Source organism: Tenacibaculum pacificus (assembly GCF_027941775.1).
GTDB lineage: Bacteria > Bacteroidota > Bacteroidia > Flavobacteriales > Flavobacteriaceae > Polaribacter > Polaribacter pacificus_A.
Window position 1 is genome coordinate 1,372,672 of sequence record NZ_CP115917.1, and the last position, 57,671, is coordinate 1,430,342.

A 57,671-nucleotide genomic window follows, 5' to 3' on the forward strand; every position below is an offset into this window, starting at 1 on the left:
AAACAGCGGTAAATAAAGATGTACAAGAATAATGCTTTAGTCTTTTTCTGCTTTTTTCGGTAAATTCGGTAAATTCGGTAAATTCGGTAAATTCGGTAAATTAAAAATATGGTTAAATAATAAGTATAAACATTAATAACATCTATGTATATGTTTTTTCTGTTTTTTTCTGCTCGGCATCTGTTCTAGTTCTGATTTTTCTGTTCAAACCTTTTCTAATTCTGTTCGAACCTGTTCGGCATCTGTTCGATTCTGTTCCAGTTCTGATTTTTCTATTCAAACCTTTTCTAATTCTGTTCGAACCTGTTCGGCATCTGTTCGATTCTGTTCCAGTTCTAATTTTTCTGTTCATACCTTTTCTAATTCTGTTCGAAGCTGTTTGGCATCTGTTCCGTTCTGTTCCAGTTCTGATTTTTCTGTTCAAACCTTTTCTAATTCTGTTCGAACCTGTTCGGCATCTGTTCCGTTCTGTTCCAGTTCTGCTTTTTCTGTTCATACCTTTTCTAATTCTGTTCGAACCTGTTTGGCATCTGTTCCGTTCTGTTCCAGTTCTGTTTTTTCTATTCAAACCTTTTCTAATTCTGTTCGAACCTGTTCGGCATCTGTTCCGTTCTGTTCCAGTTCTGCTTTTTCTGTTCAAACCTTTTCTAATTCTGTTCGAACCTGTTCGGCATCTGTTCGGTTCTGTTCCAGTTCTGTTTTTTCTATTCAGACCTTTTCTAATTCTGTTCGAACCTGTTCGGCATCTGTTCCGTTCTGTTCCAGTTCTGTTTTTTCTGTTCAGACCTTTTCTAATTCTGTTCGAATCTGTTCGGCATCTGTTCCGTTCTGTTCCAGTTCTGTTTTTTCTGTTCAGACCTTTTCTAATTCTGTTCGAATCTGTTTGGCATCTGTTCCGTTCTGTTCCAGTTCTGTTTTTTCTGTTCAGACCTTTTCTAATTCTGTTCGAATCTGTTCGGCATCTGTTCCGTTCTGTTCCAGTTCTGCTTTTTCTATTCAGACCTTTTCTAATTCTGTTCGAACCTGTTCGGCATCTGTTCGGTTCTGTTCCAGTTCTGTTTTTTCTGTTCAGACCTTTTCTAATTCTGTTCGAATCTGTTCGGCATCTGTTCCGTTCTGTTCCAGTTCTGTTTTTTCTGTTCAGACCTTTTCTAATTCTGTTCGAATCTGTTCGGCATCTGTTCCAGTTCTGTTTTTTCTGTTCAGACCTTTTCTAATTCTGTTCGAATCTGTTCGGCATCTGTTCCGTTCTGTTCCAGTTCTACTTTTTCTGTTCAGACCTTTTCTAATTCTGTTCGAACCTGTTTGGCATCTGTTCCGTTCTGTTCCAGTTCTATTTTTTCTATTCAGACCTTTTCTAATTCTGTTCAAACCTGTTCGGCATCTGTTCCGTTCTGTTCCAGTTCTACTTTTTCTGTTCAGACCTTTTCTAAGTCAGTGTCTGGTTGATCATAGTCAGTAACTGATCGATCATGGTCAGTGTCTGGTTGATCATAGTCAATAACTGATCGATCATGGTCAGTGTCTGGTTGATCATAGTCGGTAACTGATCGATCATGGTCAGTGTCTGGTTGATCACAGTCAGTAACTGATCGATCATGGTCAGTGTCTAGTTGATCATGGTCAGTGTCTGGTTGATCATAGTCAGTAACTGATCGATCATGGTCAGTGTCTAGTTGATCATGGTCGGTAACTGGTCGATCATTGTCAGTGTCTGGTTGATCATAGTCGGTAACTGATCGATCATGGTCAGTGTCTGGTTGATCATGGTCGGTGCATCTGCTCGGTTTATGCTTTTTTCGGGATTTTCGGTAAATTCGGTAAATTAAGAATATGCTTAAATGGTTAGTATAAACATCAATAAAAATTAGCAATATCTATGTATCTGCTTTTTTCGGGATTTTCGGGAAAATATTTTTGATTCAAAGTTGTTACAAAAATGTTTAGAAGTTCAAAACAAAATAAAACACGTATTAACGTTTATTTTTAGTTAAACAAGAAAAAGTACACTATAAATGAGAAAATGCCTAAAACACATATTAAATTAAATAATTTACATTGTTTTTTGTTATTTATTAATTAATATGTTTTACCTTTGTCAAACCTTATCAAAATAAGGCACAAAAAAAAGTGCTTACAGCTTCCCAGCTAATAAACACTTTTGTAGTAAAATTGTATTTCTGACGTACATTTAATTACTGCAAAAGTATGAAATTAAAGGGAGTTGTAAGCATAATTTAATAACTTTTTAATATTTCAAGCTTATGCTTTTATCATTTAATGATTTACCAACAGTACTAAATGAAGTACTAGAACTACAAAAAGAGCTAAAAAATTTAATCCTATCTCAGGAAACAAGCTCACAATCCGAAACGGAAATACCTCTAAATATTAAAGAGGTCGCAAAACTTACTCAGTTAAGCGTTCCAACAATCTATCATTACGTATCGGAGCGTAAAATCCCACACTACAAACAAGGCAATAAATTAAGGTTTTTTAAATCCGAAATTATCGACTGGATTAAAAGCTCCAAAATTAAAACAGTCTCAGAAATTGAAGCTGATGCAAATGTTTTACTATCTAAAAAAGCGGTTTAAGATGACTACAAACCGTAAAATTTCACAAAGAAAAAAAGTACTTAACTATCTTAAAAATAACATCGCCACAGGTACAATGGTATGCGATGCTATCGGTATAACACAAAAGAGTTTTACTAGAATTAAAAGAGACCTCGAAAAAATAGGCTTATTGGCTGAAGTTAAAAAAAAGCGTTGCGAAAATACTAATCGTTTAGCATGGTATCTAACAACAAATAACGATCTGGTTACAGAAATAAACAATCCTTACTAATTGATGGAAACACCGTAAAAAGAAAGCAAAGGCTTTTCTTAACAGATGTTTACGACACCTACTCTAATTACCTTGTACTTTAATTAGAATGTAAAAATATAGGGGCGTTCCTTAATACGCCCCTATTACTCAAAAACGCTTAACTCTAAGCGATACGGCATTACTTATGCCAAAATTTAACGATAGTAAAGATAGTGAAAATGCAAGATAATACAACAAACATCAATGTAAATGATGTATTAGCAACCGTAGAAAACAGCAATAAAGAACTTAAATTAAAAAAGTCAATAAAAAACAACGTAGAAAATATTTTAGCTGAAATACTAAAAAATACAGTAAGAATTGATTTCAGAAAATACTGTAATTTGGATAATGACAAAGATAAACTTCAAAAAAAACATTATTTAGTTGCATCTATTGAGATATTACTGAAAAATGTAAATGATAACGGTTTTAGTTTATGTAGAAAAAACGAACAAATCTATTTATTTAACACAGAATACTGGGAGTTATTAAATGAAGAAAATTTTAAAGATTTTCTAGGAAAAGTATCATTAAAACAAGGCGTACAAAAATACGATGCTAAACATCATTTATTTAAAGATGAATTGTATAAACAATTTCTGTCAGATGCTGGACTTGAAGAAATAAAATCAGATAATACAACTACATTGATAAACTTCAATAATGGAACTTTTGAAATAACACCGCATAAACAATCATTAAGAGAATTTAAAAAGTCCGACTTCTTAACGTATCAATTACCATTTGATTACGATGTAGAAGCCACCGCACCGCAATTTCAAAAGTTTTTAGACGAGGTTTTGCCTGAAAAAGAATTACAGGAAATACTGGCTGAATATTTAGGTTACGTATTCACTAAAAACAGCGTTCTCAAACTAGAAAAAGTACTATTATTATACGGAACAGGTGCAAATGGTAAAAGTGTACTATTTGAAGTTTTAATGGCATTGCTAGGAACTGAAAATGTAACAAACTACTCTTTACAATCCTTAACAGCTGAAAATGGAAATTCGAGAGCAATGTTAGTAAATAAGTTACTTAATTATGCTAGTGAAATAAACGGAAAACTAGAAAGTAATATTTTCAAATTACTTATTTCAGGTGAACCAGTAGAAGCTCGACTTTTGTATAAGAACGTACAAATTATTTCAGATTATGCACGGTTTATGTTTAATTGTAACGAGCTACCAAAAGAAGTAGAAAATACAAATGCTTTTTTTCGTAGGTTTATAATATTGCCTTTTAGAGTAACAATCCCACCGTATAAACAAGACAAAGGACTTTCTAAAAAAATAATTGACACGGAACTTTCAGGAGTTTTTAACTGGGTTTTAGTTGGTTTAATTAGAATACTAAAAACAAAATCATTTACAGAAAGTAAAATAGTAGAAGACGAAATAAAACAGTATCAAAAAGAAAGCGATAGTACATTGATGTTTTTAGAAGATGAAAATTATCAAAAATCGGTAACAATTGAACGCCCACTAAAAGAGGTTTATGCTGAGTATAAAATTTACTGTTTAGAGAGCGGTTATGGTACTTGTTCCAATCGTACATTTTCTACTAGATTAAAAAAAAATGGTTTTGTAATTAAACGTAAAATGCAAGGTAATGTAGTGTACATTGAAAATAAATTAGTGTAGTAAATGTAGTACAAAACAAAAACTTATTATTCGTACTACTTGACAAAAATTTGAGTAGTACGGATTTTACCAAAAAGATAACACACTTATTTACAGTTATTTAATTTTTCAAGGTTCTAATTCCATGTAGATAATGTAGCAAATGTAGCTAAAAACAAAAACTTATTTTCGTGCCACTACAAAAAACAGCCTTTCATTTTATGAATGATTACAGATACATTTTAGAGAAATATAACGGAACAAAAAGCCGTTACCATTGCCCAAATTGTAACAAGCCTAATCAATTTACTAGATACATTGATACACAAACTAACGAGCATTTAAACGATACTGTAGGGGTTTGCAGTAGGCTTGTAAAATGTGGTTATCATTATAAACCAAAGCAATATTTTCAGGATAATAATATTTCATTTGATAAAACTTCTTCTTCAATTCCATTTGTACGAAAGCCACCACCACCAAAACCGAAAACAACTTATTTTAATCCTGAGGTTATGGCAAAGAGTTTGAGTAGTAAAACTCCTAACTTTTTTTTAGATTATTTAACTACTCTTTGGAATGATAAAGAACTAATCTATTTTTTAGCTAAGAAATACAATATCGGAACTTCTACTAAATGGAACGGTGCAACCACTTTTTGGCAACAAGATATTAACGGAAAAATAAGAAGTGGCAAAGTAATGTTGTACAATCCTGAAACAGGTAAACGAGTTAAGAAACCTTATAATCATATCGGTTGGGAACACTCAAAAATTGATAACTTTAATTTAGAACAATGTTATTTTGGTGAACATCTACTAAATGAAGAGAAAACGAAAACAGTAGCAATTGTAGAAAGTGAAAAAACAGCTTTTATTTCAAGCCTTTATATTCCTGATTATGTATGGCTGGCTTGTGGTTCACTTAATAATTTGAATGAAGCAAATACAAAGGTATTAAAGGGGCGTAATGTAGTATTGTTTCCTGATGCTGGTTGTTTTGATTTATGGAATGATAAAATACCTAAACTTGAAAAAAAAGCAATCTTTGTAACTAATCAATTATTAAAAAATAAAGCCACCGATTACGAAAAAAAGCAAGGTTTTGATATTGCTGATTATTTAGTACGGTTTTAATCATTAGTAAATATTTACCAACCTTATAACAGCCCTTTGCTTAATTGCAGAGGGTTTTTTATTTCAATGTATTAATAAAAAATGAGCCGATTAAAAAATATAATCGGCTCATTTTTTAACTATATTTGAGCCGATTAATTAAATTATTCGGCTCATGAAATATAATTGGCAACAAAAAGACTGGAGGAATTTCTCTTATAATATTGATGAATTAGAAGATTATCTTTATAAATTCATCGAAAAAACAGGCAAAATAAAAGGTATAACCAAAGGATTGTCAAAAATATCTCATACTCAAACTACAATAAATATTTTAGTTTCAGAAGCTATTAAAACTTCCGAAATAGAAGGAGAATTTTTAAGTAGAACAGATGTAATGTCTTCCGTTAGAAATAATCTTGATATAAATACTTCACGTGAAAACGTAAAAGACATTAAAGCTAAAGGTATTGGTGAATTAGTTACAAATGTTCAAAATAACTTTAAAGAAGAACTTACAAAAGAAACCATCTTTAAATGGCATCGGCAATTATTACAACACGAAAACCTAATTGAAGTTGGAAAATGGAGAACACACCAAGAACCTATGCAAGTAATTTCAGGAGCTATGGGAAGAACAAAAATACATTTCGAAGCACCTGCTTCTGCAAATGTAAATGACGAAATGAATCATTTTATAAACTGGTTTAATACAACTTCTCCAAAAGGTGAAAAACCTATAAAAAATGCCGCTATTAGAGCCGCTATTGCTCATTTGTATTTTGAAAGTATTCATCCTTTTGAAGATGGTAATGGACGAATCGGAAGAGCTATTGCCGAAAAATCGCTTTTACAAACCTTAGATAGCCCTTTATTAATTAGTCTTTCTACAAGTATTGAAAAAGAAAAAAAAGAATACTATAAAGCGTTAGAAAAAGGACAACGAAGTAATGAAATAACACCTTGGTTACATTATTTTATCAATTTAATTTTAAATGCTTTAGATACTTCCGAAGCAATTATAGAATTTACGCTAAAAAAGACAACTATTTTTACAACTTTTCAATCAAAATTAAATGAAAGACAATTAAAAGTAATACGCAGAATGCTCGATGAAGGTTTTAATGGTTTTCAAGGAGGTATGACAGCAAGAAAATATATTGGAATTACCAAAACATCTAAAGCAACTGCTACAAGAGATTTACAAAATCTTTTAGAATTAGGCGTTTTTAAACTATTAGGAAAAGGACGAAATACTTCTTATGAAATAAATTTTGACGTTTAAAAATATGTTTCAATTTTATTCAAAAAAAAATAATGGAAAGTATGGCATCACCGAAAAGGATTGAAACCCCTTGGCATACTATTTTCACATTATAAAATTTATATTTACAATCTTTAACACTACTTTAGACTTCAAAAAATAATATCTTAAATTATATGGCTAAAAAAGCTGCACCCAAAAAATCAAAATCTATAGAAGAAACGCTATGGGAATCTGCTAATAAATTACGTGGAACTGTTGAAAGTTCAGAATATAAACACGTTGTATTAGGTTTAATTTTCTTAAAATTTGCAAGTGATAAATTCCAAGAACGAAAACAAGAAATTATAGCCGATGGCAAAGAAAAATTTGTTGATATGGTCGAATTTTACACGCAAAAAAACGTGTTCTATTTAACCGAAGAATCTCGTTGGAGCTATATTATAAACAACGCCAAACAAGACGATATTGCCCTAAAAATTGATACCGCACTTTATACCGTAGAAAAAAATAATCCATCGTTAAAGGGTGCTTTGCCTGATAACTATTTTTCTCGCCTAAATATGGATGTTAGTAAATTATCCGCTTTACTAGACACCATCAATAATATTGATACTTTAAAAGACAAACAACAAGATATTGTTGGGCGTGTGTATGAATATTTTTTAAGCAAATTCGCTATTGCCGAAGGAAAAGGAAAAGGAGAATTTTATACGCCAAAGAGTATTGTAAATCTGATTGCCGAATTAATTGAACCTTACAAAGGTAAAATTTATGACCCTGCTTGTGGTTCGGGTGGTATGTTTGTGCAGTCGATGAAATTTATTGACAGCCATAACGGAAACAAAAAAGATATTTCTATTTATGGGCAAGAATATACATCAACTACCTATAAATTAGCAAAAATGAATTTGGCTATCCGTGGTATTTCTGCAAATTTAGGCGGTGTTCCTGCCGATACTTTTGCAAAAGACCAACACCCCGATTTAAAGGCTGATTATATTATGGCAAATCCGCCTTTTAATCAAAAAGCATGGAGAGCCACAGACGAACTTTTAGACGACCCTCGTTGGAAAGGTTACGATGTCCCACAAACAGGAAATGCCAATTATGCGTGGATATTAAATATGGTTTCTAAATTATCAGAAAATGGTGTAGCGGGGTTTATTCTTGCAAACGGTGCTTTGTCTGGTAGCGGAACAGAATATGAAATCCGTAAAAAACTTATCGAAAATAATTTAGTAGAAGCTATTTTAATTTTACCACGAAATTTATTTTATACCACTGATATTTCTGTAACGCTTTGGATTTTAAATAATAATAAAAAAGAACGTCAAGTAAATATTAATAATATCAATAAAAATTACAGAAATAGAGAAGAAGAAATTCTATTTATGGATTTAAGACAATCAGGTATTCCTTTTGAAAAAAAATATACGCAGTTTTCTGATGAAAATATAACTGATATTAGTGAAACTTATCATAAATGGCAACAAACGGAAGCTGATTATAAAGATATTCCTGAGTTTTGTTATTCTGCAAATTTAGAAGAAATCCGTAAAAAAGATTATTCTTTAGTACCAAGTAAATATATCGAATTTGTAAACAGAGATGAAAACATCAATTTTGAGGATAAAATGAAAAGTTTACAATCTGAATTTTCTCAACTTTTAAAAGATGAAGAAAAATCTAAAACCGAATTATTAAACGTGTTTAAAAATTTAGGTTATGAGATTAAATTATAAACGTTTAGGCGATTACATACAAACTGTAAATATCAGAAATAAAAACCTTGAAGTTGAAACATTATTAGGAGTAAGTATTCGAAAAGTATTAATGCCTTCTATTGCAAATACGATTGGAACTGATATGTCTCGCTATAAAATTATCAATAAAAATCAATTTGCATATAGTTCTGTTACTTCTAGAAATGGAGATAAAATTTCTATTGCTCTTTTAGAAAATCATGATAAAGCATTAGTGTCACAAGCCTATACTGTTTTTGAAATTATTGATGATAAAACATTAAATGCTGAATATTTAATGATGTGGTTTAGAAGACCAGAATTTGACAGATACGCACGTTTTAAATCGCACGGAAGTGCTAGAGAAACTTTTGATTGGGAAGAACTTCAAGATACAGAATTACCAATTCCATCCATAGAAAAACAACACGAAATAGTAAAAGAATACAATACGGTTGCAAACAGAATTACGTTAAACGAAACTATCAATAAAAAACTAGAAGACACCGCTCAAGCCTTATATAAAAATTGGTTTGTAGATTTTGAATTTCCGAATGAACAAGGAAAATCGTATAAATGTAATGGTGGGAAAATGGTTTTTAATGAAGAATTGGATTTGGAAATTCCTTTGGGGTGGGAAGTTTCGGGATTATCTTCTATTGCCAGTTACTTGAATGGTACAGCAATGCAAAAACATCCTACGGATAATATTAAAAAATATACACCTGTACTAAAAATTCGTGAGTTAAATTTAGGTATTACAGATGATAATAGTGATAAAGCTTCAATAGATATTCCTGAAAAATATAAAATATATAATGGGGATATTATTTTCTCTTGGTCTGGAACTTTAACTATTGATATATGGTCTGGAGGATATGCTGGGCTAAATCAACATTTATTTAAAGTATTTTCTAATCACTTTCCAAAATGGTATTATTACTTATCAACTAAATTTTACATATCTGAATTTATTAGGATTGCAGAAGGAAATAAAACTTCTATGGGACATATAAAAAGAGAACATTTAGATAATTCATTTGTAAGTTATCCTATCAAAGGTTTAAATAAATTAAATTTATATTTTGAACCAATTACACAAAAAATAGAATCTAATAAAATAGAAAGTCAAATATTAAAAAAAATTAAAAATCTACTTCTTTCGAAAATGTCAAAAGTAGCAATTGAAAAAGAAACTGTTTGTTAAAAAATAAAACGCTATGAAAAAAGAAATAATTTTATAATATGATATCTTACTTTAAATATGGAAAAGGAAATTTAACTATTTGTGAAGATAGCTTAACATCTGCTGTATTCGATTTGTTAAAATATTTACCTACAGATTTATTTTGGCATATTTTAAGACAAGGATTGCATCAAGATAATTTACCGTCTTATTGTGGGGAAGTTTTAGAGATGGAATATTGGGCAAAATGGAATGCACAAGGAAAATATAAAACAAGAAATAAACTTTATGTAGAACCAGATTTATTTATGCGTTTTAAAGATTTTGATTTAATTATAGAAGCTAAACGCTATAATATAAATCAGCAAAACCCTGAGCAATTACAAGATGAAATAAGAGCCTATTTAAATGAATATGAAGACGATAATAAAACATTGTATTTATTGCAAGTTGGTGGTTTAATAAATAGCTGTAAAGAGCATTTTATTGAAGTAGAGCATTTAAAAATACTTCAATCTAAAACTGATTGGTCAAGTTTATTAAAAAGCATAAACACTATCTATAAAGGTTTTTTAAAACAAAACATCCCGAATCAAAAGCCAATAATATTATTGTTAGAAGATATAATTAATAGCTTTTCAACACATGGTTTTCATCAAAAAAAATGGTTAAAAAATTGTGCTATTTACAACATAAATACAAAGGCTATAAATAGCTTTAATTTTTAAAATATGAAAGAAAATTTATCACTAGAAATAAGAAAAGCATATCGTTTATTATTCGATTATCAACAGAGAATTTTAAATTTAATGCAATTTATCAGTTCAACATATAATATTCCCTATAAAAATGGAAAACCTCTATTTAGTGGCAGAGGTAGTAATAAATTAAATAATTGGTCATGGGATTGGATTTATATGTATTGCTATGAATTTCATTTTCAAAAAAATGAAGATACAAATTCACTTTGGTTTTCTGTTATATTAAGAAACGATACAGGTTTTTTTGAAAGTCAAATAGAAGATTCTACAATTAATAGATTAGATATCGAAAATTTTAAAGATGTAGAAAATTCATCTACTGATTTAATTTTTATAGCAGGAAATCCTAATTGGAATTTTGATGTTTTAAAAAAGGCTACATTAAATGAGAAAGAATATATTAAAGAACAAAATGTTTTTTTTAAAAGGTATAAATTAGAAAATTTCTTTACAGAAGAAAACACACTTATTCAATTAAAAGATTTTGAAAAAGAATGTTCTAATTATTCAATTTCAATAAATGTAATAGATAAAATTTTATAAAAAAAGCTATGTCAAAATATTCCGTACACCAACAACCAGTAGAAACATTGTTAAGCTGGATAAAATCTGGTGAAATTGCAATTCCTGAAATACAACGTCCTTTTGTTTGGAAAAATGCCAAAGTTAGAGATTTAATAGACTCCTTATATAGAGGTTATCCTGTTGGATATATTATAACGTGGCGTAACCCCGATGTAAAACTAAAAAATGGTCAATTATCGGCAGGTAAAAAAGTATTAATTGATGGTCAGCAACGAATTACCGCCTTAACTGCTGCTGTAGTAGGACAACGAGTTTTAAATAAAAACTACAAAGAAATTAATATCTGTATTGCTTTTAACCCAATTACTGAAAAATTTGAAGTATTAAATAAAGCATTTGAAAAAAGCCCCGAATGGATAAATAATATTAATCCTATAATTAATGATGAAATTTCTATAACTAAAGCTATTAGAGAATATTTAAAATTAAACCCAAAAGCAGACGAAGATTTAATTGAAGATAGAATAGAAAACTTAAAACGAATTAAAACTAAACAAGTTGGTATAATAGAATTAGATAGTTCTTTAGATATAGATACAGTTACAGATATTTTTATCCGTATTAACCAAAAAGGTGTTGTATTAAGTAATGCCGATTTTGTAATGTCTAAAATAGCTTCCGATGAAAATCATGGAGGAAATAAAATGCGAAAGCTAGTTGATTATTTTTGCAGGCTTTTAGTAGATAAAGATTTTAATAAACATATTTTAGACAATGACAAAACATTTGCTGACAGTGATTATTATAAGGCTTTAAAATGGATGGCTTCTGGAAGTGATGACTTATATATCCCTGATTATATAGATGTATTGCGTGTTGCTTTTACCTATAAATTTAGCCGTGGTAAGTTTAGTGATTTAGTAGCATTATTGTCTGGGCGTAATTTTGAAACACGAACTTATGAAGATGCTATTTCAGAAAAAAGCTATAAAATGTTATCTGATGGTTTAACTGATTTTGTAAACCAAACAAGTTATCAACGTTTTATTATGTTGATAAAATCAGCAGGATTAATTAGTCAGAAATTAATATCTTCAAAAAACAGTTTAAATTTTTCATACGCATTGTATTTAAAATTACGCAATGAAGGAATGCCAGAACCTGAAATTCAGCATTACATAAAACGTTGGTTAATTATGTCTTTATTAATTAGTAGATATTCAGGTTCATCAGAATCTATGATTGATGAAGATATTAAGCAAATTAACGAAAAAGGTATTGCTAAATATTTAGAACAAATGGAACAAAACCATTTAGGTCAAGGTTTTTGGGAATTTGGATTAGTTAGTCAATTAGAATCTTCAAGCGTTAATAATAATGCTTATAATGTTTATTTAGCGGCACAATGCCATGAAAACAGCCCTGCTTTTTTATCAAAAAGCATGAAAATAAGTAGTCTTATTGAACAACGTGGTGATATACATCATATTTTTCCTAAAAAATATTTAACTGAAAATGGATACATACCAAAACAATACAATCAGGTTGCAAATTTTGTATATACAGAACAAGCTACTAATATAAAAGTTGGTATGAAAACACCTCAAAATTATCTAACTAAAGTAACTGAACAAATAGCTGACAGTATTTTTGATATTAGCACTATTGATAGTAATACTTGTTTAGCTGATAATTTGATGAAAAATGACATCCCAAACATACTTTATACTGCAACACATTTAGATTATGAAAATTTCTTAGTAGAAAGACGTAAATTAATGGCTGCTAAAATTAAAAAATATTACGAACAATTGTAGCAATTATATTACTATGAAATTTACAGAAACAGCATTAGAAAAAGTTTTTATAGAATTGTTGGGAAATGAAGGAATCCCACATTTTTTAGGAAAAAATATTGAGCGTAAAGAAAATGAAGTTCTTATAAAATCGGATATTAAAACATATTTGCAAAAGCACTATAAAAGCGAAAATTTAACCGATAACGAAGTAAAAAGTGTTATCAGAAAGTTAGAAATTTTTAGTGCTTCCGATTTATATGAATCGAACAAACAAATTATGAAATTGGTTTGTAACGGTTTTCAATTAGAGCGTGAAGACCGTTCAAAAAAAGATTTATATATTCATTTAATAGATTATTCCGATTTAGATAATAACATCTATAAAATTGTAAATCAGTTAGAAATTTACGGTTACGAAAAACGTATTCCCGATGGTATTTTATACATCAATGGTTTGCCTTTGGTGGTTATGGAATTTAAATCTGCCATTCGTGAAAACGCAACTTTACATGATGCGTATGTACAATTAACAACACGCTACAAACGTGATATTCCTGAATTATTCAAATACAATGCTTTTTGTGTAATTAGCGATGGCGTAAATAGTAAAATGGGTTCATTTTTTGCAAATTATGAGTTTTATTATGCTTGGCGAAAAGTATTTGGTTTTGATAAAGAAGTCGATGGAATAAACTCTATGTACACCATGATACAAGGTTTATTTAATAAAAATAGATTGCGACAAGTAATTCATCATTTTATATATTTTCCTGATAGCAACAAGCACGAATTAAAAATTGTGTGTCGTTATCCGCAATATTATGCAGGAATAAAATTATTAGAAAATATAAAATTGCATCAAAAACCCGAAGGAGACGGAAAAGGTGGAACGTATTTCGGAGCAACTGGTTGCGGTAAAAGTTATACGATGCTGTTTTTAGCTAGATTGTTAATGCGAAGCCCACATTTTAAAAGTCCAACATTAATAATTATAACAGATAGAACCGATTTAGACGACCAATTATCAGCTCAATTTACCAATGCAAAAGATTTTATTGGAGATAATAATGTTATCAGTGTAGAAAGCCGAAAAGAACTTAAAAAGCTATTAAAAGGTCGAAAAAGTGGCGGTGTATTTTTAACAACTATTCATAAATTCACCGAAGATTTAGAACTATTAACCGATAGAACAAATGTTATTTGTATTTCTGATGAAGCACATAGAAGTCAAATAAATTTAGACCAAAAGATAAAAACTACTGAAAAAGGCGTAGAAAAAACCTATGGTTTTGCAAAATATTTACACGATTCTTTACCAAATGCAACTTATGTAGGTTTTACAGGAACGCCAATTGATGCAACTTTAAACGTTTTTGGCGATATTATAGATTCTTATACCATGACAGAATCTGAAAAAGATGAAATTACCGTGCGTATTGTTTATGAAGGTCGTGCAGCAAAAGTAGTTTTAGAAAATTCTAAACTTAAAGAAATTGAAGAATATTACAAACAATGTGCAGAACAAGGTGCAAACGATTATCAAATAGAAGAAAGTAAAAAAGTTTCTGCCAATATGAATGCCATTATTGGCGACCCTGATAGACTTAAAGCTATTGCTAAAGATTTTGTAAAGCATTACGAAACTCGAATAAAAGAAGGTGCTACAATTAAAGAAAAAGCTTTATTCGTTTGTAGCTCCAGACCTATTGCCTATAATTTATATGAAGAAATTATTGCTTTACGCCCTGAATGGACAGAAATAAAAGCATTTGAAAAAGGTTCTAATTTAACAGAAAAAGAAAAGAAGGAGCTAAAACCGATGGAACGCATTAAAATGATAATGACCAGAGGAAAAGATGATCCTAAAGAAATGTATAATTTACTAGGAACTAAAGAACATAGAAAAGAATTAGACAGGCAATTTAAAAACGAAAAATCTAATTTTAAAATCGCTATTGTTGTTGATATGTGGCTTACAGGTTTTGATGTTCCTTTTTTAGATACCATGTATATTGATAAACCTATTCAGCAACATAATTTAATACAAACTATTTCTAGGGTAAACAGAAAATACAAATCAAAAGAAAAAGGTTTAGTAGTCGATTATATTGGTTTTAAAAAGCAAATGAATTTAGCTTTAAAAAAATACTCTAAAATTGACGGTCAAAATTTTGAAGATATACAAGCATCCGTAGTAATTGTTAAAGACCAATTAGATTTATTAGCAAAACTATTTTATAAATTTGATGCTTCTGATTATTTTCATAAAACTGGATTAAAGCAACTAGAATGTTTAAATAAAGGAGCTGAATTTGTTCAATTAACAAAAAATATTGAAACTCGTTTTATGAATATTGTAAAACGTTTAAAAGCTGGTTATGATATTTGTTGCGGTTCAGATGAATTTACAGAAATACAAAAAGATACGATTCATTTTTATTTAGCCATTCGTTCGATTGTTTTTAAATTAACTAGAGGAAACGCTCCTGACACCGCACAAATGAATGCTAAAGTTAGCGAACTTATTAAAGAAGCATTAAAAAGTGATGGCGTAGAAGAAATTTTCAAACTAGGCGATGAAACACAAAATGAAATTGATATTTTTGATGAAGATTATTTAGCTAAAATCGAAAAAATAAAACTTCCGAATACTAAAATAAAACTATTACAGCAATTACTTTTAAAGGCTATTGATGAGCTAAAGAAAACCAATAAAATACAAGGAATAGATTTTTCTAAAAAATTTAAAACTATTGTTGATAAATATAACGAACGTAAAGAATCTGATATTTTACAAAGTAATGTTTTAGAAGATTTTACTGATGATATTATCGAACTTTATCATAATCTTAGAAAAGAGAAAAATTCTTTTTCAGAAATAGGAATAAATTTTGAAGAAAAAGCATTTTATGATATTTTAAAAACAATAGCACACAAATACGATTTTAATTATCCTGAAGAAAAATTAATACATTTAGCTAAAGAAGTAAAAAAAGTAGTTGATGACAAAGCTAAATACACCGATTGGAATCAACGAGATGATATTAAAGCAGAGTTAAAAGTTGATTTAATTATTCTTTTAGCAGAAAACGACTACCCTCCTATTACCAAAGATGAAGTATTTAAAGAGATTTTTGAACAAGCAGAGAATTTTAAGAAATATCAAATGGCATAATTTAGCTTCTTACAAAAAATTTGAGGGTTTTTATTTATTAAATTAGAAACTGAAATATACAATACTATATATAATCCCGTGCTATTTTTTAGTACGGGATTATTTTGGTTTTATGGTAAAAAAATGATAAATTAAAGTCTGTTTTTATGTATAAATTTCAATTAATGTAAAATAGACGAAATATTTAAAAACACCTACCAATTAATTTTAATAAGATTTTATACTCTATGTAGATAATGTAGTAAATGTAGCCTAAAACAAAAACTTATTTTTAGGGTAAAAGTTTAAGTATATTTCAATAATGAAATATTAGTTAATATCTTTGGTTCAGAATAAAACACAAAAAAACACGATTTTCTGTAAATCTGTACCTCTATTGTACCTTTTATTTTCAAACCCCTATAAATACTAGTAAAATACTTTCTGTATCGGAAAGTAAGTACATAATTAAATAACAACCCCATCTATTAAAGAGGGGATTGTTATTTAATAAAATACTTTATATTTTTAAAAATCCCAAAACCAATTAAAATTGAAGTTATTAAAATCATAAAAAATATATTTCTGATTAAGTTCAATTCAGTTTCAGCTTTAAAAAATTCAAGTTTACAGTACCTGTATCTCGATTCTCAAAAATTTTAGGATAAAATTGTAAACGCATATTTTTATGAAACTCTGTAGTTGTATTTAAAAACTTTACTTGATGAGTTAAACTAGTATTTGCAATCGTATTCATAGTCAATTGTAATCGAGGAAAAAAGTAATTTTTTTACTTAATAATTCTCTTTTTTCTATTTTTTGAGACACCTCATCTAGTTACTTTATCATAAATTAACACATATTACTTATTCATTATCGGCAGGGATTGCAAATCCGCGCTAGCGGGATAACATTTTTTTAACTATTTTTCATTTACTCATATTCAAATGATCGTATCATATTTTCTTTTAAAGGAAAAAAATATCCATTAGTAATACCAACAGTTTCTAATTCATTTTTTATTTCTTCACTTAAATACAATATCCCTGATAACCCCCACAATACATCATAATCGTATTTATATACTTTATTTTTAAATTCTAATTTATTCCTACTTATCATATCCTTACCTCCATAACTCCACTTATATGAACCTAAAATTTTAATTTTCCCAGTTATTATAGCTATTCTTTCACTTGATGATAATATAGAACCCTCAGGGTGAATCTTTATAGGTATATTTTTTCCTTCTGAATTTTGAGTTATTTCTACAAAAGTACATTTAGAATAATCTATAATATCATCTCCTACAGTTGGATATTTAACTAAAAAATGAAATAAAAAATAATCACTATTGCTTTGTTTTAACTCTTTACAATGCAATGATATCGGATAAAAACGATGCTCTGGCAAGCGATATTTTTCTAAAACTTCTTTTATCTTTTTACTAATTACTATATACGTACCTTTTTTGGGTTTAATATCTCCTGTTGTAATATCAGTTCACCAACCTAATACATCTACAAAAGGGGTTTCCCCTTCCCATAAATCAATGTCTTCATAAGCATCTATCATTCTCATTTTTATTGGTAAACTTTCTTTCGCTAACCAAATATTATCATTCATAGGAGCTATTACCTTTCCATAATCCTCTTGATTAATATTAATTGTCCATTGAAAAACTTTATTCTTAAATTCAAAAAATTTCATCTTACTTATTTTATCATTTGTAATAATACATCTTCATTTATTAAATCATCTACTTTTGTGCGTATCCATTTTCCTGATACATCTTTATAACCGATAACAGATTTTTCTAGTAATAATTTTTGTATCCCTTCTTGAACTTTTAAAATTTCATCGTCAAATAAATCAATAGCTCCAGCTTCATTGCCATTTTTAGTTATCAAATGCTTTTCCCATCTTTCATCAAAAAAATCAATTAAAGCTTTATTATATTTTTTATGGTTTGCGTGTACCCCTCTTGCAGCTATAATTCCTTTAGGTTTGGTATAGTCCTCTAACATTATAAGATTTAATAAACCATCGTGATGTTTTCCATTTATATCCATAACAGTATGCCCAATTTTATCATACCATTTTATCATACCATTTTCTATAACCTTCTGACTTCTTTAATGCATCCACTACAAATACGTGATGAGATTGAAAACCATTAAAATGACCAGAATCTTCTAACTCTTTAAAGAAAGCTTTCCAATCGTTTCCTTTAACGGAATAAATAACTTTCTCACCATCTACTACAACTTCAAAAGTATATGATTTTTTCATCAATTCATATTGAGCTATTACTATATTTTCAACCGAAATCTCTTTTCTAGATAATGAAGCTATATCACTAAATTTATATTGTGTATTTACTTCAGTAAACAAAAAATTTCTCCAGGAGCAACAGAGAGCATAATACAACTTAGCTTCAACTATATACAAAACATTAATTAACACAACTTAACTGCAATAAATTTATATTATATTTGTGGTATGGGCATTATCAGAAAAACAAAATCAGTAAATATATTACTTGATGAATTTAGTAAAAACTCAAGTGCAATATCAGTTATTATTCTAATTGAACGTCTTAGTTTAAAAATGAATAAAACTACTATATATCGAATTTTAGACAAATTAGAAGACGATGGTGTTTTACATTCTTTTCTTGGGAAAAATGGAAATAAGTGGTATGCAAAATGTAATGATTGTTCAAATACAAAACATCATGATACTCACCCACATTTTCAATGTTCTGATTGTGGAAAGGTAGATTGTTTATCAACAAATGTTCTTATACCTAATATTCCTAATCGTAAAGTTGATACATCTCAAATATTAATTCAAGGAAAATGTGAAGAATGTTTTAGTTAAATATGTTTTACAAACATAGAACGAAAAGTTTCACTCAAAAACAAAATTTATATGAGGATAACGGTAAATATTAAACCTTCAAAATTTTATAAATAGGAATTGGTAAAGCCACTCCTTCTACTAAAAAACGTTTATGTACCGCTTCTTTTAAAGAACATTTTGTTTTAAATTCTTGAAATGGTTCGTTTAACCAAACATAGGCACGCATATGTATATGATCTGTATGTACATCAATTACACGAACATCTACTTGTTTAACATCTGCTATTACCTGTTCAGGAGTTCTAAAATCAATAACAGTCGGTAATTTAATAGCTTCTTCTTGTATAATTTGCCTTGCTAAATCAATATCTGCTTTTATCCCTAGTTTAAAGTTATTAAAACTAAGAACATGAGAATCTTCAATCGTATGATTTAATACTGAATCGGTACTTATTACCGAGTTTGGTATAATTAATCGTTTATTTTCAAAATTGTTAATAACTGTATGTCGTAAGGTTATATCTTCAACAATACCAACTCTAGTATCATCAAGTTTTATATAATCACCCACTCTAAACGGACGAAAAAGAACAATAAAAGCTCCTGCGATTAAATTAGACAATGCTGCTTGTGCCGCAAAACCAATAATAGCGGCTAAAATACCTGCTCCAGAAAAAATTAACGAAGCTTTACTACTAAAAGCAGGTACTGTTGTAATAATATAAGTAATTCCAAAAAAACCTATAAAAAATTTTACAGAATTTCTAAAAAACAAAATACTGGTTCCTCCATAAGGAGATGTTTTTCTACGCTTTATAATTTGAACAATAATATAACGTATCACTCTAGATAACAACCATGAAATAAATACGACTACTAATATATATCCCAAAATCCCTAAAAAAGAATCTAAATTAAAACGATATGTTAATAATTCATTCATTTAAAATAATGCTGTTTGACTATCATCTTCTTCTGTGTTCTTTTTCTTTTTTTGAAGTGCACGCTCTAATGCTTTCTTAGCTTTATCTTCTTTTGTTTGTTCAAACTCCTTAGGCGCTACAACCTCAACTTCTAGAGGTAGAATATCATCTATAACTTCCTCATCTTTAACCTCTTCCTCTGTTAAAAGTATTGACTCCTCGTAAGGCAAAGATTCTAATAAATTAACAATACGTATTTTATCGGTTGTTAATTGATTCCCTTGTGCTTTAATACCTTTTATAGCTATAAACTCTTCAAAATTAACTTTAAGGTTTTCTAAACTACGCTTTGAAAATATAACCTCAGCTACAGGACGATAATCTGTAGATAAAATTTCTAATTTTGATTTTTCGGTATCAGCAATAAAGGTTTCTTCTTTATCTACTGCTTCAATTAAAAAACGTTTTACATAATAACGTTCTTTTTCTGCATCAAAATAAATTGCCGAAATAGGTTTGTTAGGCTTCCATTTTTCTAAAACAATCATATCACTTTCAAAATGCATTGATAAACTTGGTGATACTGCTTTTATTTTACCTGATTGTGTAGCAATTAAAATTTTATCTTCAGCTCTAAACTCTCCTAATAAATCACCTCTTCCATCAACATTTAAACGCTGAACAGTATCATCAAACCAAATTTTACGAGGTTTTAAAGTAGAAACACCTGCTGTTTTAAATTCTACTTTTCTAATACTATATTTTGTAACTTGATTTCCTCGAATAGCACGTCCTTTAACTGCTAATTCTGCAAAATTAACATCCCATTTTAATTTTGTTACTCCTGCAACAGGACGTAAATTAACTGTAACTACCTCAGCTTCTCCGTTAGGATTTACACTAAAATATAATAATTTTGAACCTTTAGCCCCTGTAGTTAAATCATATTCTTTATCACGAGTTACACTTATTACATTAAAACGTTTCATATAATTTACCCCTCTAGAACCATCTCTATACATCATATTATATACAGTACGCTTATCTTTTTTCTTAAAGATTGCAATATGGATAATTCCTTTACCTACAAAAGTTTTAGAAGCTACTTTTGTAACCATCATTGTACCGTTATCTTTAAAGATAATTATATCATCTATATCAGCACAATCATCAACATATTTATCTTTTTTTAATGAAGTTCCTACAAATCCCTCTTCTATATTTACATATAGTTTTGTGTTTCGCATTACTACTTTTGTAGCTACAATATCATCAAAAATTTTAATTTCAGTTTTGCGCTCATGCCCTTTACCATACTTGGTTTTTAAGCCTTTAAAATAGTCTATAGCAAATGTAATTAAGTTATCTAAATGATGTTTAACTTCTGCTATTTTATCCTCTAAGCCTTCAATATATTGTTTTGCTTTATCTATATCGAATTTTGAAATTTTCTTAATTCGAATTTCTGTTAAGCGGGTAATATCTTCTACTGTTATTTCTCTTTTTAGGTGCTCAATGTGTCCTACTAAACCTTTATCAATAGCTTTAATTACAGCTTGCCATGTTTCTTGCTCTTCAATATCACGATAAATTCTATTTTCAATAAAAATTCTTTCTAAAGAAGCAAAATGCCATTGTTCTTCTAACTCATTTAATTGAATTTCTAATTCACTTTTTAATAACTTTACTGTTAAATCAGTAGAGTGTTTTAACATTTCAGAAACACCTATAAATACAGGTTTGTTATCTTCAATTGTACAAGACAGCGGAGAAATTGAATTTTCACAATTTGTAAAAGCATATAAAGCATCAATTGTTTTATCAGGAGATATTCCTGTAGGCAAATGCACTAATATTTCTACGGCTGCGGCAGTATTATCTTCAATTTTACGTATTTTTATTTTACCCTTATCATTGGCTTTTAAAATACTATCAATTAAAGATGTTGTAGTTGTACCGAAAGGAATTTCAGTGATAACTAATGTTTTTTTATCTAGTTGAGAAATATTTGCACGTACACGTACTTTCCCTCCACGTTTACCATCATTATAATTGGTAAAATCAGCTACTCCTCCTGTTAAAAAATCTGGATAAATAGTAAAACTTCTTCCTCTTAAATATTTGATAGATGCCGCTATCAATTCATTAAAATTATGTGGCAATATTTTAGTTGATAAACCTACGGCAATCCCCTCTGCTCCTTGCGCTAATAATAAAGGGAATTTTACAGGTAAATCTATTGGTTCATTTCTTCTACCATCGTACGATTTTTTCCATTCAGTAGTCTTAGGATTAAAAACCACGTCTAAAGCAAATTTAGATAAACGTGCTTCTATATAACGAGAAGCTGCTGCACGGTCTCCTGTTAAAATATTACCCCAGTTACCTTGCATATCAATCAGTAATTCTTTCTGACCAATTTGCACCATAGCATCTGCAATTGAAGCATCACCACGCGGGTGATACTGCATCGTATGCCCAACAATATTTGCTACTTTATTGTAACGTCCATCATCTAAATCTTTCATAGAATGCATTATTCTACGTTGTACGGGTTTTAACCCATCTTCTAATGACGGAACTGCTCTTTCTAAAATTACATACGAAGCGTAATCTAAAAACCATTCTTTATACATTCCTGTTACCTTGGTAATAGTTTCTGTATTTTCAATTGGTTGGTTAGTATTATTTAATTCTTCTTCGTGTTCGTGTTCATTTATTTGTTCACTCATTGAATAATTTTTATTCGTTTAAGAGTTATTATAATTTAATACTTATCATCAAAAAATTAGTTAATCTTCATCATCAACAGCATCTAATTCTACTTTTAAGTTTTCAATAATAAATTTTTGCCTGTTTGGTGTATTTTTCCCCATATAGAATTCTAACACGCTTTCTATAGACATTTCTTTATCTAACATAATAGGGTCTAAACGGATATCATCACCAATAAAATGTACAAATTCATCTGGAGAAATTTCACCAAGTCCTTTAAATCGGGTAATTTCTGGTTTTCCTCTTAATTTTTTTATAGCTTCTTTTTTCTCTTCTTCAGAGTAACAATAGTAAGTTTCTTTTTTATTTCGAACTCTAAATAATGGCGTTTCTAAAATATATAAATGTCCTTCTTTAATAACTTCTGGAAAAAATTGCAAGAAAAATGTTATCAATAATAAACGAATATGCATTCCATCAACATCGGCGTCCGTAGCAATTACAATATTATTATAACGTAAATCTTCTAAACCGTCTTCTATATTTAAAGCTGCTTGTAATAAATTAAACTCCTCGTTTTCATATACAATTTTCTTACTTAATCCGTAAGAATTTAAAGGTTTCCCTTTTAAACTAAAAACGGCTTGAGTATTTACGTTTCTAGATTTTGTAATAGAACCCGATGCAGAATCTCCCTCTGTAATAAATAAAGTAGACTCTAAATAAGCTTCCTTTTGAGTATCACCTAAATGAACTCTACAATCTCGTAATTTCTTATTGTGTAAGTTAGATTTTTTAGCTCTATCTTTTGCTAACTTTCTAATTCCAGAAAGTTCTTTACGTTCTTTTTCTGCTTGTATAATTTTACGTTGTAACTTATCAGCGATTTCTACATTTTTATGTAAAAAATTATCAAGTTTTGTTTTGATAAAATCATTAATATAGGTTCTAACCGTTGGCAAATCATCACCCATTTCAGTTGAACCTAACTTTGTTTTGGTTTGACTTTCAAAAACAGGTTCCATTACTTTAATGGCAATTGCTGATATTATCGATTTTCGAATATCTGAAGCTTCAAAAGATTTTCCATAAAAATCTCGAATAGTTTTTACAATTGCTTCTCTGAATGCAGCCTGATGCGTACCACCTTGTGTAGTATGTTGCCCATTTACAAATGAATGATATTCTTCGGAATATTGTGTTTTACTATGTGTAATTGCTACTTCAATATCATCACCTTTTAAATGAATTATAGGATACAACATATCTTCTTGATTGTTGTTTTCTTCTAATAAATCTTTTAATCCATTTTTTGATAAAAATTTTTCTCCATTAAAAACAATTGTTAATCCAACATTTAGATAAACGTAGTTTTTAAGCATTTTAGAAACATATTCGTTTCTATACTTATATTTTTTAAAGATTATTTCATCGGGAATAAAAGATACTTTTGTTCCTTTTCTTCGTGATGTTTGCTCTAAAAACTCTTGATTGATTAAATAACCTTGTTCAAACTCAGCAGCGGCAGATTTTCCATCTCTTGATGATTCTACTCTAAAAAAAGAAGAAAGTGCATTTACGGCTTTTGTACCTACTCCGTTTAAACCTACTGATTTTTTAAACGCCTTAGAGTCGTACTTTCCACCTGTATTCATTTTAGAAACAACATCGACAACTTTTCCTAAAGGGATACCACGACCGTAATCTCTAACAATCACTTTATTACCCTGAATAGAAATTTCGATAGTTCTACCAGCACCCATTACATATTCATCAATAGAGTTGTCTAAAACCTCTTTAACCAAAATATAAATTCCATCATCAGCCGATGAACCATCACCTAGTTTACCGATATACATTCCTGGACGCATACGAATGTGTTCTTTCCAATCTAGCGAACGGATATTATCTTCGGTATATTTTGTTTCTTGAGTCATAAATTAGGAGATTGAAGTCTTTGCGAAATTACTACTTCTTAGCTAAAAATAAAACACTCTACGCAATTTAATTATAATATTCTATTATTTATTTATTAACATGTTTCCCTCGTTATTACGGTGTATTTACATTAATTTAATCGATTTCAACAACGTTTTTTTATCAAAAAAAAAATTAAAGTACAGTTATATAAGTTCGTTAATTGTCAATTATTTAACTATTTATTTCACAAACTTCTTTTACATCATCTTCATAAATTTCCATAAACCATTTTAGGCTTTTACCTTTCTTTCCAAGTTCCTTTGTTAAATAATTCTCGTGCTTCTCTATAGCTTTTTTCTTTACATTTAAAATCTGAGTAAATGCTGAAAAATCTTCTTGCTTCCAATAAACCTCTAGTTCTTCTGGTAAGTTTTTCGGGACTTTTTTCAACGTCAATATCAAATTGTTTTCTAACGTCATTTTCAAATCGGTTTTCTTCTTGTTCAATATTTTTAATTTCAAATTCTTCTGATTCGATACATCCACTAAACTCTCTGAAAACTGACTCCTGTAAATACCTTTCTTCTTCTTCAAGTAATCTATTTTCTTCAATTGTTGATTCAACATCAAATTCAATGGTACTTTCAGCTTCTTGTATTTCTTGTTCAATTTTTTCAGTCTCAAAGAGTTCTCTATTTCGGAAGTCTTCTGTAGATTCTCTAATTCCTCTAATTTTGTGTTTTTCTCCTTTGATAGCGTTTTCAACCTGTCTTCTAATTGATTCATTTCCTCTTTCGATATTGATACTTCTTTCAAGATATTCACCTTTTTTAAAATATCTATCCTCCAAGTCTCTGTATCTTTCTCTCTCCTTATCTTCTGCTCCTGAATTTCTTGCTTGTGCTTCTGTTCCATGGAGTTTTTCCAAGTCTCCCAATTCTTGTCTTTCTCTTTCTGAATTTCTCTCAACTTGTTGTATTTGTTTGTTAAGTTGGTATTCAATTCCGCTATATTGTTTCGATCGTAAACATTTTTTAATGCTACGTATGAGTTCATTAATCTCTGACTGTCTGCATTTGAAAGATTCTTCGAAAAAGATTCTTTCGTTCTCATTAATTTGTGGTAAATTTTCTGTATTTCCTCTGGAAACTGGTATGTATTTGGTGTTTGCTTCTTTTTCATTGTAAACCCATTTATAATTTCTTGATGATTGTAATGCTTTTTCTATTTCAGCTTCTGATTTCGTTGGTATTTTTATTTGTACGGTATTTATTCCTATACGGGATAATTTTATATATTTTTCGGAAGTAATTTTATTTGTAACTATAAATTCTACAAGTAAGATAGGTTTATCTTCTTTATTAAAAAAAGTTACATCAGGGCGTATTAACAATTCTCTATCTTCTATCGCTACATCTATATTTTTCCCCCATTTAACAATTCCATTTTTATTTTCATAAAAAGTTAATTCGGCTTTTGTGTAGGAAGCTTTAATTGTTTCTTTTTCTTGAATTAACATCGGAAGCAAGTCTTCTTCTTTTCCTGGAGGGAATTTATATAATGCAGGAGTAACAACATATTTTAATCTATTAATAATCGTTTTTGCAATTATTTCTCGATAAACTCTACTCGCTTTAACACATTCAGGTTTTTCTTTAGTCACATTTGATGCGTGGTGTCTAAAATAAGATTTCCAATGTAAATTTTTATGTTGAATATTGGCAATCATCCGAGCATTACAACCGATACAACGATAATCTTTTAAACCACTTTCAGCCTCTGAAATATGAATTTTTTTTTGATTTTTTTCAGAATAAGCCCAGTCACTTTCTTCCTCTTTTTCTTTTTTAATTTTCATCATTAGCTTTTTTTAAGATTTACATAGATTACTTCATCTCACTAAAATATAAATAAAAAAGGAATGTTTTTGATTTTAAAAAATTACACAAAAAAAACCGCGATTATTAAATAACCACGGTTTTTTTTAAAAAAATTTATTTAATTAAATCAATCCAAAATCTTTAGTAACTGCAACTAATTGTGTTGGATTATTTGCGTTAAATTTTTCTTTAAGTTGTTTTAATCTCTTTTCAACAGAACTAATACTGTTAGGTTTTACTTTATTAGTTCTTAAAGTTCCACATATTTCTTTCTGATCTAATCCATCTGCTAAATATTTTAAAATAGTTAAATCATAAGCTGTTACTTTAAATATATCTTTTTCTATTAAAACATTTCCTAATTTAGGTGAAATAAAGAAAGATTCGTCAAATACTAATTGTACTGCTTTTTTTAATTCTGCTTCTCCATTTACAGATTTACAAACAAAGGCATCAACTCTTAACACATTACACAACTGCTGAATTCGATAAGGCTTCTCTTCTACCGAAAAAACAATTGTTTTTAATGATTTTTGTAATTTTTTAGCTTTAGCGATTAAATCTTCTCCTGAATGTAACTTTTCAATATTTGGGTTTTCTATAAAAGATAAATCACTTACTAATAAATCAAATGGTTCTCCTTTAGAACAAGCACTTTCTAATTTTAAAAAAGCATCATCACAAGACCTTGCATATTCTATTATCGGGATTTTTAAACTCTGTAAAGCTGATTTTATACCACTTAATATAAAGTCAGTATCTTCTGCTATTAATACTTTTTGAAACATAGTTATTTTTAATTTTAACCAATACTAAAACTCTTCTTTTTTTCGGGTCAAAAATAATACTTCCATTAATAGATTCTATACGGTTTTCCGTATTTAACATCTTTTTTTTCTATATTTTACAAGGGATACAAGGATATTGTAAATAAATTATATTTTTAACATTAAAGTTGTTTTTATAATAAATTAAACATCTATAAATAAAAAAATGCTGTTAATTCCTTAACAGCATTTTTTATAAAATTTTAACGTAAAAATTACCTTCTACTATAATTTGGTGATTCTTTAGTAATAGCAACATCATGTGGATGACTTTCGTTTATTCCACTTGCTGTAATACGTACAAATTTACCAGTTTCTTTTAATGTTTCGATATCTTTAGAACCACAGTATCCCATACCAGCACGTAATCCCCCTACAAATTGGTGAATACTCTCTTCTAAATCACCTTTATAAGGTACACGACCTACAATACCTTCTGGAACTAATTTTTTAATATCATCTTCAACATCTTGAAAATAACGGTCTTTAGAACCTTGCTTCATTGCTTCAACAGATCCCATTCCACGATACGATTTAAACTTACGTCCTTCGTAAATAATAGTTTCTCCTGGTGATTCTTTAGTCCCTGCTAATAACGATCCTAACATAACACAATCTGCACCTGCGGCAATAGCCTTAGGAATATCACCTGTATAACGAATACCACCATCAGCAATTACTGGAACTCCAGATCCTTTAATAGCTGCAGCAACTTCTAAAACTGCTGAAAACTGAGGAGAACCTACACCTGCAACAACACGAGTTGTACATATAGAACCTGGTCCTATACCTACTTTTACTGCATCTGCACCTGCTTCAACTAAATATTTAGCTGCTTCTGGAGTAGCGATGTTACCTACAATAACATCTAATTCAGGAAATTTAGCTTTTACTTGTTTTAACACTGTTACCACACCTTTAGTATGTCCGTGTGCTGTATCAATAATAACGGCATCAACTCCTGCTTTTACTAAAGCTTCTGCTCTATCAACAGCATCTGCAGTAACACCTAATGCAGCTGCAACACGTAAACGTCCGTAAGTATCTTTATTTGCAATTGGCTTTTGAGTAACCTTAGTTATATCTCTGAAAGTAATTAATCCTGAAAGCTTATAAGCATCATCAACAATTAATAATTTTTCAATTTTCTTTTCTTGTAAAATACTTTCTGCCGATTTTAATGAAGTTCCTACTGCTGCAGTTACTAAATTATCTTTAGTCATTACCTCAACAATCGGACGATCATTTTTATGTTCGAAACGTAAATCTCTATTAGTTACAATTCCTTTTAAAACACCAAGAGCATCAACAATAGGAATTCCGCCAATACCATTTTCTTTCATTAACATTTTAGCATCTAAAACTGTTGCTGTTAATGGTAAAGTTAATGGGTCAATAATCATTCCTGATTCTGCACGTTTTACTTTACGAACCTCTTGAGCCTGTTGCTCAATCGTCATATTTTTATGTAATACACCAATACCACCTTCTCTTGCCATAGCTATTGCCATTGCAGATTCGGTAACTGTATCCATAGCAGCAGAAACTATTGGTACATTTATAGTTATATTTTTAGTAAATTTTGTTTTAATAGAAACTTCTCTTGGAAGTACTTCAGAGTAAGCTGGTACTAGTAAAACATCATCGTATGTTAAACCTTCGCCTATAAATTTTGATTGGTGAGCTTGCGTATGCAATTAATTTAGTGTGTTGTTAATTAATTGCGTACAAATATACTATATATAATACAAATTCAATATTATTTTTATGTTAACATAAAAAATATTTTCCATCAACTTATTTAAAATTAATCTAAATAAATTTTGCACAATTCAAAAACTATTTTACATTTGCAAAACTATTTTTAATAAATCTAAATAAAATGAAAAAAGTACTAGGATTATCATTATTACTAACATCAGCATTTTTTATGAGTTGTTCTGATGACGACCCAATTGTTATTAGCCCAGAAACAGTAATTGAAAACGCTAAAACTACATTTGTATCAAATTATGTAAATATCGTAGAGGCTAACTACAATGATGCCTTAGCTAAAACAAAAGATTTACAAACAGCTATTAATGCTTTTGTAGCAGCACCTGATGCAGCTAAATTAGCAACCGCTAAACAATCTTGGTTAGATGCTCGTGAGCCTTACGGACAAACAGAAGCATACCGTTTTTATGATGGTCCTATTGATGGAGCTGACTTTGGAGAAATAGAAGGTAATATTAATGCATGGCCTTTAGATGAAGCCTTAATTGATTATGTTGCTGATGGTACAGGAGGACAAGAAGCTTCTGATAATAGACAAAATATAGTTAATAACATTACTGAATACCCTAATTTTACCAAAGAAATATTAAGAAATCTTTCTGGATATAGTGAAAATGAATCAAATGTAACCATGGGATATCATGCTATTGAGTTTTTATTATGGGGACAAGATGCTACTGCTCCTTCAGCTAAATTAGCTGGACAAAGACCTTTTACTGATTTTACAACGAAAGAAAATTCAGAGAGAAGAAAACAATATTTAAAATTAGCTACAGAAATTTTAGTTGAAGACTTAGAAGCTGTAACTAAACAATGGAAATCAGGAGCTCAATATAGAACTGAATTTTTAGCATTATCTAAAAATGATGCTATTGATAAAATTTTAACAGGTGCTGCTAAATTAAGTAACGGAGAATTATCAGGAGAAAGAATGGTTACTGCTGTTGTTAATCAAGATCAAGAAGATGAACATTCTTGTTTTTCTGATAACACACATAGAGATATTTATTTAAACGCAAAATCTATTAATAACATTATTAACGGTAGCTATACTAAAGTAGATGGAACTAAAATTTCAGGAACTTCTTTATTAGAAGTATTAACTTTAGTAAATGCAGCTGAAGCGGTAACTTTAACAACCACAGCAACTACTGTTATGGCTAAAGTAAAAGTTATTTCTGATGCTAAATTCTTTGATTATCAAATTATAGGAGAAACTAAAGATAACAACAACAAACCTGTAATGAGTGCTGTTACTTCTTTAGAAAAACAAGGAATAGAATTAGCACAAGCTGGTAAAACTATTACTGGAAACAACATCGATTCAGAAGTATAATATTCTTTTTACTTCAAAAAAAATTAAACCAAACTATCTATAATAGATAGTTTGGTTTTTACGTAAAAAAACATAACAGAATGAATAAAGTATTTTTTTATGCTATAGTAACACTTCTTTTATTTTCTTGTAATAAAAAAGAAGAATACACTTCTCTATATAATTATGAAAATGGGGAAGAACTATCCGCAGGGAAATTAACAACAACAATACTAGGTGTCAATGCTTTTGATCAAAAAGTACCTGGATTATCACAACTAGATGGGCGTTCTTTTTTTGTAGGAAATTCTTTATTTCGTCAAAATTGGGTAAGCTCACCAGCCTCTACTACTGCAAGAGATGGTTTAGGACCTACATTTAACGCAAGAGCATGTAGTTCTTGTCACAACAAAGATGGTAGAGGGAAGCCTTTAGAAACAGGTCAAAAATTTTCTGCTGGTTTTTTAATGAGAATAAGCACTTCAGGAATAGGCGCTCATGGAGGTCCTAAAACACTAACTAATTATGGAGGGCAAATACAAGAACACGCTAATTTAGGAGTATCATATGAAGCTAAAGTTTCTGTTACTTTTAAAACAATTAAAGGCACTTTTACTGATGGAGAATCATACGAATTAAAAGAACCAATTTACACTATTTCTGATGAACAATTTGGCTCTTTACAAAACGCTTTAACTTCACCAAGAGTAGGACAACAAGTTATCGGTTTAGGGCTTGTAGATGCTATTTCAAACAATGATATTTTAGCGAACGCTGATGAATTTGATGCCGATAATGATGGCATTTCAGGAAAAGCAAATTATGTTTGGGATGTTGTTAAAAATCAAACTGTTTTAGGTCGTTTTGGTTGGAAAGCTAATCAACCTAATTTAAAACAACAAGTGGCAGGTGCTTTTAGTGGAGACATGGGGTTAACAACTTCTTTATTTCCTGATGAAAATTGCCCATCACCTCAACAAGATTGCCAAAAATTCCCTAATGGTGGTTTACCTGAAGTTACTGATGAAGCTTTAACTGATATAATGATTTATTCCTCTTCTTTATCAGTGCCTATTAGACGAAACTTTAAAGATGAAAATGTTTTGAAAGGAAAGCAAATTTTTAAAGATATGAAATGTAACAGCTGTCATACAGAAGTATTTACAACTTCGAATAATTATCCTGCAAACAAAACATTAGAAAACGTTACAATTAGACCTTATTCCGATTTTTTATTACACGACATGGGTGATGCCTTAGCTGATAACAGACCCGATTTTAAAGCCACAGGTAAAGAGTGGAGAACACAGCCTTTATGGGGTGTCGGTTTAATTGATGAAGTAAATAATCATACTTTTTTATTACATGATGGTAGAGCTCGTAATATTGAAGAAGCTATTTTATGGCATGGCGGAGAAAGTGAAGCATCAAAAGAAGCATATAAAAATTTAACAAAAGAAGATAGAACAGCCGTTTTAGGCTTTATAAACTCATTATAAAATGATTAAAAAAACAATAATTATAACAATAACATCCCTCCTATTTTTATCTTGTAATAATGATTCGGAGACTGTTTCTTCTTTCGATATTCAAAAGCTTCGTTCAGATATTATAACAAATACAGAAACATCTATTACCAATAATTTTATCAAAAGTATTGATGATTTAAATAATTCGATACAAATATTTACTACGAATCCAAATGAAAGCAATCTTCTACTAGCTAAAAACACTTGGAAAACAGCGGCTAAAAACTATTCTTTAATTCAAGTTTTAAATATTGGAGAAATTAAAACTTCTTACATACAAACTTCTTTTTTAGCTGGGTAGCTAACGCAAAAGGAATTGAAGAGTATCTTTTATCAAAAAAAGAAATATCTGAAATAGCTATAAATTCTATTTCAACAAATTTAAGAGGTTTAGCTAGTATCGAACATTTACTTTTTGATAAAAATACTACTGAAACTATTGAAGGTTTTACAGATATCAGACGAAAAGAATACTTAAATATTCTTGGATTAAACCTTGTATCTAAAGCTACTATTTATAATTCTAAATGGAATACATTTCGCACCAAATTTATTGAAAATAATTCAACAGGTATTAATGGTAGCATCAATCAAGTTATCAATCAAATGTATGCTTTATTAGAAGATGTTAAAAGTTATAAAATAGGGCAACCTGCAGGAATTGAAAAAACAAGCGTTTCTGACAGAACTCTTTTACAAGCTCAAAAAAGTGAATATTCATTAGTACTTATTCAGAATAATATCGAAAGTATAAAAAACATCTATTTTGGTAACGAAAATGGTATCGATGATTTTGTTAGTTCAATTACTAAAAATGAAACACTAAACAACAAAATTAAAATACAATTTGAAACTATTGAGAATACCATATCAGCATTTGGAAATAGTTCTTTAAAAGAAGCTATTATTAATGATAAAGCGAATGTTAAAAAACTATATAACGAAGTAAAACAATTATTAGTTTTAATCAAAACAGACGTAGCAAGTGTTTTATCTGTAACCATTACCTTTACAGATAATGACGGAGACTAAACCTTTTATTTAAAGATTTCAACAATTACTAAATCAAAAAATCCCGATAAATTATTTATCGGAATTTTTTTATAAATAAATCAAATTTAATAAATTTAGAAGATATTTTTTAGGTTAAAACCATAACTGATATATACCGCTATTTGATCGTTTTGAGTAGAAAAATTCACTTGATTTGTTTTTACTGAATTTTTAATATTCTGAACACTTCCTTCTAAAAAATAATCATTGCCCGACAAATAATACTTTGCACCTAAGGTTATCATATTCTTTTTTTTAAAATACTTTGTAAATGATAACTCAGGTATTATATACACATTCCCTGGGTTGATAGAATTATTAGTTGCTATAATTTTATCATCGGATTCTCCTTTTTCTTCTTCAAAATTAGTATCAGTAACAAAAGAAATAGAAGAACCTAAACCTATCGTTATATCTAAATCTTTTTTTAAAGAAATATTATACCCAGCTCCTAATGAAACGGTGTGCATAAAATAATTATTATCTACAGTAAATTCCTTTCCTTCATTAAGCCCATTTATAGTCAGCATTGCATACGAAGCCATATATCCTAATTTAACTTGTGCTTTAAACGCGGTTTTATAAATTGCTGTTAACGAAAGTGAATTATTAAAATTATTAGATATAGTACTTTCTGTAAACGGCATTGCTGTTTTATGAATCACAGCATCGGTTAAACCAAATTCATAACCTATTGTTGTATATAAACCTTTGTGCGTATTATTTTCCTGAGCGTTTATTGTTGATATACAAACAAGAAACAAATTTATTATTACAATTATTTTTAATTTCATTTTACTGTTTTTCAAGATTAATTGAGGTTGATGTAGCTGACACAGTACATTCATTTGATTTTAACCAAACCCCATCAAGTTTCTTTTTATCGGCTGATAAATTAAGTTCATACGTATTTTCAGTACAGTAATTTCCACAACCAGGATCAGAACCTATTTCTTGCTTATCATTCGTATTAATAGTTAATTTATTACCATCAAGATTCATTTCTAAATTAAAAATGGCAAAATATTGTTGATTTGGTATAGAGGCTATCTTTAGTTTCCCCTCAATTAATTCCTTTTCAATGTTTGGTTATTGTTAATGTATAGCGGTATTTTTTCGAACAACAATTTGAACAATTCATTGCTCCATCCCAAATACCTACTAAACTATTTGTTTCTTCAACTTCGCTATCATTATTATTAATAATAGCTTCGTTGTACGTTATATCTATTGATTTAGTACAAGCGGCTAATAATAGACATAAAACGATATATATTATTTTTTTCATTTGGTTTTTAACGATTTAAATTATTAAAAAGTAAACGTATTACTTAGTGTTACAGAAGTTGATTTTAAACCTGTAGATCTTTCAAAGCTAGAAAGTCGGAATTCTAACGATTTAAACTGAAATTCTCTTTTCTTATTGATTTTAAAGTTCAGTACACCGTTTACTGGTGAAAATTTCATTCCTATTCCTACTTTATTTGTCGTAAACTTCGCTAAATCATAATCTGAGGTATAATACTTAGCATCTAAATCATGTTCTCCCCAAGCTTGAAAATATTTTGATTGTGTTTGTGTATGAAAACGATAAAAAGGATATAATGTTAATCCACTTCCTATTTTTATAGGTGTTTCAATTTCAAAGGTATTACCTGTTACTCCAAAATCATCACTATAGAACCTGTAAAACAAACGTGTAATTAAGAAATCACTAATAAAATAATTAGCTCTAAAACCAAGTGCTTTTTTTATTCTTGATCTTGGTAGATTTTCACTTTCTACTTTTTTATTTTTTTCATTTTCAATAGTAACGCCATCATTAAAATAAACTCTATGAAAAGGTGTATTTAAAATTCCCTTCTGAATAATTACCTCAGCTGTTACAGACGCATTTAATCTGCTATTTACACTCCCTCCATAAGTAGCTGCGATATTATAAGTAAATCGAGTATCCGTATCATATCCTTTAAAAGCATTCGTTGTTGGAACTACATATTCATCGTCGTCATCCCTAGCACTATAGTTCAAGTTAGCCGCACGATCATCATCATCATCATCATCATCATCATCATCATCATCATCATCATCATCATCATCATCATCATCATCATCGTCATCATCGTAATCGTCATCATCGTAATCATAATCAGTACCTCCTGTTGCTGCTCCTGCTTTTCTATCTCTAATTTCTCCAGGATAAATTAAAAGCCATTTATCGATAAAAATTCCTGCATTAATACTTAAAAACTTATTTCCGTCTTTAGAATCTTTCTGCCAAGTAATTTTACCATAATTTGAAGTAACATCAAACTCTTTAGAGTAACCATATAAAACAGAAACAGCTGTATTGTTTTCAGGTATTAATCGACTAAAATTTAATGACATATATTTTCGAGTATCTTCACTCGCTAAATTATTATCTGAATTTACTGTTTCGGCTGAACTTGTACTTGCCGAAGTCGTTGCACCATATTTATCAATATTTGCTGTACTTGCTGATGTATAATGATCTAAACCAAAAGTTGCTCCAAAAGTAGCGGTTTTATTTACAGGTATTGAAACTGTTATTTGTGGGGCATTATTATCTAACTTTTCGGTACCCAAACCTCCAGTTACTGCCGCATTATTTCCATCTTGTTCATAATAGTTATAAAGAATATCTACTTGAACTTTATCTAATTGTTTTATTTTTTTTTGCGAAAACATATTCTCACTTAACATAAAACACAAAATAATGATTAATTTAGTATTTAATTGCATCCACATCCTCCACCTGATTTTCCTCCGTTAGCACCTGCAACTCCTTCTCTATAATTCTGAGAGCTTGTTTCGTATTGTTCAATTTTTCTTGATGATAAAGCCATATCTTCATCATTTAAATACATTTTTTGATATGGCTTTACGCTTACACAATTTGAAAAAATTGTAATAATAAGTAAAAGCATAACTGTTTTTTTAATCATATTTTAGTTTAATTTTAAATTAGTAGATGTATATATATTATTCTTGTTAGTAACTAAAAGACATTCAACACCTTTTAGTTGATTTATTAATGCTAATCCTTTTTCTTTTCCCATTACGTAAACCGATGTTGCTAAAGCGTCTCCTAACTCTGTATTTTCACAAAAAACAGTAACGCTTTTTAAGCCTTTAACTGGCCAACCCGTTTTAGGATGAATTATATGCGAATACTTAATTCCATTAAATTCGATATATTTTGCATAATTACCTGAAGTTACCACCCCGTTATTGTACAAATTAAACGAAGCAATACTTTTTAATACTTTGTTCGGATCTGCAATTTTTATAGCCCATTTTTCGGTTATCGGATGATTTCCCCAAGTTGTCAAATCACCTCCTGCATTTACCAAACCAGCTTTTACGCCTAGTTTTTTTAATTTTTCTTTTACTTTTTCTGCCGCATAGCCTTTTCCAATAGATCCGAAACCAATCTTCATTCCTTTTTTTACTAAAAACACCGTATTATTTTCTTTATCAATACGAATATCTTTGTAATTAATATTTTTTATTGATTTTAAAACAAGCGTGCTATCAGGTAATTTTTTCATCGGTTTATTGAAATACCACAATTTATCTAACGAGGCAAAACTGATATCAAAACATCCATTTGTTAATTCCGATATTCTTTTGCTTCTTGCGATTAAATCAACCAATTCACGACTCACTTTTACAGGTTTTACTCCCGCATTTCTTGTAATTTTTGAAGTTTGAGAAGTTGCTTTCCAAGACGATATTAAGTTTTCAATTCGCACAGTTTCCTTGATAGCTTCTTGAATAAAAAAAGTAGATTTTTCTTTTGTTTCAGTAACAACGGTAAATTCAAAATCAACGCCCATCAAAAGCCTTTTTTCTTTATAAACTTGCTGCCCTTTTACTGAAAATGAAGCTATTATTAAACAAAACAAAAAATATATCCGCATCATTATTTTAAATAATTTTCGATATAATATGCTGCTGTTTCACTTTTATAACCATCAATAGCTTTTACCATTTCTGCTTTATCATTTAAAACTGCCACAAAAGGAAAAGCACCTGAATTATTATATTTTTCTGCTATTTTTTCTATATAATTAATGCGTTCTTTTGTTAATTTTCTTCTACTACGAGGAAAATCAATATTTACTAAAACATAGTCTAAAAGAGCTTTATTTTTAAATATTTCAGAAGATAAAACTTCATTTTTCAATTCTTGACAAGGTATACACCAATCAGATCCTGAGAAATAAACAAATATTTTTTTATGCTGATTACTTGCAATTTTTTGAGCTTCTTCAATATTTGTTAACCATCTCAGTTTTTTTTTTTTGTCCGTTTACGGTTACAGTTATTGCTCCTACTAAAACCAGTGTTAGTATTATATTTTTATACATTTTTTTAAAATTTTCGACAAAACTAATCTTTATTTAGAATAAATAAACATAGATTTGCCAAAAATTTAAATTATTTATTTTTAATTAATCTAAATTAAGTAATATTAACATGAAGAAATTATTAATTTTATACATAATCGCATTAGTTACTATTTCTGTAAATGCACAAGAAGTGACCGTTGGGGCAGGAACCTGTGGTGGATCTATTACCTCAAATCTTCCTGTTAAATATGATGATGGTTCTTGGACTAGCGGAAAAAGTAACAGTTGGTCTTTGATGCTTTATAAAAAAAGTGAATTAAACAATATCAATGGAAACTTAACCCAATTAGGGTTTTATACAGATTGTGGAAGTACAAATTATTCAACAGTCAATAACCAAAGAATTTATATAAAAGAAACAAATATCTCTCAAATAACAAATGGAAATATCCCCGATCTTTCAACTTATACAAAAGTTTTTGATGGTGCTATTACTTGGCAAAAAAAATCAAGTTTTACCCCTAATATAATAACACTTACGAATCCTTTTACTTATTCAGGGACTAAAAATTTATTGATTTATTTTGAAAATGAATCAGGAAAAGGTGTTTCTATGTGGGGGAGTATCCCTTTTATATGGAATAATCAGGGTGCAAAAAGAACAGCAAGTACACCTTATAAATTGAGTAATAAAAACAGTTCTATAGGAGCTATTGATAAAGTATTGCCTGTTACGTATTTTAAATTTTCAACACCAAGCGCTCCTCCTGTAATTACAATGGAATTGGATCAAAATATCTGTAGAGGAAGTTCTTTTAGTTTTACAACTGTTGATATTACACCAATAAACCCGACACTTACATTAAAATGGATAACATCAGGTACTGGAACATTTAATAATAACACTATAAAAAACCCTAGTTACACGCCTAGTAATACAGATATAACAAATGGAGATGTAATACTAACATTAACCGCTACAAACCCTGATGGATCTAGTGATGCCAGTTTTACGCTTTCTATTTCTCCGCTTCCGAGCGCATCTATAAAAAAAATTAATTAACTATAAATAACTATTAAAATGATAAAAAAATTATTATCAACTACCGTATTATTATTCTGTTGCCTTACTATCTTAGGAAACAATATAGCTACATCTAAAACGACTGTAACCCCTCCTTCTTTACCCGAGATTACACTATGTGAAAATGAAAACTTAGAATTAACAGCAGAAGATGCTGGAACTGGAGCAACTTATGAATGGACTAAAGGAGTTGATGTAAAATCAAATATTAAAGATTTAATTATAAATAATGTTACTTTAGTTGATGCAGGAATATACACCTTAACTGTAACAAAAAATGGTTGTTCAAATACAGTTGATATTCTTGTAAAAATCAACGAAAACCCTGACACACCTATATTAGCCAATACAGCTGCTTCTTGTGCTGCTAACGGAACTAGTGAAATAACAAATTATGACGCTACTGTAACTTACCTTTTTACTCCTGTAGGACCTACCGTTAACGCTACTGGTGAAATTCAAAATATGACTTTTGGAACTTCATATACTGTAATAGCTGAAAAATTAACACGCCAATCTGATAACTCGGTCTCTTTTCAAAATGACGCAATGTTACCAACTCCTAACGTACCAACATTAAACGATACAGCTGCTTCTTGTGCTGCTGATGGTACTAATCAAATTGATAATTATGACGCTACCGTAACTTATGTTTTCACTCCTGTAGGACCTACTGTTAATACTAGTGGTGAAATTCAAAACATGGTTATTGGTACTTCATATACTGTAATAGCTCAAAAAGGTACTTGTGATTCTGGAAGTTCTATTACTTTTCAAAATGATGTGATGTTACCGACTCCTAAAGCAATTATTAAACTAAAATAATTTTAAAAACCCACGAGGCGATTTTCACCTCGTGGGTTTTTATTAAAATTGATTCTAATGGTTAAAAAAGTATTCTTTATTCTTTTAGTAATGTTACATTTTAGTACATCATATGCCGCAAATAAAATTTATACGATAAATGATTTAGATAAACATCAAAATAGTTTAACAGAAGTCACCATTTGTGAAGGAGAAAATTTAGCGCTTACTGCTCAGTTTTTTGAAGAAGCAACCTATAAATGGTTTACTTCTGATGAAAAAACAATCAATAATATTGATTTATTTCGTTCGAATATTTCCGTAGAAATGGCAGGAACGTATCTTTTAACAATCTATAATAATGGATGTAACGATACTGCTCAAATTAATGTTATTGTTATTCCTAAACCAAACGCAGGAATAAATGGTTCTTTAGATATCATAAAAGGTTTTACCCCTACCCAAGAAGAATTATTTGACGCTTTAGGCGGTAATCCTGAAGAAAATGGTGTTTGGACAAAGATAAAAAACACCTATACTTATACTGTAAATTCAAAAAACAAGTGTAGTAATATCGCTAAATCAACTGTAAATATTACTGAGAATATTCAGCTAACAAATGGTTTCTCTCCTAATAATGATTCTGTTAACGATACTTGGGTTATTCTTTCTGAAATTTCAATTAAATACCCAAACAACAAACTTTTGGTATTTAATCGACACGGAAATAAGGTGTACCAAGCCGCTCCATACAAAAATAATTGGGATGGTATTGCAAATTCTAACTTGATTATTAACAAAACCACCAAACTACCTATAGGCCCTTATTATTATGTATTAGAATTGAATAATACTAGCAATACTATGCTTAAAGGTTGGGTTTATATTAATTATTAAGCATGAAATCACTCTATATTATTCATTTTTTTTTATTAATATATCTGTGTAATATTAATAATGTAAAAAGTCAAAACACAGCTGATTTTTCAGTTTTCAATCATAGTTTAAATCTTATAAATCCTGCTTTTACTGGAAAAAACAATAAAATTCAAATAGCTTCAAATTATAAAAAAGTATGGGCTGGTATTGAAAATTCAATACATTCTAATATTATTTCGTTTAGTATGCCTACTCAAAAAGGTATTGCTATTGGTTTGTCTGTAATTACAGATAATTTTTATTTATTTAAAGAAACAAATATATCAGGAGATATTTCTTATAAAATTAAATTATACGCAACTCATGAACTATTATTTGGTTTAAAAGCCTCTGTAAAGTCCTTCGGAGCTAATTTAAATAATATTAAAACTTTTGAAAACAACGACCCCTTATTTACTAAAAATGAACAGCTAGTTTTACCTAATTTTTCTCTTGGCTTTGCAATTAGAAATGAACGTTATTTCGTTCATTTTTCAATGTTAGATATTTTAAAAGAACGAAAAAACAATACGGAAAAAGTAGCCACATCAAATAAGATGAGAACAAATTTTGGTGCGGGAATACATCATAAACTTACTGATTATTTAGGTGTAACGACCACTTCTTTATTTAGAGTAATACAAGGAGTACCGCTTTCTTTTGATATTAGTTCAATGCTTTCGATCAATAATAAATATGATGTTGGGCTTACCTATAGATATAACGCTGCTTTAATGGGTAATTTTCTTATAAAAACAACTGATTGGCTACAATTGGGTTACAGTTATGGAGCCCCTTTAAATGAAATAGCAAAATACAACAACGGTACACACGAATTTTTTATACGCATATACTTTAACAAGAAAACAAAGAACCCTTTTAAATGGAGATTAGGCTGTTTTTAAGCTGTTTTTAACAAAAAAAAATTAATAATGAAAAAAATAATTTTACTAATTTTATCTTTCTTATCAATAACAATCTATTCACAAGGGAATGAAATTACTATCGGTACACCAATGTGTGGTACTTCTATAACTAAAAAAGCTCCAGCTAATTATGATTATGTTCTAGAAAAAAAAATAGTTGGACTACCATGTTATATAAAGCATCACAAATAAGTGCATCGGGAGCAATAAAAGGGCTTGCTTTTTTTGCTGATTGTAGATATAATAATTGTAATTTTGATACGGCTAAAAATCAAAAAATATATTTAAAAGAAGTTGATTTTTCTCAAATTGAAGATACATCAGCACCTGATTTATCAACTTTCACAAAAGTATATGATGGTGAAATAACTTGGAGAAGAGGAAGTACAATCGAAAATTCTAAAACACAAATTGTTTTTGCAAGTGAATTCAACTATACAGGTTCTAAAAATTTATTAGTTTATTTTAGTAATGAAAACGATAAACCTTTAGGAGGTTTTGGAGGTTGTGGAAGTTCTCCTTCTTTTTTATGGGATAACGCTGGAGAAAAAACTGTTCTTTCTGAAGTTTTTAAAAAAGGCGAAAAAACAGGAAATGGAAATTATAGCAAAGAACTACCTATTGTCCGATTCTATTTTGACGAAATAAATACTGAAGATTTTTCCGCTTCAGTACAAAAAACATTAATTACTGCTTCTCCTAAAAAAATTACAGCCAACGGTGTTTCTTCTAGTGTTATAACCGTTCAATTGTATAATGCAAATGGTGCTATTTTAAATTATGCAAATCAAAAAGTTGTATTAAATACTACTGCGGGTATTTTAGGAAGTGTTGTAGATAAAAATAACGGCTCTTATACCGCTTTTTTAACGAGTAGTGAATATGAAGAAACAGCTGTTATTTCTGGCATATTAAATGAAGTCAATATTATTGATACCGAAGAGGTTCAATTCATAAAAAAAGATAGTTCTGAATCAGAAACTGGAGGAAACCCTACTAACAATTCAAACCCAACCAACCTAGTACAAGGGTTTTCACCGAATAATGATGGTATAAATGATACTTGGAAAATTTTGCCAAATGTGCAAACAACATATCCTAATAATAGCTTATTTGTTTTTAACAGATTTGGCTATAAAGTATATGATGCGGCTCCTTATCAAAATAATTGGAATGGAGAATCTAACGGAAAAACAACCATTTCTAAAGATTCAAAACTTCCTGTAGGTTCGTATTATTTCATTTTTAACACTGGTAAAAACGAGCAAATTTTTAAAGGTTGGATACAAATAAATTATTAAAAAATAAAAAATGTTACTACGAAAAATATTATTTATAAGCGCATTAATACTTACTCTTTGTGTTTATTCTCAAAACAACGTAAATTATTCCTTATATAATTACAACTTAAACTTAATAAACCCTGCCTTTGCGGGGCAGGAAAATAAAACTTCTATTCTTATAAATTCTAAAACACAGTGGGCTGGAATACCTGATGCACCTAAAACAAGTACTATTTCTTTAAATATTCCGCTAAAAGAAAACATCGGAATTGCTTTAAATATTATTAATGATAAAATATTTATTTTTAATCAAACACAAATTTCTTTAGATGCTTCTTATAAATTAAAAGTTAGCGAAAATCATCAGGTATTATTTGGTATTAAAGCACAGGCAAATTTATATAGTGGTGAATTTAATACCATTAAGACAGAGGTAGAAAATGATGCTTTTTTTGCTGAATCTATTAATAATTTTAGCCCTAATTTTGCATTCGGTACTGCATTGATACATTTGAAAAATATTATGTACACGCAACAATAAACACCGTATTATTTGATGACAGATACAAAGAAATTAATAGTTCTGAAAATAAAAACAGATTAAACATGAGTATTGGTGGTGGTTACACTATCAGATTAAACAATTATTTAAATTTAAAGCCTTCTACATTAATTACGATTGTGCAAGGAACTCCGTTAGTTTTTGATTTGAATACCACGTTAGAAATCAAAGAAAAATACAATGTAGGACTTTCTTATTCTTTAAATAATTCTGTTCAAATAAACGGAAAATTAAGTGCTACAAAATGGTTTGATTTAGGCTATGGATATAGTATGTACACCAACAAAATAAGTCCTTATCAAAACGGAACTCATGAAGTTTTTTGCCCTATTTAATTTAGATGATATTTTTTAATTATAAATATATAAAACCTAAAGTGAATTTTAGGTTTTATATATTTTCAAACAATAATTTTACGTAACCATCTTCAGGGTTTTCATATACTTCTTTTGTTATTCCTTGTTGTAAAACAACGCCATTTTTTAACACAATTATTTCATCAGAAACTTCAAGTGCATCTTTAATATCATGCGTTACAAAAATTGCTGTTGTATTTGTTTTTTTTAAAATAGCTAAAATATCTTTACGTAATTGACTTCTTAAAATAACATCTAAATTACTAAAAGGTTCATCTAAAATTAATAACTCTGGTTTTGGTGCTAATGCTCTTGCCAAAGCAACACGTTGTTGTTGTCCTCCTGAAAGTTCATGCGGATAACTATTTTCTTTATCTGATAAACCTACTAAAGTTAAAACTTCTTTAATTCTATCTTTTTTATCTGATAAATTAGATATTCCGTAACCAATATTATCAGCAACAGAAAAATGAGGAAACAAAGCATAATCCTGAAAAACCATTCCTACATTTCTAAGTTGTGGTTTTACAAAAATTGCTGATGATGAAACTGTTTTTTCTTTGATTAGTATAGTTCCATAATCTAAAGTTTCTAAACCTGTTATTAAGCGAATTAAAGTTGTTTTTCCGCTTCCACTTTCTCCTACGATAGCTATTATTTTTCCTTTTGATAAAGAAAAAGAAACGTTATTTAACGCCACTACTTTTCCTTTATTAAATGTTTTTTTAACATCTTTTACTTCTAATAATGTAGTCTTCATTAATTTTCTTTCGCTATTAATCTATTTAAAAATAATATTGGTATTATTCCTGTTAAAATAATAAATAATGATGGCAATGATGCTTCTGCAATTAATTCATCGCCTGCATATTCGTAAGCTTTAACCGCCAAAGTATTTATATGATATGGTTTTAAAATTAAAGTAAGTGGTAATTCCTTCATTACATCGACAAAAACTAAGATAAATGCACTTAAAATAGCTGGTTTTAATAATGGAAATTCAATTTTAATAAATGTTTTAAGCGTACTCGCACCTAAAATTTTTGATGCTTCGGATAATGATTTTCCAAACTTTAAACTATTTGATTCAATAGGATTATACGCCACCGCCAAAAAACGAACAAGATAAGCGTATACCAATGCCATAATAGTTCCGTTGATAATAAATCCGATTTTTATATCAAATATATTTTTCATAAAAGTAACCAACCATTTATCTATTGATAAGGTTGGAATTAAAACTCCTACAGCAATTACTGCTCCTGGAATTGCGTATCCTAAAACGCCTATTTTTGCTGTTGATTTCATCCAAGATAATCGATTCCATTTTGAAAAAAATATTAAAAATAATGCAAAAAGTACCGTAGAAATTGCCGACAACATTGCAATACCAAAACTTTGAAGAGAAATTACTAAAAATTCAGAAGTAAAAACTTCTTTATAAGTTAAGGATGCCCAATATAATAACTGAAATAAAGGCACTAAAAATCCAAATAAAACAGGTATAAAAGCAATTATAAAAAATATTATTTTTAATCTAGTTGATATAAATTCTCTTTTTACTTTCTGATGATTTTTTGTCGCATTAAAATAGCCTATTTTTCTTCGTTGCCATTTTTCAATAGTGATTAACAAAAATATTATAATTACTAAAATTGCTGATAAATAAATAGCTGTTTCTGGTTCTTCCAAAGAAAACCACGCTCTAAAAATACCAGTTGTAAAAGTACTTATTCCATAATATTTAGCTGCTCCATAATCATTTAAAACTTCCATTAATACTAAAATTAATCCGCCAATAAACGCAGGACGTGCTAAAGGAAGAATCAATTTAAAAAATGTTTTTCGTTCTCCTGCACCTAATAATTTTGATGCTTCAATTATATTATTTGATTGATTCAAAAAGAAAGACCTTGAAGCAACATATACATAAGGATACAATGAAATACTTAGGACAAAAATTAATCCTACGTGATTCATTACATCAATTTTAACATGAAATATATTTTCTATAATACTGCCATAATCAAAAAAACCTGCATAAGTATATGCTGTAATATAAGACGGAATTGCTAATGGAAGAATTAATAACCATTCCAATTGCTTTCTAAACGGAATATGATATCGAGAAACAATCCAAGCTGATGAAACACCAAAAATCAATGTTAAAATACCTGTACCGATAATTAACAAAACAGAATTCTGAACATAGTTTGGTAACAAATGAACAACTAAATGATTCCAAGTTTCACCAGGACCATAAAACAAATTAATAAAAACAGTCAGTATAGGTATTGCCACAAACAAAACAATGATCAATAAAAATATTGACCATTTGTTTGTATCTCTTCGTATGGTTTGAAAAGTATTTTTCACAAAAATTAAGTGATTTTTAAATTAAAAATAAACTATTTCCATTGAGCTTTATCAAAAACTAAAACAGCTTTTTTATTATTCTCACCTAATTTAGTTAATGATAAAGTATCTTCTTTAAAAGTTCCCCATGATTTTAATAAATCCGAAGCAACTACTTCTTTATTCACAGGATATTCATAATTAGCTTTAGCAAATACTTCTTGCGATTTTTTACTTACTAAAAATTCAATAAACTTAATAGCATTTGCTTTGTTAGGTGCATATTTTGCTACTCCTGCTCCACTTACATTAATATGTGTTCCGTTAGTATTTTGATTTGGAAAAAATATTTTAACTCCGTTAGCAACCTTTACTTCTTCAGGGTTTTTAGAATTTAATAATTTACCAATATAATAGGTATTTACGATAGCAATATCTCCTTCACCAGCAACGACTGCCTTTACTTGGTCGCGGTCATTTCCTTTTGGTGAACGTGCCATATTAGCAACAATACCTTTAGTCCATTCAGCAGCTTTTTCTTCTCCGTTATTCGCTATTATTGAAGCTAATAATGATTGATTATAAATATTAGCTGATGAACGAATTAATATTCTATTTTTCCATTTTTCATCAGTTAAAGCTTCGTAAGTAGATAATTCTTCTTCTTTTACTTTTTCAGGATTATAAACAATTACACGAGCTCTTTTTGTTAACGAAAACCAATTATTATCGGCATCTTTTAAATGAGCAGGAATTGTTTTATTTAAAATATCTGAAGTAGCAGACTGTAACAAACCTTTCTTTTTGGCTCTAACTAAACGACCTGCATCTACAGTAATTAATACATCTGCAGGAGATTGCGCTCCTTCAATAGTCATTTTTTGCATTAACTCATCAGCTTTTGCATTTACTACGTTTACTTTTACACCTGTTTCTTTTTCAAATTGAGCAAATAATTCTTGATCTGCTTTATAATGACGATGTGTATAAACGTTTACTTCTTGTTGTTTTACTGCTTCTTTTTTCTGTTCTTTTTTACATTGAAGCAAAAATTACAGTTATTATTAAAGTTATTATTATATTTTTCATATTGAATATTAATTAAAAGTAAACAAATGTAGTTATTTAGATTGATTCAACATAAAATACTATAATTTAAATTCTAAAGTTAAGTAATAACTTCTTGGAGAAGCTGGTAAAATACCTGGTCCTGGATATCCTGTTGCTCTACGAGTAAAATAATTTTGATTTAACAAATTATTTATTCCTGTTTCTATTTTCCATTTTTTATATGAATAAGAAAAAGATGCATCTACAATTGAATAAGCAGGAATTGGACCAACAGTTCCTTCTCTATTACTACCTTCTTCATCAATTCCACTATTTGTTGCATCTGTAAATTGTTCCGATAAATGAGTAAATTGTAAACTTCCTAAGAAATTTTTATATCCAAATTTAGTACCTGATTTTAGGTTTATAAAAGGAATAAATTCTACTTCTTTTCCTTTTACATTTTTATAAACAGATTCGGTATATTCTGATTTAGTTAAGGCTAAATTATTAAAAACACTTAATGAATAATTAGTATCTAAATTAAGAGCTGTTGCTAAATTCACATCAATTAAACTTTCAAATCCATAGATAAAAGCATTACCAATATTAGTACGTAATCTATCTCCTTTATGCTCTCCTTCATCTTCAATAACTAAACCTATTCTATTATTATAATAAAGTCCGTATCCGCTAATATCATAAGATATGATATTATTCCAACGCCCTCTAAAACCAACATCACCTGTAGCACCTTTTTCATCTTCAATAAATTCATCAACAACAAAACTAGGGCTAACTGTACGAATATCATTAAATGTTACCGATCTGTAATTTTGAGATACATTACCATACATTTCAAAAGAATTAGATGGTTTATAACTTGCACCAATACCTAATAAAGCAAAATTCCTTTCTTTTACTCGATTATCAGTAGCATCTTCAAAAGCTACAGCATCTCCTGCTCCATCTCTAATAATAGTTCTATATGCTCCATCACTTTCTGTTTTTATATACTCAAAACGAAAACCTGGCGTAATTGATATTTTATCGGTAACATTAAAAATATGTTCACCAAATACCGCTAAGTTTTTATTAGGAAAAACAAAATCAGAATTATGATAACTTTCAGATGGAACAAGCGTAAAATCAGCATCTACACCTCTAGTACCTTCTCCTTGTACTTCTGAATTTCTTGCTTGATAATATTTAACTCCTAGTAAATAAATGTTTTTTTGATTTCCGAGATTATATTCTGATAAAAAACGTGTTTCAACTCCCCAATTTTTAAAAGTACCTGATACTAAATCTCTAACATCATATTGATTATCAAATAATAATTCATCTTCTGCTGATATAGGATTTAAAGTAGGAAACTTATATTGACCTCTATAACCTACCGCTTTTCTTGATGCATCTAAACCGAAAAATTTAACACTTAATCTGCTTTTTTCATTAAAATCATGATCAAATTTTACAGCCCATAAATTCCAATTTACACGAAACCAATTTCTTGTACGATTACTTTGTGTAGGATATTCATTAAACATTGTATCGGTTAATCCTCCTGCTTGTTTTGCTAAATAATTTAAATAAGTAGCTTCAACAGTTAAGGTTGTTTTTTCTGATAATTTATGATTTACATGCCCATAAATATTGATAGAAGTAAATTCTGAATTAGGTCTAAATCCATCACCTTGTTTGTAATTAGCATATCCATAATATCCTGTTTTACCGATAGTACCACCTACGCTATTAAATGAATTTATTAATCCAAAAGATCCTGTAGATTGTCTTGTTACAAGTTCAAATTCTTTATTTTTATTTGGTTCATTTAATTTAAAATTAAGTAAACCACCAAATTGAGTTCCATATTGTAATGAAGCTGCACCACGTACAACTTGTATTTCTTTTAAAGCTTCAGCAGGAGGCGTATAATAACTTTCAGGATATCCTAAAACATCGGCACTAATATCGTATCCATTTTGACGCGTATTAAAGTTTGATGTTCTATTAGGATCTAAACCTCTACCACCAATATTTAATTGTAAACCAGCATCATCATTTTCATAAATATTCAATCCAACTACTTGACTATAAATTTGACGAGCATTATTTGCTGCTTTATTACTAATTGTTTCCCCTAATAAAACTACTTCTGATTTTTTACCTGCATAAATAGCAGTTCCTTCTACTTTTTTTAATCTTTTTAAGGCAAAAACTTTACGTTGTCTTTGATTAATTACAACTTCAGATAACTCTTCACCAATATAATCAAGCGTAATATTTAACTTTGAATCTGCCGTTAAATTAATCTTTTTTTCTACAATATTATAATTATAAGAAAAGAAAACAAGTTTTATGTTTCCTTTTGGCAAATCAGTTATTTTATAATTACCAGTAGCATTTGTTTTTATTAACACACCGCTATTAGCACTATATACTTCTACACTATTAATACCTTTTCCTTTTGAATTTAATACTTTTCCTGATACGGTATATTGTGCAAAAGTTACAGAAAAAGTAAGTATTGCTATTATAAGAATACTATAATCCTTTAATTTTAATTTCATGATTAAATGGTATAATCCAGTTTTTGTGCTTAAAACTTTCTTTTTGTTGATATAAATCTATTTTAGAATCTATAAATTTTGTACTTAATCTGCCATTTAATGTAACATAACTATCTACAAAAACTTGTGGATTCTTCATTCCTTTTTGTTTATAAGTATCACCTAAAAAATGTGCAAATTGTAGTATAAAATCTGACTGAAAACTCATTTGCTTTTCTTGAATAGCAGATAAATATTCTCTATTATTGATATAAAATTGCTGTTTGGTTTCTTTATCTACTATTTTAAACTCTGCAAATCCTGCTTTTTCTATTAGCATAACTCTCCAAGAAAAACGATATCCTTCTTCATTCCAAAATAATTCACCAGGATATAATAAATATCTGAAAGGAAATAAGATTTGAAAAACAAAGAAAAGAGCTAATACATTAAGTATTACTTGTTGTTTTTTCGCTTTAAAAAGAACTTTATTTTGATCAAAATAAGTTTTAGATATTTTAAAAAAAGATGCAAATATAGCTAATATTTTATGATGCACCTTTGCATCGAAAAATATAATTGTAGAAACAATCATTATATACGGAAACATACCTATTGAAAATAATATCCTTGTAAAAACATGAAATATTACAACGATTATAAAGGCATATAAACGAGTTCTTTTATAAAATAATAGAAAAGGAATTGTTAAATCGTAAATAGCTCCTGACCAACTCATGACAAAATGAAACCATGTTTTTGGCATAAAAACACCGACTAAAGGTAAATTATTCTGTATAGGAAGCCAAATATTTAATGGAGATGCTCTAAATAACCAATCTGAATTTAATTTTGCTAAACCTGCATAAAAATAAACAATCGCTAACATTAATTTTAAACAATCAATTGTCCAATTTGGTATTTTTTGATAACTTATTTTTTCATTCAATTTTGCATCTACTGAAAAATAAGCATTTGCTGGTAAAAAAAATAAGATAAAAGCGATTAAACTAACAAAGTAATAATGATTTAAATAATATGTTTTATCCATTAATTCTATATAAGAAAAACTTAGAAAAAACACTAAAACTGCGGTTTTATATTTATAACCAATAGTTATTAATATTGTTGAAATTGCACAAATTAAAAATATTATATAAGTGTAATTTCCTAGAGGCTTTATCCATTCAAAACCATAAAAAGAAAAAGCAAATTTAGGTTGAATATATAATTGATCAATCCAACCTTTATAAGTGAAACGCAGTAAACTTAAAAGCATCATAAAACCAAAAAAAATACGGAAAACAGCTAATGGAGCGGCTTCCGTATTTTTTTTTAAGTATTGTTGAATACCTTTAATCATTATCTGCATCCGTAGAATTATTTTTAATACTCAAAGCACTCATCATATCAGGCTTAAAACTTTTTAATAATGATTGTAAAGAATCATATGTATTTAAAAAAACTGTTTTATCTGACTCAATTTGACTTGCAAAATCATCATTTAACAATGTAACTTTATTATCTATATCATCAAATTTGGCATTGATTATATCAACTAAATCTTTACGTTTTAAAAACTCTAAATATTGTTGTAAGCTTTTACCTTCAACACCATTGTTTCCTATTCCTTTGAAAAAGTTTTTAGTAGCTAATAATGCTGTTGTAAAAAGCTCTTTAGAAATATTTCTATTATAATACCCTTCTACTTTTTCTGATTCAGCTTCACCTGTTCTAGCTCCTGAAGGTGTTGCTATTTTATTATCTCTTAACTCTTTTTCGAAAAAAGGAATAATGTAAAAATTCACTAATTTATCAACACTACTTACATCTGTATATCCGTCATTATCAATAAAAGTTTGTTTGTAACTTCCAGTCCAATCATCAGAAACCATTTTAGTTAAATCGGCAACTCTTTTAGTTATATCATTTAAATATGTTTTATATTTACTAGCATTAGTTGCTGATGTATAAAAAATAACTATTTCATTATCTGTACCTAAACCATTTAATAAATAATCTAAAGCAGGAAAACCTTGAACAGGATATAAGTTTGGTGATTCTAAATTATATGTACCAGATATAGCGTATGATGTTATTTTTTCAGTACTCGCTGGTATTGTATTCATACAATTTACCATATTTAAATCTTGTGCCTTTCCTACTTGAAACATAGACACTTTTTGCCAAGCGATGTATGCTTTTTTCCATGCATCTCTCGCTAAGTTTAAATTTTCTACTGAAGGCGTAGTTGTAAATGATTGCACAGTTGTATTTAACTGATTTGTTTTTGTATTGAAGTCAGTGTAACCAGGGATAATAATTTGTTCAGCCCAAAAAGTTAGCATTTCTTTTCTTTTAAAACTATCAGGGTTTGAAGGTGTGTTTCCACTGCCATCAGAACCACAACCAACCAAGATAAAAACAAAAGCGATATATATTAAATTTTTCATTATAAATTGTTTATTTCTTATTAATCTAAATAAGAACAAAAGTAAAAAAAATAGCTATATAAAACAGCTATTTTTTTCAATATTTTCCTTAATAACTACTATAAAGCTTCATCTGCTGTAAAACCATAATAACTAGCTAACTTAACAGCTAAAGATTGTAAATCTTCATCAGATACTGACCAAAGACCAAATTCACCTTCTTCTAGAGTAGTAATAGTACTATCCATCATTGCACCTATTTGTTTTCCATTAACATGTGCAAATTTCATTGCATGTGCAAAACCATAAGCTTCAGATAAGGCATGTAATGTACTAGCATCTTTTGTACCTTTTCCTTTTAGTAAATAATATACAGTTTTCACTGCTATAACTTTAGATAATTCAGCTCTTAAAATAACTGCTTGCTCTTGCATTACATCGTAGTTTTTAACAACGATTGCTTGTCTTCCTTTTTTAAAGGCGTTATTTACTTTATCAAAAATACCTTTAAAGTCTTCATCAGACTCAACAGTTTTTAAATACGAATTTAAAAAACCTTTTCTAGCATCAGTACTATTTACTGGATTCTTAGTATTATCTTCTAAACCAAAAACATAACCATAAGCTTCATCCCAAGCATGTTGTAACTTAGTATATTTAACACCTTCTTTATATGGTTTATTTGCATCATTATCTGCAGTTGCACCTGCTAAATAATCTTTCGATACATATTTATTTACAATTTGATCTAACATAATAGCACCAATCATAGTTTTAGCAACTGCCTGATTAGCTTCTAAACCATTTGCATTAACATATCTTTTTCCATCTAAGTTACCAGCAACTCCTTGTGAAGCATCTACTGCTTTTGCAGGAACAACTACCTCTGCGAACTCTTTAATCCAACCATCCATTTTAACACGTAACTCATCACTTTGTGGTGATGTTAATATTGAATTAGTACCTGAAGCAACAGTTACTCGCAATTTTTTACCTACTAATTCTTTATCAGAAAAACCAGTTCCATCAGCAAACATATTGTTTAATTTTGTCAATGCATCTGAAGTAGAAACATCTCCTGTAATAGCAAAACTACTTTTACCTAAGGCTGTTTTTAATTCATCTGCCATTTTTAAACGTGTTACTTGACCTGAAAAACTAACATTTTCAAAATCATAAGCAACAGGTGTTTCCACTGAATTTAAAACTTCAGGAGTATTTTTTTCATTTGAACAAGATGTGAATACTAAGGTTGATAAAACCAATGCTGAAAGAATAATTTTTCTCATTTTTATTAAGATTTATTTTAAATAACTATTTATTTTACGGTTGCAAATGTAAAATAGTTAATCAATTAAACAAAGTTTATTAAGACTTATTTTAAATAAAAGTAATAATTAATGAAAAAACACAAGAATTACTGCTTTTTAAGATAGCTAATTACTGCCTTTCTTATATCAAAAGTTAATTCGGAATTTTTGGGTTTGTAAACAGATAATACATTATTGTTTTTCTCATTCAACATAGGAATATCTAAACCTTTTAATAAATAATCAGAAAATGCTACTTTATAAATTTTATTTTCATCTATAACATTAGTACCAATAATCCATTTATCTTGTTTTTTACTAGCATTATAACGTTGTAAATAAGCTCCAGTACCTATTGCATTTTGCCCATATTCTAGAACTTCTTTCAATAAACCTCCCTTTATATCAACTTTTAAAACAGCACCTCCATAAGGTAAAACTCTAAAAATATCAATCACACTTATTTTTCCGAATAATCTATCATCAATACGAATAGACCCTCCATTTACTAGTGCACAATCAACAGTATCATCATAAGAAAAACTCATTGCTTTTGCTATAATTTCACCCATACTTGTTTGCTCACTTCTAATAGGTGTTTCTCTTGCTTCTAAAGGGATTTTAGTTTTATAGATAATTTCATATGGATTCGATACAATATCTTGAATTTTATTTTTTAAAATATTTTGCCATTTATCAACAATAACACCTACTTTTTTATCTTTAGGAATTTTATTATTAATTTCTTTTAACTCTGATTTTAATTGAATTTTTTTAGTTGCTGAATCATATTCAAATCGATGTATGTATACTGTTTTAGCATTCGCATCTGCTTTTGTAATAACTACATTACCTACTTTATCGTAACTATTAGTATGTTCATGCCCTCCCATTATTAAGTGAACATTTGGCAATAATTCTGCTACTTTTTTATCTTGTTCAATTGTTAAATGTGTTAAACCAATAACAACATCTACTTTATCTTTAATTTCTCTATATGCTCTTTTTATTTCTTCATAAACATCACCATAATAAACATAGCTTTTAGGATTTGAAGGAATACAAGCACTTATAAAACCTACTTTTAATATAGATCCATCAGGATTTAAGTATTCTTTAATATAAGAATCTTCTAAGTTTTCTTTTTTACCGTTAATTATCTTTTGGAAATAATAATGTTTACCTTCTTTATTATGTAATACATTTGATGAAATCCAGTCAAAATTACTTTCATTTAATCTTTCTTGTAAACTATTATAACTTAAGTCTAACTCATGATTACCAAATGCAACAAAATCAAAGTTCATTGCATTCATTACCTCAACCATTTGCTTACCTTTAACACGAGATCCGTCAACTTTCATGGTCCCAATTAAAGATGGGTTTAAAAAATCACCTGCCAAAACAAGCATTGTATTTTTATTTTCTTTTAATAAGTTTTGATGTACAGTTTCGACTCTCGCCATACCACCAAATTTACCTCCTTGAATAGGAGCTATTTCGTAAACATCATTTAGTTGAAGTATATTAAAATATGTTTTTTCTGCTTGTTTATTAAATTGATAAACAGCTTTTGATGAACTCTGTGTGTGTTTTTGTGAACTACAACCAATAATAAAAAAAATTATTATAGTTGCTAATAAAAATTTAACTTGTTTCATTGATTCTTTTTTTATAAATCAAATTTACAAATTCTAATGAAGATATTTACGTGTATTTTGTCTGATTGTTTTTCTATAAGCAACTAACTCAGGAAACTGGTAAAAAAAGTTCCTTTTTTTATGAGCAATAGTCTTTGGTTTTCTTATTCGTGGTCTTAAAACAAAGGCAGTCCAACTTTCAACAATATCTTCTTCAGGGCTTTCGGCGGCATAATCTGTTAAAAATTCAGAAGAATTATTTTCGTATAAATCAAATAACTTATCTACACAATTATCTTCTGTGTAACAATAATCTCGCTGAATTACATCCCACCTGCTTAATAATTTGCCTTTCCAAAATAAATTTACAAACCTATTGATGTAACTTTTTCTATAAGCTTCACCTTCATTAGTTAAATATAAGTCACCTTCGCCTTGTTCTCTTTTAGTCGTTGGTCTAATTTGAGTTTTATTTAAAGTTAATAAATGACCAAATTCATGTACCATCGTATAAATAGACTCATACAACCTTTTTTTATCCCTAGTTTTAAGGTTTACATCTCTAACATCTATTTCTAACTGCCATTTATCATTTCTAGAATTTAAAGATACTAAAGCACCAACTTTCTCATCTACTCCATCGGTCATTAAAACGATACGTTTAATATATTTCCTAGTCAATTCTTTAGGGAAAATCCTATAAAATTCTTTCCAATAATCATTTGCCAAATCATTTTTATTTGACTGATTCACAACTAAAACACCATCGGATATTTGCCAAACACCAATACGCTCATCAATTGACTCTTGACTAAAAATAATTTGACTAAGGGATACTAAAAATAATAAAAAAATACTGTTTTTAAACTTCATATTATATTTTAAAGAGCTCAAGAGCCTTATTATAAGCACTTTCAAAACTCATTGGTTTTAAATTTGTTTCAGCTTTTTGGACATTAAAATAGGATAATAATTTTTCCGTAGGCATATTACCTATTAACTCGTCTTTTGCCATTGGACAACCTCCATAACCTTTTATTGCTCCATCAAAACGTTTACATCCTGCTTTAAAAGCACTATCTACTTTTTCATGCCATTTTTCAGGCGTAGTATGTAAATGAGCACCAAACTCTATTTCAGGGTAACTAGGTATTAAATTTGAAAATATATAATTTATATCTTCAGGAGTTGAACTACCAACGGTATCGGATAAAGATAAAATTTTAACACCTAAATTAGATAATTTTTCTGTCCATTCTCCTACAATTTCTATATTCCACGGATCTCCATAAGGGTTTCCAAAACCCATTGACATATATGCCACAACTTCTTTATTACTTCTATTAGCAATAGATAATACTTCTTTTAAAGTATCTACCGATTGTTCAATTGTTTTATGTGTGTTACGCATTTGAAAATTCTCAGATATAGAAAAAGGATATCCTAAATAATCAATCTCTTCAAATTGAGCTGCATCATTTGCACCTCTAACATTCGCTACAATTGCTAATAATTTACTTCTTGTTTTTGATAAATCTAACTTTGATAAAACCTCAGCAGTATCCCTCATTTGAGGAATTGCTTTAGGTGATACAAAACTTCCAAAATCAATGGTATCAAAACCTACTTTTAATAAGGAATTGATATATTTTGCCTTTGCCTCAGTAGAAATAAAATGACTTTTTATTCCTTGCATCGCATCACGAGGACATTCTATAATTTTTATACTGTCAATCATTATGCCAAATATACATATTTTGATTCAGTTTATACGCCTTGTTCTCTTCCGATACTGTTATTAACATTCTTTTTTTATCATTTAAAATAAAAAATTACTTTTATCTAAATAAACTGTCACATTAAAAAAATAGTATTGTCTCTAATATAGAATGATAGCTTTAAATACTAAAAAAAAACATATCGATCAATTAATAGCATACTGTAAAAAAGGCAATCACTCTGCACAAATGCAAGTGTATAATAGTTATTATAAAGCTATGTATAATACGTCATATCGTATCTTAAAAGATGATTTTGAAGCTGAAGATATAATTCAAGAAGCTTTTTTAACTGCTTTTACAAAATTAAATACATTTAAAGGTGAGGTTAGTTTTGGTGCTTGGCTAAAAAGGATCGTAATTAATAAAAGTCTTACACAGCTAAAGAAAAACAATCGTTATGAAACAGTAAAAATGGAAGTTATTCCTAATTCTGAAATAGAAGAACCAGAAATAGATTATACATCTTTAGATGTAAAACAGGTTATGAATTGTTTACTTAAGTTAAAAGAAAATTACCGAATAATACTTACTTTAAATTTAATTGAAGGATATGATTATGAAGAAATATCTCAAATATTAAATTATACAAACGAAAATGTACGCACAACAATATCAAGAGCTAAAAAGAAATTAAAGCAAGAAATACTTACTAAAACAACAAAAAATCAAATATATGGAAGATAAATTACATCAATTTTTCGATGAAAATGATTTCGATATATTGGAACCTCACATTGGGCATTCAAATCGTTTTTCAGAAAAATTAAAAGAAGCTAAAAAAAGAAAAAAACCAATATACTGTGGATGAATATTGCAGCATCCATAACCTTAATCTTAGGCTTTTACTTAGGTAGTTATCAACAAAATAAAAGGTATAACTTAGCTAATGTATCACCAAAAATGGCAGAAACACAATACTTTTTTGTTTCAACAATAAATCAAGAATTAAAAGAAATTGAACAATATAGAAACATTGATACTGAAACTTTGATAGAAGATTCCTTTGAAAAAATTGAAGATTTAGAAAATCGCTACAATGGGCTAATAAATGATCTTTCTAAGAACGAAAATAAAAAACAAATAATTAGGCAAATGATTCTAAATTACCAACAGCGTTTAAAGGTTTTAGAAATACTTTTTACACAATTAGAAGTACATAATAATTCTAAAAAATTAAAAATAAAAGATGATGAAATTATATAAATTAATCGTGTTGTTATTTTTCATACCTAACATTTTAGTAGCAAATAATGATAAAAAATATGAAGAAACTAAAACAATTCATAAAAAGTTTTCTGTAAATAAAAATGCTACGCTATATGTTAGTAATAAATACGGAAATATACAAGTTAGCAGTTGGGATAAGAATCATATAGTAATTGAAGTTAAAATAA

General features: G+C 28.9%; 55 protein-coding genes and 1 pseudogene (1 of these 56 running past the window's edge). 27 read left to right on the top strand and 29 right to left on the bottom strand.

What is annotated here, in order from left to right:
- Positions 1-142: 142 nt before the first annotated feature.
- Positions 143-640 carry a hypothetical protein gene (locus tag PG913_RS06180; protein ID WP_271232090.1) on the bottom strand — a complete coding sequence of 166 codons (498 nt, stop codon included), beginning with the start codon at positions 638-640 and terminating at the stop codon, positions 143-145.
- 1,624 nt (positions 641-2,264) lie between these two features.
- Between PG913_RS06180 and PG913_RS06185 the strand changes: the two genes are divergently transcribed.
- From PG913_RS06185 to PG913_RS06235, 11 genes are all read left to right on the top strand, one after another.
- Positions 2,265-2,597 carry a helix-turn-helix domain-containing protein gene (locus tag PG913_RS06185; RefSeq protein ID WP_101932019.1) on the top strand — a complete coding sequence of 111 codons (333 nt, stop codon included), beginning with the start codon at positions 2,265-2,267 and terminating at the stop codon, positions 2,595-2,597.
- Between the two features lies 1 nt (position 2,598).
- A complete protein-coding gene (locus tag PG913_RS06190; protein WP_271232091.1) occupies positions 2,599-2,850 on the top strand; it encodes a hypothetical protein in 252 nt (83 codons plus the stop codon).
- Positions 2,851-3,050: 200 nt separating this feature from the next.
- On the top strand, positions 3,051-4,517 hold the full coding sequence (locus PG913_RS06195; protein WP_271232092.1) for a phage/plasmid primase, P4 family: 1,467 nt from the start codon (positions 3,051-3,053) through the stop codon (positions 4,515-4,517).
- A 200-nt stretch (positions 4,518-4,717) separates the two neighbouring features.
- On the top strand, positions 4,718-5,632 hold the full coding sequence (locus tag PG913_RS06200) for a DUF6371 domain-containing protein (RefSeq protein ID WP_271232093.1): 915 nt from the start codon (positions 4,718-4,720) through the stop codon (positions 5,630-5,632).
- Positions 5,633-5,786: 154 nt separating this feature from the next.
- Complete coding sequence (locus tag PG913_RS06205; RefSeq protein WP_271232094.1) at positions 5,787-6,896, top strand: Fic family protein; 1,110 nt, start codon at positions 5,787-5,789, stop codon at positions 6,894-6,896.
- A gap of 155 nt (positions 6,897-7,051) precedes the next feature.
- Positions 7,052-8,620 carry a type I restriction-modification system subunit M gene (locus tag PG913_RS06210; protein WP_271232095.1) on the top strand — a complete coding sequence of 523 codons (1,569 nt, stop codon included), beginning with the start codon at positions 7,052-7,054 and terminating at the stop codon, positions 8,618-8,620.
- A complete protein-coding gene (locus PG913_RS06215) occupies positions 8,604-9,827 on the top strand; it encodes a restriction endonuclease subunit S (protein ID WP_271232096.1) in 1,224 nt (407 codons plus the stop codon). Before PG913_RS06210 ends, PG913_RS06215 begins: the two co-directional genes overlap by 17 nt.
- A 38-nt stretch (positions 9,828-9,865) precedes the next feature.
- Positions 9,866-10,534: a hypothetical protein gene (locus PG913_RS06220; RefSeq protein ID WP_239775541.1), complete on the top strand. Its 669-nt coding sequence runs from the start codon at positions 9,866-9,868 to the stop codon at positions 10,532-10,534.
- A 3-nt stretch (positions 10,535-10,537) separates the two neighbouring features.
- A complete protein-coding gene (locus tag PG913_RS06225) occupies positions 10,538-11,110 on the top strand; it encodes a hypothetical protein (RefSeq protein ID WP_271232097.1) in 573 nt (190 codons plus the stop codon).
- An 8-nt stretch (positions 11,111-11,118) separates the two neighbouring features.
- Entirely contained in the window at positions 11,119-12,909 is a 1,791-nt protein-coding gene (locus PG913_RS06230; protein ID WP_101932027.1) for a GmrSD restriction endonuclease domain-containing protein, read from the top strand.
- Positions 12,910-12,922: 13 nt separating this feature from the next.
- Positions 12,923-16,066: a type I restriction endonuclease subunit R gene (locus PG913_RS06235; protein WP_271232098.1), complete on the top strand. Its 3,144-nt coding sequence runs from the start codon at positions 12,923-12,925 to the stop codon at positions 16,064-16,066.
- 574 nt (positions 16,067-16,640) lie between these two features.
- Here the strand turns inward: PG913_RS06235 and PG913_RS13010 are convergent.
- The 5 genes from PG913_RS13010 to PG913_RS06255 all read right to left on the bottom strand — a co-directional run bounded on the left by PG913_RS13010 (position 16,641) and on the right by PG913_RS06255 (position 18,439).
- The gene (locus PG913_RS13010) at positions 16,641-16,802 is read right to left on the bottom strand and encodes a DUF3526 domain-containing protein (protein WP_408648499.1); all 162 of its coding nucleotides are present in this window, start codon (positions 16,800-16,802) and stop codon (positions 16,641-16,643) included.
- A gap of 176 nt (positions 16,803-16,978) precedes the next feature.
- Positions 16,979-17,458: a hypothetical protein gene (locus tag PG913_RS06240; RefSeq protein WP_271232099.1), complete on the bottom strand. Its 480-nt coding sequence runs from the start codon at positions 17,456-17,458 to the stop codon at positions 16,979-16,981.
- 90 nt (positions 17,459-17,548) lie between these two features.
- Positions 17,549-17,755 carry a hypothetical protein gene (locus PG913_RS06245; RefSeq protein ID WP_271232100.1) on the bottom strand — a complete coding sequence of 69 codons (207 nt, stop codon included), beginning with the start codon at positions 17,753-17,755 and terminating at the stop codon, positions 17,549-17,551.
- 5 nt (positions 17,756-17,760) lie between these two features.
- Complete coding sequence (locus PG913_RS06250; RefSeq protein ID WP_271232101.1) at positions 17,761-18,153, bottom strand: hypothetical protein; 393 nt, start codon at positions 18,151-18,153, stop codon at positions 17,761-17,763.
- Positions 18,137-18,439, bottom strand: a complete 303-nt coding sequence (locus PG913_RS06255) for a hypothetical protein (RefSeq protein ID WP_271232102.1) — start codon at positions 18,437-18,439, stop codon at positions 18,137-18,139. Before PG913_RS06255 ends, PG913_RS06250 begins: the two co-directional genes overlap by 17 nt.
- 108 nt (positions 18,440-18,547) lie before the next feature.
- On the opposite strand from PG913_RS06255, the gene PG913_RS06260 reads away from it, so the two are divergent.
- The gene (locus tag PG913_RS06260; RefSeq protein ID WP_271232103.1) at positions 18,548-18,928 is read left to right on the top strand and encodes a Fur family transcriptional regulator; all 381 of its coding nucleotides are present in this window, start codon (positions 18,548-18,550) and stop codon (positions 18,926-18,928) included.
- A gap of 70 nt (positions 18,929-18,998) precedes the next feature.
- On the opposite strand, the gene PG913_RS06265 is transcribed toward PG913_RS06260, so the two are convergent.
- From PG913_RS06265 to guaB, 6 genes are all read right to left on the bottom strand, one after another.
- Entirely contained in the window at positions 18,999-19,853 is an 855-nt protein-coding gene (locus tag PG913_RS06265; RefSeq protein WP_271232104.1) for a mechanosensitive ion channel family protein, read from the bottom strand.
- The gene (locus PG913_RS06270) at positions 19,854-22,565 is read right to left on the bottom strand and encodes a DNA gyrase/topoisomerase IV subunit A (protein ID WP_271232105.1); all 2,712 of its coding nucleotides are present in this window, start codon (positions 22,563-22,565) and stop codon (positions 19,854-19,856) included.
- A 60-nt stretch (positions 22,566-22,625) separates the two neighbouring features.
- The gene (locus tag PG913_RS06275; protein WP_271232106.1) at positions 22,626-24,485 is read right to left on the bottom strand and encodes a DNA topoisomerase IV subunit B; all 1,860 of its coding nucleotides are present in this window, start codon (positions 24,483-24,485) and stop codon (positions 22,626-22,628) included.
- Between the two features lie 281 nt (positions 24,486-24,766).
- Positions 24,767-26,329 carry a hypothetical protein gene (locus PG913_RS06280; protein WP_271229971.1) on the bottom strand — a complete coding sequence of 521 codons (1,563 nt, stop codon included), beginning with the start codon at positions 26,327-26,329 and terminating at the stop codon, positions 24,767-24,769.
- A 141-nt stretch (positions 26,330-26,470) separates the two neighbouring features.
- Positions 26,471-27,136: a helix-turn-helix domain-containing protein gene (locus tag PG913_RS06285; protein ID WP_271229972.1), complete on the bottom strand. Its 666-nt coding sequence runs from the start codon at positions 27,134-27,136 to the stop codon at positions 26,471-26,473.
- Between the two features lie 254 nt (positions 27,137-27,390).
- Positions 27,391-28,872 carry an IMP dehydrogenase gene (gene guaB, locus PG913_RS06290; RefSeq protein WP_271229973.1) on the bottom strand — a complete coding sequence of 494 codons (1,482 nt, stop codon included), beginning with the start codon at positions 28,870-28,872 and terminating at the stop codon, positions 27,391-27,393.
- 185 nt (positions 28,873-29,057) lie between these two features.
- Between guaB and PG913_RS06295 the strand changes: the two genes are divergently transcribed.
- From PG913_RS06295 to PG913_RS06310, 4 genes are all read left to right on the top strand, one after another.
- On the top strand, positions 29,058-30,287 hold the full coding sequence (locus tag PG913_RS06295; protein WP_271229974.1) for an imelysin family protein: 1,230 nt from the start codon (positions 29,058-29,060) through the stop codon (positions 30,285-30,287).
- A gap of 80 nt (positions 30,288-30,367) precedes the next feature.
- Complete coding sequence (locus tag PG913_RS06300; RefSeq protein WP_271229975.1) at positions 30,368-31,765, top strand: di-heme oxidoreductase family protein; 1,398 nt, start codon at positions 30,368-30,370, stop codon at positions 31,763-31,765.
- Position 31,766: 1 nt separating this feature from the next.
- Positions 31,767-32,096, top strand: a complete 330-nt coding sequence (locus PG913_RS06305) for a hypothetical protein (protein ID WP_271229976.1) — start codon at positions 31,767-31,769, stop codon at positions 32,094-32,096.
- 53 nt (positions 32,097-32,149) lie between these two features.
- Positions 32,150-32,827 carry an imelysin family protein gene (locus PG913_RS06310; RefSeq protein WP_271232141.1) on the top strand — a complete coding sequence of 226 codons (678 nt, stop codon included), beginning with the start codon at positions 32,150-32,152 and terminating at the stop codon, positions 32,825-32,827.
- 95 nt (positions 32,828-32,922) lie between these two features.
- Here PG913_RS06310 and PG913_RS06315 read toward each other — a convergent pair whose 3' ends face one another.
- From PG913_RS06315 to PG913_RS06345, 7 genes are all read right to left on the bottom strand, one after another.
- A complete protein-coding gene (locus PG913_RS06315) occupies positions 32,923-33,642 on the bottom strand; it encodes a hypothetical protein (RefSeq protein WP_271229977.1) in 720 nt (239 codons plus the stop codon).
- Between the two features lies 1 nt (position 33,643).
- Positions 33,644-33,850 carry a hypothetical protein gene (locus PG913_RS06320; protein WP_271229978.1) on the bottom strand — a complete coding sequence of 69 codons (207 nt, stop codon included), beginning with the start codon at positions 33,848-33,850 and terminating at the stop codon, positions 33,644-33,646.
- 76 nt (positions 33,851-33,926) lie between these two features.
- The gene (locus PG913_RS06325) at positions 33,927-34,136 is read right to left on the bottom strand and encodes a hypothetical protein (RefSeq protein ID WP_271229979.1); all 210 of its coding nucleotides are present in this window, start codon (positions 34,134-34,136) and stop codon (positions 33,927-33,929) included.
- A gap of 23 nt (positions 34,137-34,159) precedes the next feature.
- Positions 34,160-35,557: a DUF3570 domain-containing protein gene (locus tag PG913_RS06330; RefSeq protein WP_271229980.1), complete on the bottom strand. Its 1,398-nt coding sequence runs from the start codon at positions 35,555-35,557 to the stop codon at positions 34,160-34,162.
- A 44-nt stretch (positions 35,558-35,601) separates the two neighbouring features.
- Positions 35,602-35,814, bottom strand: a complete 213-nt coding sequence (locus tag PG913_RS06335; protein ID WP_271229981.1) for a DUF4266 domain-containing protein — start codon at positions 35,812-35,814, stop codon at positions 35,602-35,604.
- 3 nt (positions 35,815-35,817) lie between these two features.
- Positions 35,818-36,708 carry an FAD:protein FMN transferase gene (locus PG913_RS06340; RefSeq protein WP_271229982.1) on the bottom strand — a complete coding sequence of 297 codons (891 nt, stop codon included), beginning with the start codon at positions 36,706-36,708 and terminating at the stop codon, positions 35,818-35,820.
- An 86-nt stretch (positions 36,709-36,794) separates the two neighbouring features.
- Complete coding sequence (locus PG913_RS06345) at positions 36,795-37,166, bottom strand: thioredoxin family protein (protein ID WP_333780817.1); 372 nt, start codon at positions 37,164-37,166, stop codon at positions 36,795-36,797.
- A 185-nt stretch (positions 37,167-37,351) separates the two neighbouring features.
- On the opposite strand from PG913_RS06345, the gene PG913_RS06350 reads away from it, so the two are divergent.
- The 7 genes from PG913_RS06350 (at position 37,352) to PG913_RS06380 (ending at position 43,136) form a co-directional block, all read left to right on the top strand.
- Positions 37,352-38,287 (top strand): hypothetical protein, encoded by a 936-nt coding sequence (locus PG913_RS06350; RefSeq protein ID WP_271229983.1) that lies wholly within the window; start codon positions 37,352-37,354, stop codon positions 38,285-38,287.
- Positions 38,288-38,305: 18 nt separating this feature from the next.
- Entirely contained in the window at positions 38,306-39,133 is an 828-nt protein-coding gene (locus PG913_RS06355) for a hypothetical protein (protein WP_271229984.1), read from the top strand.
- 57 nt (positions 39,134-39,190) lie between these two features.
- On the top strand, positions 39,191-40,009 hold the full coding sequence (locus PG913_RS06360; protein WP_271229985.1) for a gliding motility-associated C-terminal domain-containing protein: 819 nt from the start codon (positions 39,191-39,193) through the stop codon (positions 40,007-40,009).
- 2 nt (positions 40,010-40,011) lie between these two features.
- Positions 40,012-40,935: a PorP/SprF family type IX secretion system membrane protein gene (locus PG913_RS06365; protein WP_271229986.1), complete on the top strand. Its 924-nt coding sequence runs from the start codon at positions 40,012-40,014 to the stop codon at positions 40,933-40,935.
- A gap of 188 nt (positions 40,936-41,123) precedes the next feature.
- Positions 41,124-42,257, top strand: coding sequence for a T9SS type B sorting domain-containing protein (locus tag PG913_RS06370; RefSeq protein ID WP_271229987.1), 1,134 nt, complete (start codon positions 41,124-41,126; stop codon positions 42,255-42,257).
- Between the two features lie 10 nt (positions 42,258-42,267).
- Positions 42,268-42,780, top strand: coding sequence for a PorP/SprF family type IX secretion system membrane protein (locus PG913_RS06375; RefSeq protein WP_271229988.1), 513 nt, complete (start codon positions 42,268-42,270; stop codon positions 42,778-42,780).
- A 32-nt stretch (positions 42,781-42,812) separates the two neighbouring features.
- Positions 42,813-43,136 (top strand): type IX secretion system membrane protein PorP/SprF, encoded by a 324-nt coding sequence (locus PG913_RS06380; protein WP_271232143.1) that lies wholly within the window; start codon positions 42,813-42,815, stop codon positions 43,134-43,136.
- Positions 43,137-43,191: 55 nt separating this feature from the next.
- On the opposite strand, the pseudogene PG913_RS06385 reads toward PG913_RS06380, so the two are convergent.
- From PG913_RS06385 to PG913_RS06430, 10 genes and pseudogenes are all read right to left on the bottom strand, one after another.
- A pseudogene (locus PG913_RS06385) lies at positions 43,192-43,851 on the bottom strand (ABC transporter ATP-binding protein); the annotation flags it as partial.
- Between the two features lie 65 nt (positions 43,852-43,916).
- Positions 43,917-45,458 carry an ABC transporter permease gene (locus tag PG913_RS06390; protein ID WP_271229990.1) on the bottom strand — a complete coding sequence of 514 codons (1,542 nt, stop codon included), beginning with the start codon at positions 45,456-45,458 and terminating at the stop codon, positions 43,917-43,919.
- Positions 45,459-45,565: 107 nt separating this feature from the next.
- Positions 45,566-46,561 carry a Fe(3+) ABC transporter substrate-binding protein gene (locus PG913_RS06395; RefSeq protein WP_271229991.1) on the bottom strand — a complete coding sequence of 332 codons (996 nt, stop codon included), beginning with the start codon at positions 46,559-46,561 and terminating at the stop codon, positions 45,566-45,568.
- A gap of 99 nt (positions 46,562-46,660) precedes the next feature.
- The gene (locus PG913_RS06400) at positions 46,661-49,135 is read right to left on the bottom strand and encodes a TonB-dependent receptor domain-containing protein (protein ID WP_271229992.1); all 2,475 of its coding nucleotides are present in this window, start codon (positions 49,133-49,135) and stop codon (positions 46,661-46,663) included.
- Positions 49,110-50,477, bottom strand: a complete 1,368-nt coding sequence (locus PG913_RS06405) for an HTTM domain-containing protein (protein WP_271229993.1) — start codon at positions 50,475-50,477, stop codon at positions 49,110-49,112. The genes PG913_RS06400 and PG913_RS06405 overlap by 26 nt, the downstream gene beginning before the upstream one ends.
- Positions 50,470-51,567, bottom strand: coding sequence for an imelysin family protein (locus PG913_RS06410; RefSeq protein ID WP_271229994.1), 1,098 nt, complete (start codon positions 51,565-51,567; stop codon positions 50,470-50,472). The genes PG913_RS06405 and PG913_RS06410 overlap by 8 nt, the downstream gene beginning before the upstream one ends.
- Positions 51,568-51,665: 98 nt before the next feature.
- Positions 51,666-52,835: a DUF4856 domain-containing protein gene (locus PG913_RS06415; protein WP_271229995.1), complete on the bottom strand. Its 1,170-nt coding sequence runs from the start codon at positions 52,833-52,835 to the stop codon at positions 51,666-51,668.
- A 128-nt stretch (positions 52,836-52,963) separates the two neighbouring features.
- Positions 52,964-54,517, bottom strand: a complete 1,554-nt coding sequence (locus PG913_RS06420) for a bifunctional metallophosphatase/5'-nucleotidase (RefSeq protein WP_271229996.1) — start codon at positions 54,515-54,517, stop codon at positions 52,964-52,966.
- 33 nt (positions 54,518-54,550) lie between these two features.
- Complete coding sequence (locus PG913_RS06425; protein ID WP_271229997.1) at positions 54,551-55,369, bottom strand: hypothetical protein; 819 nt, start codon at positions 55,367-55,369, stop codon at positions 54,551-54,553.
- Between the two features lies 1 nt (position 55,370).
- Positions 55,371-56,231 (bottom strand): beta/alpha barrel domain-containing protein, encoded by an 861-nt coding sequence (locus PG913_RS06430; RefSeq protein ID WP_271232144.1) that lies wholly within the window; start codon positions 56,229-56,231, stop codon positions 55,371-55,373.
- Positions 56,232-56,385: 154 nt separating this feature from the next.
- Between PG913_RS06430 and PG913_RS06435 the strand changes: the two genes are divergently transcribed.
- The 4 genes in view from PG913_RS06435 to PG913_RS06450 are tightly spaced (each overlapping or abutting the next) and all read left to right on the top strand, a layout consistent with a single transcriptional unit that may run on beyond the window.
- Positions 56,386-56,961 carry an RNA polymerase sigma factor gene (locus tag PG913_RS06435; RefSeq protein ID WP_271229998.1) on the top strand — a complete coding sequence of 192 codons (576 nt, stop codon included), beginning with the start codon at positions 56,386-56,388 and terminating at the stop codon, positions 56,959-56,961.
- On the top strand, positions 56,951-57,085 hold the full coding sequence (locus PG913_RS06440; RefSeq protein WP_271229999.1) for a hypothetical protein: 135 nt from the start codon (positions 56,951-56,953) through the stop codon (positions 57,083-57,085). Before PG913_RS06435 ends, PG913_RS06440 begins: the two co-directional genes overlap by 11 nt.
- Positions 57,082-57,480 carry a hypothetical protein gene (locus PG913_RS06445; RefSeq protein WP_271230000.1) on the top strand — a complete coding sequence of 133 codons (399 nt, stop codon included), beginning with the start codon at positions 57,082-57,084 and terminating at the stop codon, positions 57,478-57,480. Before PG913_RS06440 ends, PG913_RS06445 begins: the two co-directional genes overlap by 4 nt.
- Positions 57,464-57,671 carry the start of a hypothetical protein gene (locus PG913_RS06450; protein ID WP_271230001.1) on the top strand. 866 nt of this gene lie beyond the right edge of the window, so only the first 208 of its 1,074 coding nucleotides appear in the window; its start codon is at positions 57,464-57,466; its stop codon lies off the right edge, out of view. The genes PG913_RS06445 and PG913_RS06450 overlap by 17 nt, the downstream gene beginning before the upstream one ends.

What these genes read in the sequence shown, in the direction of transcription:
- PG913_RS06185 (WP_101932019.1), top strand. Translation starts at nt 2,265, where the DNA reads ATGCTTTTATCATTTAATGATTTACCAACAGTACTAAATGAAGTACTA.
- PG913_RS06190 (WP_271232091.1), top strand. Translation starts at nt 2,599, where the DNA reads ATGACTACAAACCGTAAAATTTCACAAAGAAAAAAAGTACTTAACTAT.
- PG913_RS06195 (WP_271232092.1), top strand. Translation starts at nt 3,051, where the DNA reads ATGCAAGATAATACAACAAACATCAATGTAAATGATGTATTAGCAACC.
- PG913_RS06200 (WP_271232093.1), top strand. Translation starts at nt 4,718, where the DNA reads ATGAATGATTACAGATACATTTTAGAGAAATATAACGGAACAAAAAGC.
- PG913_RS06205 (WP_271232094.1), top strand. Translation starts at nt 5,787, where the DNA reads ATGAAATATAATTGGCAACAAAAAGACTGGAGGAATTTCTCTTATAAT.
- PG913_RS06210 (WP_271232095.1), top strand. Translation starts at nt 7,052, where the DNA reads ATGGCTAAAAAAGCTGCACCCAAAAAATCAAAATCTATAGAAGAAACG.
- PG913_RS06215 (WP_271232096.1), top strand. Translation starts at nt 8,604, where the DNA reads ATGAGATTAAATTATAAACGTTTAGGCGATTACATACAAACTGTAAAT.
- PG913_RS06220 (WP_239775541.1), top strand. Translation starts at nt 9,866, where the DNA reads ATGATATCTTACTTTAAATATGGAAAAGGAAATTTAACTATTTGTGAA.
- PG913_RS06225 (WP_271232097.1), top strand. Translation starts at nt 10,538, where the DNA reads ATGAAAGAAAATTTATCACTAGAAATAAGAAAAGCATATCGTTTATTA.
- PG913_RS06230 (WP_101932027.1), top strand. Translation starts at nt 11,119, where the DNA reads ATGTCAAAATATTCCGTACACCAACAACCAGTAGAAACATTGTTAAGC.
- PG913_RS06235 (WP_271232098.1), top strand. Translation starts at nt 12,923, where the DNA reads ATGAAATTTACAGAAACAGCATTAGAAAAAGTTTTTATAGAATTGTTG.
- PG913_RS13010 (WP_408648499.1), bottom strand. Translation starts at nt 16,802, where the DNA reads ATGAATACGATTGCAAATACTAGTTTAACTCATCAAGTAAAGTTTTTA.
- PG913_RS06245 (WP_271232100.1), bottom strand. Translation starts at nt 17,755, where the DNA reads ATGAAATTTTTTGAATTTAAGAATAAAGTTTTTCAATGGACAATTAAT.
- PG913_RS06250 (WP_271232101.1), bottom strand. Translation starts at nt 18,153, where the DNA reads ATGATAAAATGGTATGATAAAATTGGGCATACTGTTATGGATATAAAT.
- PG913_RS06260 (WP_271232103.1), top strand. Translation starts at nt 18,548, where the DNA reads ATGGGCATTATCAGAAAAACAAAATCAGTAAATATATTACTTGATGAA.
- PG913_RS06265 (WP_271232104.1), bottom strand. Translation starts at nt 19,853, where the DNA reads ATGAATGAATTATTAACATATCGTTTTAATTTAGATTCTTTTTTAGGG.
- PG913_RS06270 (WP_271232105.1), bottom strand. Translation starts at nt 22,565, where the DNA reads ATGAGTGAACAAATAAATGAACACGAACACGAAGAAGAATTAAATAAT.
- PG913_RS06275 (WP_271232106.1), bottom strand. Translation starts at nt 24,485, where the DNA reads ATGACTCAAGAAACAAAATATACCGAAGATAATATCCGTTCGCTAGAT.
- PG913_RS06280 (WP_271229971.1), bottom strand. Translation starts at nt 26,329, where the DNA reads ATGATGAAAATTAAAAAAGAAAAAGAGGAAGAAAGTGACTGGGCTTAT.
- PG913_RS06285 (WP_271229972.1), bottom strand. Translation starts at nt 27,136, where the DNA reads ATGTTTCAAAAAGTATTAATAGCAGAAGATACTGACTTTATATTAAGT.
- PG913_RS06295 (WP_271229974.1), top strand. Translation starts at nt 29,058, where the DNA reads ATGAAAAAAGTACTAGGATTATCATTATTACTAACATCAGCATTTTTT.
- PG913_RS06300 (WP_271229975.1), top strand. Translation starts at nt 30,368, where the DNA reads ATGAATAAAGTATTTTTTTATGCTATAGTAACACTTCTTTTATTTTCT.
- PG913_RS06305 (WP_271229976.1), top strand. Translation starts at nt 31,767, where the DNA reads ATGATTAAAAAAACAATAATTATAACAATAACATCCCTCCTATTTTTA.
- PG913_RS06315 (WP_271229977.1), bottom strand. Translation starts at nt 33,642, where the DNA reads ATGAAATTAAAAATAATTGTAATAATAAATTTGTTTCTTGTTTGTATA.
- PG913_RS06320 (WP_271229978.1), bottom strand. Translation starts at nt 33,850, where the DNA reads ATGAATCTTGATGGTAATAAATTAACTATTAATACGAATGATAAGCAA.
- PG913_RS06325 (WP_271229979.1), bottom strand. Translation starts at nt 34,136, where the DNA reads ATGAAAAAAATAATATATATCGTTTTATGTCTATTATTAGCCGCTTGT.
- PG913_RS06330 (WP_271229980.1), bottom strand. Translation starts at nt 35,557, where the DNA reads ATGTTTTCGCAAAAAAAAATAAAACAATTAGATAAAGTTCAAGTAGAT.
- PG913_RS06335 (WP_271229981.1), bottom strand. Translation starts at nt 35,814, where the DNA reads ATGATTAAAAAAACAGTTATGCTTTTACTTATTATTACAATTTTTTCA.
- PG913_RS06340 (WP_271229982.1), bottom strand. Translation starts at nt 36,708, where the DNA reads ATGGGCGTTGATTTTGAATTTACCGTTGTTACTGAAACAAAAGAAAAA.
- PG913_RS06350 (WP_271229983.1), top strand. Translation starts at nt 37,352, where the DNA reads ATGAAGAAATTATTAATTTTATACATAATCGCATTAGTTACTATTTCT.
- PG913_RS06355 (WP_271229984.1), top strand. Translation starts at nt 38,306, where the DNA reads ATGATAAAAAAATTATTATCAACTACCGTATTATTATTCTGTTGCCTT.
- PG913_RS06360 (WP_271229985.1), top strand. Translation starts at nt 39,191, where the DNA reads ATGGTTAAAAAAGTATTCTTTATTCTTTTAGTAATGTTACATTTTAGT.
- PG913_RS06365 (WP_271229986.1), top strand. Translation starts at nt 40,012, where the DNA reads ATGAAATCACTCTATATTATTCATTTTTTTTTATTAATATATCTGTGT.
- PG913_RS06370 (WP_271229987.1), top strand. Translation starts at nt 41,124, where the DNA reads ATGTTATATAAAGCATCACAAATAAGTGCATCGGGAGCAATAAAAGGG.
- PG913_RS06375 (WP_271229988.1), top strand. Translation starts at nt 42,268, where the DNA reads ATGTTACTACGAAAAATATTATTTATAAGCGCATTAATACTTACTCTT.
- PG913_RS06400 (WP_271229992.1), bottom strand. Translation starts at nt 49,135, where the DNA reads ATGAAATTAAAATTAAAGGATTATAGTATTCTTATAATAGCAATACTT.
- PG913_RS06405 (WP_271229993.1), bottom strand. Translation starts at nt 50,477, where the DNA reads ATGATTAAAGGTATTCAACAATACTTAAAAAAAAATACGGAAGCCGCT.
- PG913_RS06410 (WP_271229994.1), bottom strand. Translation starts at nt 51,567, where the DNA reads ATGAAAAATTTAATATATATCGCTTTTGTTTTTATCTTGGTTGGTTGT.
- PG913_RS06415 (WP_271229995.1), bottom strand. Translation starts at nt 52,835, where the DNA reads ATGAGAAAAATTATTCTTTCAGCATTGGTTTTATCAACCTTAGTATTC.
- PG913_RS06420 (WP_271229996.1), bottom strand. Translation starts at nt 54,517, where the DNA reads ATGAAACAAGTTAAATTTTTATTAGCAACTATAATAATTTTTTTTATT.
- PG913_RS06425 (WP_271229997.1), bottom strand. Translation starts at nt 55,369, where the DNA reads ATGAAGTTTAAAAACAGTATTTTTTTATTATTTTTAGTATCCCTTAGT.
- PG913_RS06435 (WP_271229998.1), top strand. Translation starts at nt 56,386, where the DNA reads ATGATAGCTTTAAATACTAAAAAAAAACATATCGATCAATTAATAGCA.
- PG913_RS06440 (WP_271229999.1), top strand. Translation starts at nt 56,951, where the DNA reads ATGGAAGATAAATTACATCAATTTTTCGATGAAAATGATTTCGATATA.
- PG913_RS06445 (WP_271230000.1), top strand. Translation starts at nt 57,082, where the DNA reads ATGAATATTGCAGCATCCATAACCTTAATCTTAGGCTTTTACTTAGGT.